Annotated in this window: 52 protein-coding genes (1 of these 52 running past the window's edge); 41 read left to right on the top strand and 11 right to left on the bottom strand. The window is 26.8% G+C overall.

From position 1 onward, the window contains the following. The 19 genes from BM020_RS04045 to BM020_RS03955 form a co-directional block, all read left to right on the top strand. Positions 1–309, top strand: partial view of a 30S ribosomal protein S4 gene (locus tag BM020_RS04045; protein WP_067145937.1) — the 3' portion only. The gene continues 228 nt to the left of window position 1, outside the view; only the last 309 of its 537 coding nucleotides appear in the window; its start codon lies beyond the left edge, outside the window; the stop codon is at positions 307–309. An 11-nt stretch (positions 310–320) separates the two neighbouring features. Next, complete coding sequence (locus BM020_RS04040; protein ID WP_067145940.1) at positions 321–713, top strand: 30S ribosomal protein S11; 393 nt, start codon at positions 321–323, stop codon at positions 711–713. Between the two features lie 12 nt (positions 714–725). Beyond that, positions 726–1553 carry a DNA-directed RNA polymerase subunit D gene (locus BM020_RS04035; RefSeq protein WP_074798313.1) on the top strand — a complete coding sequence of 276 codons (828 nt, stop codon included), beginning with the start codon at positions 726–728 and terminating at the stop codon, positions 1551–1553. 2 nt (positions 1554–1555) lie between these two features. Beyond that, a complete protein-coding gene (locus BM020_RS04030) occupies positions 1556–1921 on the top strand; it encodes a 50S ribosomal protein L18e (protein ID WP_067145944.1) in 366 nt (121 codons plus the stop codon). Between the two features lie 23 nt (positions 1922–1944). After that, positions 1945–2370 carry a 50S ribosomal protein L13 gene (locus BM020_RS04025; protein ID WP_082762226.1) on the top strand — a complete coding sequence of 142 codons (426 nt, stop codon included), beginning with the start codon at positions 1945–1947 and terminating at the stop codon, positions 2368–2370. A 179-nt stretch (positions 2371–2549) separates the two neighbouring features. Continuing rightward, positions 2550–2948, top strand: coding sequence for a 30S ribosomal protein S9 (locus tag BM020_RS04020; RefSeq protein WP_067145948.1), 399 nt, complete (start codon positions 2550–2552; stop codon positions 2946–2948). Between the two features lie 241 nt (positions 2949–3189). Further along, positions 3190–3360, top strand: coding sequence for a DNA-directed RNA polymerase subunit N (locus tag BM020_RS04015; protein WP_067145950.1), 171 nt, complete (start codon positions 3190–3192; stop codon positions 3358–3360). A 148-nt stretch (positions 3361–3508) separates the two neighbouring features. Continuing rightward, positions 3509–3727 carry a DNA-directed RNA polymerase subunit K gene (locus tag BM020_RS04010; RefSeq protein ID WP_067145953.1) on the top strand — a complete coding sequence of 73 codons (219 nt, stop codon included), beginning with the start codon at positions 3509–3511 and terminating at the stop codon, positions 3725–3727. A 560-nt stretch (positions 3728–4287) separates the two neighbouring features. Next, positions 4288–5535, top strand: coding sequence for a phosphopyruvate hydratase (gene eno / locus BM020_RS04005; RefSeq protein ID WP_067145955.1), 1248 nt, complete (start codon positions 4288–4290; stop codon positions 5533–5535). A 344-nt stretch (positions 5536–5879) separates the two neighbouring features. Beyond that, entirely contained in the window at positions 5880–6071 is a 192-nt protein-coding gene (locus tag BM020_RS04000; protein WP_067145957.1) for an indolepyruvate ferredoxin oxidoreductase subunit alpha, read from the top strand. A gap of 143 nt (positions 6072–6214) precedes the next feature. Further along, positions 6215–6811 carry a 30S ribosomal protein S2 gene (gene rpsB, locus BM020_RS03995; protein WP_067145958.1) on the top strand — a complete coding sequence of 199 codons (597 nt, stop codon included), beginning with the start codon at positions 6215–6217 and terminating at the stop codon, positions 6809–6811. Between the two features lie 495 nt (positions 6812–7306). Continuing rightward, positions 7307–8158 carry an AmmeMemoRadiSam system protein B gene (amrB, locus tag BM020_RS03990; protein WP_067145960.1) on the top strand — a complete coding sequence of 284 codons (852 nt, stop codon included), beginning with the start codon at positions 7307–7309 and terminating at the stop codon, positions 8156–8158. Positions 8159–8531: 373 nt separating this feature from the next. Further along, positions 8532–9515 (top strand): mevalonate kinase, encoded by a 984-nt coding sequence (gene mvk / locus BM020_RS03985; RefSeq protein WP_074798311.1) that lies wholly within the window; start codon positions 8532–8534, stop codon positions 9513–9515. Between the two features lie 245 nt (positions 9516–9760). Beyond that, a complete protein-coding gene (locus BM020_RS03980; protein ID WP_067145964.1) occupies positions 9761–10576 on the top strand; it encodes an isopentenyl phosphate kinase in 816 nt (271 codons plus the stop codon). Between the two features lie 652 nt (positions 10577–11228). Next, positions 11229–12278, top strand: a complete 1050-nt coding sequence (gene fni, locus BM020_RS03975) for a type 2 isopentenyl-diphosphate Delta-isomerase (RefSeq protein ID WP_067145966.1) — start codon at positions 11229–11231, stop codon at positions 12276–12278. A 229-nt stretch (positions 12279–12507) separates the two neighbouring features. Next, positions 12508–13854 (top strand): RNase J family beta-CASP ribonuclease, encoded by a 1347-nt coding sequence (locus BM020_RS03970; protein ID WP_067145968.1) that lies wholly within the window; start codon positions 12508–12510, stop codon positions 13852–13854. Between the two features lie 394 nt (positions 13855–14248). Continuing rightward, positions 14249–15244, top strand: coding sequence for a short chain isoprenyl diphosphate synthase IdsA (gene idsA, locus BM020_RS03965; protein WP_067145969.1), 996 nt, complete (start codon positions 14249–14251; stop codon positions 15242–15244). 355 nt (positions 15245–15599) lie between these two features. Then, positions 15600–16172: a hypothetical protein gene (locus tag BM020_RS03960; RefSeq protein ID WP_143743951.1), complete on the top strand. Its 573-nt coding sequence runs from the start codon at positions 15600–15602 to the stop codon at positions 16170–16172. 555 nt (positions 16173–16727) lie between these two features. Then, the gene (locus BM020_RS03955) at positions 16728–17645 is read left to right on the top strand and encodes a manganese-dependent inorganic pyrophosphatase (RefSeq protein WP_067145973.1); all 918 of its coding nucleotides are present in this window, start codon (positions 16728–16730) and stop codon (positions 17643–17645) included. Positions 17646–17728: 83 nt separating this feature from the next. Here BM020_RS03955 and BM020_RS03950 read toward each other — a convergent pair whose 3' ends face one another. Then, positions 17729–19909 (bottom strand): hypothetical protein, encoded by a 2181-nt coding sequence (locus BM020_RS03950; RefSeq protein WP_074798307.1) that lies wholly within the window; start codon positions 19907–19909, stop codon positions 17729–17731. A gap of 439 nt (positions 19910–20348) precedes the next feature. Here BM020_RS03950 and BM020_RS03945 point away from each other — a divergent pair, with 439 nt between their 5' ends. Further along, positions 20349–21521, top strand: a complete 1173-nt coding sequence (locus tag BM020_RS03945; protein WP_074798305.1) for an aldo/keto reductase — start codon at positions 20349–20351, stop codon at positions 21519–21521. Positions 21522–21642: 121 nt separating this feature from the next. Here the strand turns inward: BM020_RS03945 and BM020_RS03940 are convergent, their stop codons facing one another. The 4 genes from BM020_RS03940 to BM020_RS03925 form a co-directional block, all read right to left on the bottom strand. Next, positions 21643–22467: a class I SAM-dependent methyltransferase gene (locus BM020_RS03940; RefSeq protein ID WP_074798303.1), complete on the bottom strand. Its 825-nt coding sequence runs from the start codon at positions 22465–22467 to the stop codon at positions 21643–21645. 44 nt (positions 22468–22511) lie between these two features. Next, on the bottom strand, positions 22512–23267 hold the full coding sequence (locus tag BM020_RS03935) for a class I SAM-dependent methyltransferase (protein WP_143743950.1): 756 nt from the start codon (positions 23265–23267) through the stop codon (positions 22512–22514). 136 nt (positions 23268–23403) lie between these two features. Then, positions 23404–24219: a class I SAM-dependent methyltransferase gene (locus BM020_RS03930; RefSeq protein WP_067145982.1), complete on the bottom strand. Its 816-nt coding sequence runs from the start codon at positions 24217–24219 to the stop codon at positions 23404–23406. A gap of 44 nt (positions 24220–24263) precedes the next feature. Next, positions 24264–24755, bottom strand: a complete 492-nt coding sequence (locus tag BM020_RS03925) for a hypothetical protein (protein WP_074798300.1) — start codon at positions 24753–24755, stop codon at positions 24264–24266. Positions 24756–25149: 394 nt separating this feature from the next. On the opposite strand from BM020_RS03925, the gene BM020_RS03920 reads away from it, so the two are divergent. Beyond that, positions 25150–25479 carry a TIGR04076 family protein gene (locus BM020_RS03920; protein ID WP_074798298.1) on the top strand — a complete coding sequence of 110 codons (330 nt, stop codon included), beginning with the start codon at positions 25150–25152 and terminating at the stop codon, positions 25477–25479. A 1188-nt stretch (positions 25480–26667) separates the two neighbouring features. After that, positions 26668–28338, top strand: coding sequence for a glutamate--tRNA ligase (locus BM020_RS03915; protein ID WP_074798296.1), 1671 nt, complete (start codon positions 26668–26670; stop codon positions 28336–28338). 405 nt (positions 28339–28743) lie between these two features. On the opposite strand, the gene BM020_RS09305 is transcribed toward BM020_RS03915, so the two are convergent. Then, positions 28744–30720 (bottom strand): hypothetical protein, encoded by a 1977-nt coding sequence (locus BM020_RS09305; RefSeq protein WP_083405369.1) that lies wholly within the window; start codon positions 30718–30720, stop codon positions 28744–28746. A 554-nt stretch (positions 30721–31274) separates the two neighbouring features. On the opposite strand from BM020_RS09305, the gene BM020_RS03905 reads away from it, so the two are divergent. The 10 genes from BM020_RS03905 (at position 31275) to BM020_RS03860 (ending at position 41085) form a co-directional block, all read left to right on the top strand. Beyond that, positions 31275–32507, top strand: a complete 1233-nt coding sequence (locus BM020_RS03905; RefSeq protein ID WP_074798292.1) for an LL-diaminopimelate aminotransferase — start codon at positions 31275–31277, stop codon at positions 32505–32507. Between the two features lie 44 nt (positions 32508–32551). Further along, the gene (locus tag BM020_RS03900; RefSeq protein ID WP_074798290.1) at positions 32552–33232 is read left to right on the top strand and encodes a DUF6882 domain-containing protein; all 681 of its coding nucleotides are present in this window, start codon (positions 32552–32554) and stop codon (positions 33230–33232) included. A 59-nt stretch (positions 33233–33291) separates the two neighbouring features. Next, complete coding sequence (locus BM020_RS03895) at positions 33292–33912, top strand: DUF6891 domain-containing protein (RefSeq protein ID WP_067145995.1); 621 nt, start codon at positions 33292–33294, stop codon at positions 33910–33912. A gap of 195 nt (positions 33913–34107) precedes the next feature. Further along, positions 34108–34767 (top strand): hypothetical protein, encoded by a 660-nt coding sequence (locus tag BM020_RS03890; protein WP_074798289.1) that lies wholly within the window; start codon positions 34108–34110, stop codon positions 34765–34767. A 120-nt stretch (positions 34768–34887) separates the two neighbouring features. After that, complete coding sequence (locus BM020_RS03885; RefSeq protein ID WP_067145998.1) at positions 34888–35430, top strand: hypothetical protein; 543 nt, start codon at positions 34888–34890, stop codon at positions 35428–35430. 335 nt (positions 35431–35765) lie between these two features. Beyond that, a complete protein-coding gene (locus tag BM020_RS03880; RefSeq protein ID WP_067146000.1) occupies positions 35766–36788 on the top strand; it encodes an adenylosuccinate synthetase in 1023 nt (340 codons plus the stop codon). A gap of 317 nt (positions 36789–37105) precedes the next feature. After that, positions 37106–37489 carry a transposase gene (locus BM020_RS03875; RefSeq protein ID WP_067146002.1) on the top strand — a complete coding sequence of 128 codons (384 nt, stop codon included), beginning with the start codon at positions 37106–37108 and terminating at the stop codon, positions 37487–37489. Positions 37490–38145: 656 nt separating this feature from the next. Beyond that, positions 38146–39087 (top strand): ABC transporter substrate-binding protein, encoded by a 942-nt coding sequence (locus BM020_RS03870; RefSeq protein WP_074798287.1) that lies wholly within the window; start codon positions 38146–38148, stop codon positions 39085–39087. A gap of 421 nt (positions 39088–39508) precedes the next feature. Beyond that, a complete protein-coding gene (locus tag BM020_RS03865; RefSeq protein WP_067148968.1) occupies positions 39509–40246 on the top strand; it encodes an ABC transporter permease in 738 nt (245 codons plus the stop codon). An 86-nt stretch (positions 40247–40332) separates the two neighbouring features. Continuing rightward, positions 40333–41085 (top strand): ABC transporter ATP-binding protein, encoded by a 753-nt coding sequence (locus tag BM020_RS03860; RefSeq protein ID WP_074798285.1) that lies wholly within the window; start codon positions 40333–40335, stop codon positions 41083–41085. Between the two features lie 191 nt (positions 41086–41276). On the opposite strand, the gene thiD is transcribed toward BM020_RS03860, so the two are convergent. The 3 genes from thiD to proS form a co-directional block, all read right to left on the bottom strand. Next, positions 41277–42086, bottom strand: coding sequence for a bifunctional hydroxymethylpyrimidine kinase/phosphomethylpyrimidine kinase (gene thiD, locus BM020_RS03855; protein ID WP_074798283.1), 810 nt, complete (start codon positions 42084–42086; stop codon positions 41277–41279). A 231-nt stretch (positions 42087–42317) separates the two neighbouring features. Continuing rightward, complete coding sequence (gene cofC, locus BM020_RS03850; RefSeq protein ID WP_067146009.1) at positions 42318–43022, bottom strand: 2-phospho-L-lactate guanylyltransferase; 705 nt, start codon at positions 43020–43022, stop codon at positions 42318–42320. A 121-nt stretch (positions 43023–43143) separates the two neighbouring features. Further along, positions 43144–44550, bottom strand: a complete 1407-nt coding sequence (gene proS / locus BM020_RS03845; RefSeq protein WP_074798281.1) for a proline--tRNA ligase — start codon at positions 44548–44550, stop codon at positions 43144–43146. A 522-nt stretch (positions 44551–45072) separates the two neighbouring features. Between proS and BM020_RS03840 the strand changes: the two genes are divergently transcribed. The 9 genes from BM020_RS03840 to BM020_RS03800 all read left to right on the top strand — a co-directional run bounded on the left by BM020_RS03840 (position 45073) and on the right by BM020_RS03800 (position 56043). Then, entirely contained in the window at positions 45073–46116 is a 1044-nt protein-coding gene (locus tag BM020_RS03840; protein WP_074798279.1) for an NAD(P)-dependent glycerol-1-phosphate dehydrogenase, read from the top strand. A gap of 94 nt (positions 46117–46210) precedes the next feature. Then, positions 46211–46648: a UPF0179 family protein gene (locus tag BM020_RS03835; RefSeq protein WP_074798277.1), complete on the top strand. Its 438-nt coding sequence runs from the start codon at positions 46211–46213 to the stop codon at positions 46646–46648. Positions 46649–46782: 134 nt separating this feature from the next. After that, positions 46783–47451: a ribose-5-phosphate isomerase RpiA gene (gene rpiA / locus BM020_RS03830; RefSeq protein WP_074798275.1), complete on the top strand. Its 669-nt coding sequence runs from the start codon at positions 46783–46785 to the stop codon at positions 47449–47451. Positions 47452–47542: 91 nt separating this feature from the next. Continuing rightward, a complete protein-coding gene (locus BM020_RS03825; protein WP_067146019.1) occupies positions 47543–47773 on the top strand; it encodes a hypothetical protein in 231 nt (76 codons plus the stop codon). A gap of 291 nt (positions 47774–48064) precedes the next feature. After that, on the top strand, positions 48065–49402 hold the full coding sequence (locus tag BM020_RS03820; protein WP_067146021.1) for an FAD-dependent oxidoreductase: 1338 nt from the start codon (positions 48065–48067) through the stop codon (positions 49400–49402). Between the two features lie 475 nt (positions 49403–49877). Next, complete coding sequence (gene metG / locus BM020_RS03815; RefSeq protein WP_074798273.1) at positions 49878–51920, top strand: methionine--tRNA ligase; 2043 nt, start codon at positions 49878–49880, stop codon at positions 51918–51920. A 231-nt stretch (positions 51921–52151) separates the two neighbouring features. Beyond that, a complete protein-coding gene (locus tag BM020_RS03810; RefSeq protein WP_067146024.1) occupies positions 52152–53735 on the top strand; it encodes a DUF530 domain-containing protein in 1584 nt (527 codons plus the stop codon). Positions 53736–53963: 228 nt separating this feature from the next. Next, on the top strand, positions 53964–54581 hold the full coding sequence (locus tag BM020_RS03805; RefSeq protein WP_083405368.1) for a hypothetical protein: 618 nt from the start codon (positions 53964–53966) through the stop codon (positions 54579–54581). Positions 54582–55017: 436 nt separating this feature from the next. Then, positions 55018–56043, top strand: a complete 1026-nt coding sequence (locus tag BM020_RS03800) for an MraY family glycosyltransferase (protein ID WP_067146025.1) — start codon at positions 55018–55020, stop codon at positions 56041–56043. Between the two features lie 74 nt (positions 56044–56117). Here the strand turns inward: BM020_RS03800 and BM020_RS03795 are convergent, their stop codons facing one another. Both BM020_RS03795 and BM020_RS03790 read right to left on the bottom strand, forming a co-directional pair. Beyond that, the gene (locus tag BM020_RS03795) at positions 56118–56621 is read right to left on the bottom strand and encodes a hypothetical protein (protein ID WP_074798271.1); all 504 of its coding nucleotides are present in this window, start codon (positions 56619–56621) and stop codon (positions 56118–56120) included. 29 nt (positions 56622–56650) lie between these two features. Further along, positions 56651–57115 (bottom strand): hypothetical protein, encoded by a 465-nt coding sequence (locus tag BM020_RS03790; RefSeq protein ID WP_143743949.1) that lies wholly within the window; start codon positions 57113–57115, stop codon positions 56651–56653. Positions 57116–57671: the final 556 nt, after the last annotated feature.

The following is a 57671-nucleotide window of genomic DNA, read 5'->3' as shown; positions in this document are numbered from 1 at the left end:
TTGAAAAGATCAGGAATCCTTGATGAAAATGCCCAGTTAGAAAATATTCTTGATTTAACTGTTGAAGATATTTTAAGAAGAAGATTACAAACTATAGTTTTCCAAAAAGGTTTAGCTCGTACTGCTAAAGAAGCAAGAATGTTTGTTGTACATGGACATATTGCTTTAAACAGCAAAAAATTAAATTCTCCAAGTTATGTTGTAAAAAGAGGAGAAGAAGAAGCAATTGGTTTTTACCGCTCTTCTCCTGTAGCTAAACAGATTGAAGAACATAATAAAGCAGCTACTCAAGCTGGTGAAAATCAATAAGGGGTGTAATTATGGCAAAAGATGAAAAATGGGGAATAGCTAATATTTATTCATCCTTTAATAATACTATCTTAACTGTAACTGATATTACAGGAGCAGAAACCATCTGCCAATGGTCTGGTGGTAAAGTAGTTCGTGCAGACAGACAACAATCTTCTCCTTTTGCAGCGATGGAAGCAGCTAATAGAGCAGCTGAAGATGCAAAAGAAAAAGGTTTTGTTGGATTGCATATAAGAGTAAGAGCTCCTGGTGGAAACGGTCCTAGAAGTCCAGGTCCTGGTGCACAAGCAACTATTCGTGCTTTAGCAAGAGCTGGAATTAAAATTGGTAAAATTGAAGACATAACTCCTATACCTCATGATGGTACTGGAAGACCAGGCGGTAAAAGAGGAAGAAGAGTATAAGAAGGGTTTAATATGAAAATTGATGTCAAAGAACAAGATGAAAATTCTATGACTTTTAAAGTTTATGATGTAGAAGTTCCTTTTATTAATGCTATTAGAAGAATTGCTATGATGAAAGTACCAAAATTAGCTATTGATGATGTATTTGTAGTTAAAAATGATTCTGCAATGTTTGATGAAGTATTAGCTCATAGATTAGGTTTAACTCCTTTAGTTTCTGATGAAAAATCTATTGAAGGATTAGTGCTTCCTGAAGATTGTGACTGTGATTGTGAAAAAGGAGAATACTGTCCAAGGTGCAGTGTTTCATTTTCTTTAAGAGAAACTGGACCTAAAACTGTATATTCTAAGGATTTAAAATCTTGTGGTGACTCAAAAATTAAACCAGTATACGATACCATACCTCTTTTAAAATTAAAAGAGGGTCAAAGTGTTGATTTAGAAGCTGTAGCAAAATTAGGAATTGGTAAAGACCATGCAAAATGGGTACCAACTACTGTTTGTTCTTATAAGCAATATCCTGAAATAACTTTTAATGAAGATGAAGAAGTTATTTATGCAGCTGCAGATAATTGTCCTAGAGGAGTATTAAAAGCTGACAAAGAGGAAGGAAGAATTGATATTGTTGATATTGAAAACTGTTCTCTTTGTAAAACTTGTGTAAGAACAGCAAAAGCAGCTGATTCTAAATTTATCAATGTTGGTTATCGTGAAAATGATTTTATTTTTAAAGTTGAAACTGATGGATCAATACCTCCTAAAGAGGTTTTATTAAAAGCTTGTGATGTTTTAGATTCTAAAACAGATGAGTTTATCACATTTAGTGAAGGAGGAATCTAGTAATGGCTAGAAAAATTAAAAAAACTAATCCTAACCTTATTACACTTATTAAAAATCTTAGAAAACAGTCTTATGAGGAAGAAGTAGGTATTTGGAAGGAAGTAGCTATTAAACTTGAAAAACCTTGCAGAAACCAAGCTGAAGTAAGCCTTTCTCATATTAATAAAAATACTGTTGAAGGAGAAACTGTGGTTATTCCAGGTAAAGTATTATCTGATGGTAAATTAAATCACAAAGTTACTATAGCAGCATTAGGATTTACTAAAAATGCAGAAGCAAAAATAGAAAAGCTCGGTAGTGAAGCTATTTCTATTGCAGAACTTGCAGAGGCTAATCCTAAAGGTAGTAATGTTAAAATTATGTTATAAGCTTAGGGAATGGTGTTAAAATGATGATTATTAACGGCGAAGGACATATTTTAGGAAGACTTGCTAGTGTAGTTAGTAAGAATCTTCTTGAAGGGGAAGAGATTGTAGTTCTCAATGCTGAAAAGATAATGTTAACTGGTAATAAAGAATGGGCTTATGCTAAGTACAAACAAAGAGTAGATAGAGCAAGTATCTCTAACCCTCGTGACTTAGGTCCTAAATACCCAAGAAGACCAGAAGATATATTCAGAAGAACCGTAAGAGGTATGTTACCTATGAAAAAAGCAAAAGGTAAAAGTGCTTTTAAAGGATTCAAAGCATTTGTAGGTATACCTGAAGAGTATACTGATGTTGAACTCATTACCATGCCTGAAGCTGAATATAAAGACATTAAAAAAGGAATGGAATTAGGAGAAATCTCTAAACTTTTAGGAGCTAAATTTGAATAAATTGATTATTAATTATTATTTTTAATAATTATAGTCTATAATTATTGTTTTTAATAATTATGACTTATTTAATTATTATTTTTAATAGTTATGATTTATTTTTAATTATTTAGTTTAAGTATAGATTTGTTCTAATTAGGATTATTATACGAATTATATTAAATGATGGAGTAATTGTTATGAAAGTTGTTCATACTAGCGGTAAGCGTAAAACAGCTGTTGCAAGAGGTACTGTAAGAGAGGGTACTGGTAAAGTAAGAATTAATAAAGTTCCTTTAGAACTTTATTCTCCAGAACTTGCACGTTTAAAATTAACTGAACCATTAGAATTAGCTGGAGAAGTTGCAAACAATGTAGACATCTCTATTAGAGTTAATGGTGGAGGAGTTATTGGCCAAGCTGAAGCTGCACGTATGGTAATTGCAAAGGGTTTAGTACAATGGACTCAAGACATGGATTTAAAAGAGATTTACACTCATTATGACAGAACCATGTTAGTAGGTGACCCAAGACGTTCTGAACCTAAAAAGTACGGCGGTCCTGGAGCTAGAGCTCGTAAACAAAAAAGTTACAGATAATTTTAATAATTTTATTCATTATACATAATTTTCGTATGATGGATATTTCGATAAATTTTACATTTCTCTTTAGGAAATTTATATTCTAGTTAGAAATTGTAAAATTTATAAAATTTTTCTGTAGGAATTCATTATCTAATCTTTAATTTTTTAAGATTAGGTTTAGTTGCAAAATTTAATTAAAATTTTCATAATTTCTTAATTATGAATATTGTTTATATAAAAAGGAAATGATGATTATATGATACCTATACGATGTATAAGTTGTGGAAAACCCGTTTCTGCATATTTTGATGAATATAACCGTAGATTAGCTGATGGTGAGGAATCAAAAGATATTTTGGATGATATGGGTATTACAAGATATTGTTGTAGAAGAATGTTAATTTCTCATGTTGAAACTTGGGAATAATCTTTAATCTTTTTTATTTTTTATTATTAGTGGATTATTAATTAAATAGATTTATTTGATTAATTTGATTATTTTCTATTTTATGGGAATTAATTAGCTATTAATAGTTTATACTATTGATTATTTTTTAATAATTAGGAGTTAAATAATGGCTGCAAATAAAAACAATACAAAAAAATTAACAAGATTCGAAAAAGCTAGAGTTTTAGGTGCAAGAGCTATTCAACTTTCAATGGGTGCTAAACCAATGCAGCATAAAGAAGTTGAAAAATTTATAAAAAGTTCAAAATCTCATGATCCTATTGATATAGCTACAAAAGAACTTGAATTAGGTATTTTACCTTTAAATGTTAGAGTCAAAGAATAAATTTTTTTATTCTTTTATATTATTCTTTTTTAGTAGAAAAAGAATTTTTCATATTTATTAGGATTAAGTATTTAAATAATAAATTACTTAATAATATTATAAATAAATTATTAAAATTATTTAATTTAGATTTTAAATCATATAATTTATTTAAATTTATTTATTTCTTTAAATTAAGAATATCATATGCAATCTATAAATCAACCTTCTAGTTTTTTATGATTATTATAATCCATTATAGATTTTATGGTAAGACGAATTAATGATTCTTCAAATCTCATTGGTAACTTATTAATTAGTAATGTTAATTGCTTAAAAATTAATTAATCTAATAGACTTATCTATATTTGATTTAATCTTTGTTAAGGTTAATTAAAATTAATTATTAAGAACATATTAAGGTTTAATTATAAAATTACTAGTTTATATTGCATCTCTTAATTAATATCTAAATAAATTAAAGAATAATTAAATTTTATCTATAAATCAATTATAAAATCATTTTAATAAATTTATATTTAAAATTAATTTAATTATCTTTTTACCTTTGAGGTGTTATTTTGGATAGTGTAATCGAAGATGTTCGTGTTAGAAAAATTTTAGATAGTAGAGGAAATCCTACTGTTGAAGTGGATATAATTACTTGGAATGGATTTGGTAGAGCTGCTGCACCAAGTGGTGCTAGTACTGGTTCTAGGGAAGTTGTATCTTTCCCAGAAGGTGGAGTAAGCCAAGTAATCACTGATGTTGAAGATTTAATTTCCTCTGAACTTATTGGTATGGCTGCTGAAGATATTGAAGATATTGATGAAGTTCTTAAAGAAATTGATGGAACTGATAATTTATCTGCAATTGGTGGTAATACTACTGTAGCTGTTTCTATGGCTGCAGCTAAAGCAGCTGCTATGAGTTATAATTTGCCACTTTATAATTTCTTAGGTGGCAATTTTATTAAAGAAATACCTTATCCTTTAGGTAATATGATGAATGGTGGTGCTCATGCTGGTTCTAATGCACCAGATATTCAAGAGTTTTTAGTTGTTCCTATTGGAGCTAATGATATGGTAGAAGCAGTTTTTGCTAATGTAGAAATTCATAAACGATTAAAAGAACTCATAACTAAAAAAGATCCTAATTTCACTGGTGGAAAAGGTGATGAAGGTGGATGGATTCCGAATATTACTAATGATCAAGCTTTAGAAATTCAAGCTCAAGCTTGTGAAGAAGTAGGAGATGAGCTTGGTTTTATAATCAAACCTGGTTTAGACATGGCTTCATCTGAATTTTGGAACAGTGAAGAGGGTAAATATGTATATGGTCAAGATGGTATTAAAAGAGATATTGGAGACCAGGTTGACTATGTAAAAGACTTGATTGATACTTATCATATGTTTTATGTTGAAGATCCCTTTGATGAGAGAGATTTCGAAGGATTTGCAGAACTTACTGCAAAAGTAGCTAAGAAATGTCATATTTGTGGTGATGATTTATTCGTAACTAACAGTGAATTATTAGCTTATGGGATTGAAGAGAAAGCTGCAAATGCAATCATTATTAAACCTAACCAAATTGGTACTTTAACAGACACATATGAAACTGTGAAATTAGCTAAAGAAAATGATATTATGCCTATTGTTTCCCATAGGTCTGGAGAAACTTGTGATGAGACTATTGCTCATTTAGCAGTAGCATTTGGTGCTCCTATGATTAAAACTGGTGCAATAGGTGGAGAAAGAATAGCTAAATTAAATGAACTTATTAGAATTGAAGAAGAAATGTCTAATCCTAGAATGGCAAATTTGTTCTAATTTGACTTATTGTCCATTTTAGTTTATATAAATAGGATTTTCTTAACTGATGATAGGTTTAATTATTCAAAAATCATAATTATTGTAAATTTTTAAGTGATTGATTTACTTTAATAAGTAGTAATGATAGTTAATAAATAATTGATTTATTTTTATGGACTTAAAAATAGTTAAATTTATTAACTATTAAATTAAATCTTTTTAATATTGTATTAAAAATTATATTAAAAGATTTTTAGGTAATTAATTAATAGGCTTTTATAAAATGAGTTTTTAGTATTTATTCAAGTTTATTAGTTAAATTATTAATTAATAAAAAATTTTAGAAGAAAATGGTGTAAAAAATGTCAACTGTTATTATTGATGCAAGTAAATGTGAAAATGCAGACTGTGGTGAATGTGTAGATATGTGTCCTATGGAAATCTTTTCCTTAGAGGGTGATAAAATTGTAACTGATCATGAAGATGAATGTACTTTATGCGAAGTTTGTGTCGACATCTGCCCTAATGACTGTATTACTATCAAAGATGAATAAATTTGTTGATTTTCAAGATTGAATTCAATATTAATCTCCTTTTAGGATTTTATTTGAATTCTTTCTTTTTTTTAATAATTTAATTAAATATATTTTCAAATTTCAAATTAACAACTAGATTTAATGTATTATATGGTGATAAAGTGTCAGATTTATTAATCCCTTTAGAGAAGTATTTGGCTGCTGGGTTACATATTGGTACCCAACAAAAAACTAGTGACATGGAAAAATATATTTTCCGTGTAAGATCCGATGGTTTATATGTTTTAGATGTTCGTAAAACTGATGAAAGAATCAAAGAGGTTGCTAAATTTTTAGCAAAATACGACCCTGATGACATTTTAGTAGTAGCTACCCGTCAATATGGTCAAGCTCCTGTTAAAAAATTCGGTGAAGTAACTGGTTGTAAAACTATTCCTGGTAGATTCATCCCAGGTACTTTAACTAACCCACAATATGCTAAATTCATCGAACCTAAAGTTATTGTTGTAACTGACCCAAGATCCGACTCTCAAGCTATTTTAGAATCTAAACAAAATGGTATTCCAGTTGTAGGTTTATGCGATTCTGAAAACTTACTTGCTAATGTAGATATTTGTGTTCCATCTAACAACAAAGGTAGAAAAGCTATTGCTTTAATTTACTGGTTACTTGCAAGACAAATCTTAAGAGAAAGAGGAATTCTTGGAGAAGATGAAGATTTAGACTTAGAATCTTCTGACTTTGAATTAAAATTTTAGGTTAATTAATTATCATTCAATTAATTAACTTTTTTTATTCTATTATTATTTTTACTGTTTTTAAAGATTTTTATTAATCTAAGTTTTTTAAAGTATTTTTCTATTTTTATAAGCTATTTTACTAATTTTATATTATTACAGGCTATTTTCACTAATTTTAGCTATTATAAGTTATTTTTACTAATTTTATCTATTATTGTAGCTTATTTTTACTATTTTTATCTATTTTTAATCTATTTTTATTAGTTCTATTTTTTATTTTTAAAAAAATTAAATAAATTTTTTATATTAAGTTAATTAAATTTATAATTAATTCTTAAAAAGATTTTAATTAAAGATTTATAATACAATTTAAAGATTTTAATAATAAAAGAATAAGAAATTTAAAGATTTTAATAATAAAAGAATAAAAAATTAAAGATTTTAATAATAAAAGAATAAAAAACTTAAAAATTTTATTAATAAAAGAATAAAAAATTAAAAATGGGTGAGAAGATGATTAGAGAACCTGCATTTGCTGGTGCATTTTATGAGAATAATGTAAAATATTTAGTAGAATCAATTGAGGACTGTTTTAGACATAAATTGGGATTTGGAGAAATACCTAAACTATCAAGAATCAATAAAGAAAAACAAGTAAATGCAGTTATGGTTCCACATGCAGGTTATGTTTACTCTGGTCCAACTGCTACTCATGCTTACTCTAAAATAGTTCAAGATGGATATCCAGAAACCTTTATTATTCTTTGTCCTAATCATACTGGCTTTGGAGCGGATGTTTCAGTATTTAATGAAGGGTCATGGATTGTACCAAATGGTGTTTGTGATATAGATAATGAACTTGCAAATAGCATTATTAAAAATTCTAATTTTGCTAAAGCTGATTTTCTAGCTCATCAAAGAGAGCATAGCTGTGAAGTTCACCTTCCTTTTTTAAAGTACTTCTCAAGTGACTTTAAAATAGTTCCTATTTCTATGATGGATCAATCTATTGAAGCATCAGCTGATTTAGCAAATTCAATCTATGAGTCTAGTCAGGATTTAGGAAGAAAAATCACCCTAATTGATAGCACTGATTTATCTCATTTCAAGTCTCAGGAAAAGACAGTTGAACATGATGGGCTTGTGTTTAATGAAGTGAAAAGTGGAAATACTAAAGGTCTTTATGAAATCGTTAAAAAAGAACAAATTACTATGTGTGGATACGGTCCAACTATGGTAAGTATGGAGTATTCTAAAAAATTAAATCAGAGAAACTTTGAAATTTTACAACATTCAACAAGTGGTGATATAACTTTAGACTATGCATCAGTTGTTGGCTATGGCTCTGGGGTTTGGACTGATTGATTTTTTAAACTCTTATTTTTATTCTTTTTTTATCCAGTTTTTACAACTATCATCTTGTTTTATAAGTTTTTCATGATATTTACAAAAGAATTGAGTGCATAATCCAATATCAAATTCTAAATATTTGCAATTATAACATTCTTTTTCTAAATTCTTTTTTTCTATATTGACCATTAATTAATAGTATAGTTTTTATACTATTTAATATAAATCTATTAATATATTCAATTTTAGATAATATTTTATTTTTAAAATAAAATCTTAGATGAATTTGATTATGGGATATAATTAATTATTTTTAAAGTCAAATCTTAGAGTGAGTTTGATTATAGAATATTATCAATTAATAAAAAAACTATTGGAGAATTATGAGATGAAAAAAATATCAGTAGCTTCTGCACCAGGGAAAACAATTCTTTTTGGTGAACATTCCGTTGTATATGATGAACCTGCTATTGCAGGAGCAGTAAACAAAAGAGCTACAGTTAGTTTATGTAAATCTCATAATAATTACTCTACATTAAAGTCTAATGATTTAGGTTTTGAAGTTATTATGAATACTCGCCGAGGAACCTATACTCTAAAAAGAGGCAAACCTGGAATTATTCGTTATATATTAAATGCTATGGGTAAATTCCATGATCACACCTCTATTGATATGGATTTATCTCTCAATTTACCTATAGGCTCTGGTTTAGGATCTTCTGCTGCTGTAACTGTAGCTACAATTGCTGCTTTACATCATTACCATGGTGTTGATTTCAATAAAGAAACTCTTGCAAAAGAAGCACATGCTGTAGAAGAGGAGGTTCAGGGAATTGCTAGTCCTTTAGATACTTTGGTTAGTACATATGGAGGATTAGTTTATTTGTCTCGTGAAAAGAGGATAGTTCCTTTTGATAATAATTTAGATGCTCCCTTTGTTATAGGATATACTTCTAAATATGGAAATACTGGCAAAGTGGTTAAAAAGGTAAAAACATTGAAAAATAATTATCCAGAATTAGTAAATCCTATAATTGATACAATGGGAAAAATTGCAAATGAAGCAAGAGTAGCTATTTTAAAAAATGATATTGATAAAATAGCTGATTTAATGAATTTAAATCAAGGTTTACTTGATTCATTAGGTGTAAATACTTATGAATTATCTCGTATGATTTATACTGCTCGTGATAATGGGGCAGTTGCTTCTAAAATCACTGGTTCTGGTGGTGGTGGAAGTATTATCTCTTTATGCAGAGAAGATAATGTAGATGAAGTTGCAGAAGCAATTAACGTTGAAGATAGAACTATTAAAGTTAAATTCTCAAAGGATGGTGTCTTAGTAAATAGAAAATCCCCTCCCTTGTCTTAAAAATTTTTTAATTTAATGATTATTTAATTATCATATCTTTATTATTTAATTGTTATTTAGATTATTTTATATTTTTATTTAATAATATTTTAATTATTTTATATTATTATTTAATAATATTTTAATTATTTTATATTATTATTTAATAATATTTTAATTATTTTATATTATTATTTAATTATTATTTAGATTATTTTATATTATTTAATTATTTATTTACTTATTTTTATTTATAGTGTGATTTTATGATTATTTTAAAAATTGGTGGAAGTATATTAACTGAAAAGGATTCAACAGAACCAAAAGTGGATTATGACAATTTAAATAGGATTGCAGAGGAAATCCAAGAATCATTATATGCCGATGAAATTAGTAATGATTTAATTGATGGTTTAGTTATTGTTCATGGTGCCGGTTCTTTCGGACATCCTCCTGCTAAAAAGTATAAAATTGGCGAACCTTTTGAAATAGAGGACTATCTTGAGAAAAGAATTGGATTTGCAGAGATTCAAAATGAGGTTAAAAAGCTAAACTCCATAATATGTGAATCTTTAATTGCACATGGTATTCCATGTATTGCTATACCTCCATCCTCTTTTATCACTACACATAATAAAAGAATATATGATTTTGACCTTGATTTATTAAAAACTTATATTAGAGAAGGTTTCATTCCAGTTCTCTTTGGAGATGTTGTTATAGATGATGAGGTAAAAATAGCTGTTATCTCTGGAGATCAAATACTTCAATATATTGCTAAATTCTTGAAATCCGATAGAATTGTTCTTGGAACTGATGTTGCAGGTGTTTACACTAAAAATCCTAAAACCCATGATGATGCAGTTCATATTGATGAGGTAAATTCTATTGAAGATATTAAATTTTTAGAATCCACTACTAATGTTGATGTAACTGGCGGTATGGTTGGTAAAGTAAAAGAGCTTTTAGATTTAGCAGACTATGGTATTTCCTCTGAGATTATTAATGCTAATGAAAAGGGAGCTATTGCTAAAGCTTTACAAGGTATGGAAGTAAATGGAACTAATATTTGTAGAAAATAATTTTAACCATCTTTTAGATATTTTAATTTATTTAATTTAATTATTTTTTTATTATTTATTGTTGAAATTTTTCTAATTTTTTATCTATTTTTTAACTATTTTTTATCTGTTTTTTTCAAAAATTCACCTTTTTTTACTAATATTTAAATATAATGAGGATTATAAATATTAATAGTTGAAATATATGGATTGTATATATTTTTGAATTTAAAAAATTAGAACTAATATTTTAATATTGATGGGATAGCTTTAATATTTTTAAATTCATTCGGGACCTAATTAAACACGTAAGAATATTTAATATACAGGTATACTTTAATTTAACATTAATATTTAAAATAAGGGATTGTTAGATCAGATTTTAGATAATTTAGAAATTTTGATAATTATTTGATAATTATTTTAAAGGATTTATAAGAATTTACTATTTGGAATAAATAGTTTGGATTTATTTAGATTAATCTTTGGATTTCTTTATCATTCTTATTCTTATTGTTTTTAGGTTTTAATGGGTTAAAAATTTATTTCATAAAAATTAATTTATTATTTTTTATTTTTTTTCACTTTAAAACATTTTAAAATTTTATTTTATATAGGGTTTTGTTTTAAAGTCATTATGTTTATTATTTAATTAATTATTAAAGAGGAAACAATGATTTCAGATAGAAAATTAGAACATTTATTAATTTGCAAAAATTATGATGTTAACTATAAAGATAAAACTACGGGTTTTGAAGATATTGAATTAATTCATAAAGCATTACCTGAAGTTCATAAAGAAGAGATTGATATTTCAACAGAAGTCTTTGGTAAAAAATTAGAGTCTCCATTATTCATTACAGCTATTACTGGAGGACATGCTGCTGCAAAAGAAATTAATAAAGAATTAGCTATCGTTGCAGAAGATAAAAAAATTGGTTTAGGTTTAGGCAGTCAAAGAGCAGCTATTGTTAATCCAGACTTAATAGATACTTATGATGTAGTGAGAGAATATGCACCATCTACACTTGTTTTAGGGAATATTGGTGCACCACAATCTGATTTAGCAGAAAAGGCTGTTGAAATATTAGATAGTGATATTTTAGCAATTCATTTAAATCCCTTACAAGAAGCAATTCAGCCTGAAGGGGATGTGGATGCAAGAGGATATATAGATTCAATAGCTGAGATTTGTAAAAGTGTAGATGTTCCTGTTATGGCTAAAGAAACTGGTACTGGCATCAGTGGTGAAGATGCAATTGCACTTCAAAAAGCTGGAGTTAGCTTTATAGATGTTGAAGGTGCTGGAGGAACTAGTTGGGCAGCTGTTGAAACTTATCGTGCTGATGATAGGTATATGGGAGAATTGTTCTGGGATTGGGGAATTCCTACTGCTGTAAGTACTGTAGAGGTAGTAAATTCTGTTGATATTCCAGTAATATCTTCTGGAGGTATTCGTTCAGGGCTTGATGCTGCAAAAGCTATTGCTTTAGGTGCAGATGCAGTTGGTATGGCATTACCTGCATTAAAAGGAGCTTATGAAGGGCAAAAATCCTTAGTTGATATGGTTGAAAGATTTAATGAATCTTTAAGAATTGCTATGTTTTTAGTTGGTGCTTATAATATTGAAGAGCTTAAAAATTCAAATCTTATTATTAAAGGAGAAACTAAAAACTGGTTAGAAGCAAGAGGCTTTGATACAAAGGCATATGCTAAAAGGTAATTTAGAAAAGCATATGCTAAAAGGTAATTTAGAAAAGCATATGCTAAAAGATAATTTAGAAAAGCATATGCTAAAAGATAATTTAGAAAATCATATGCTAAAAGATAATTTTATTTTAAGTTTTTGAGTTAATTACTCAAAATTTGATTATTTTATAAAATTTAGAATTAATGATATTATTCTCATTTATTAAGGGAAAATAAAAACTAAAATTTAAAGGAGGCAATAAATGACTGTAGAAGTTATTGCAATTGGTGGATATGAAGAAGTAGGAAAAAATATGACTGCAGTTAAAGTTGGAGAAGATGTAGTCATATTTGATATGGGTATCCACTTAGATAGAATTAGTATTCATGAAGATACAGATATAGATAGAATGCATAGTTTAGATTTAATTGAAAGAGGAATAATTCCTGATGATACAATAATGAAAGATGTTGATGGTAAAGTTAAGGGAATTGTATTTTCACATGGTCACTTAGACCACATTGGTGCTGTTGCTAAATTAGCTCATAGATATGATACACCGATTATTGGAACTCCATATACTACTGCATTAATTGAAAAGCAAATTAGGGGAGAACGTAAATTTAAAGTAAACAACCCAATTAGACCACTTAATCCTGGAAGCAAAATTAAATTATCTAAGGATATAACTTTAGAATTTGTCCAATCTACCCATAGTATTCCTCAAGCGGTGTTTCCAGTATTACACACTCCAGAGGGAATAATTGTTTATGCACTAGATTTTAAATTTGACAACCATCAAAAAGTTTCTCCACCACCTGATTATAATAGACTTAGGGAATTAGGTAGAAAAGGAGTCTTGGCTCTTATTGTAGAAACTACAAATGCTATTAATTACACTGAAACTAGAACCTATTCTGAAAAGGTAGCAAGAATTATTTTAGAAGATTTAATGAGAGAACCTTTAAAAGCTAAAGAAGGTATGATCGTTACTACATTTTCATCACATATAGAAAGGATTCAAACTATTGCAGATATTGCTAAAAATAGTGATAGGGAAATTCTCTTTTTAGGACGTTCTATGGAAAGGTTCTGTGGTATAGCACAAAATTTAGGAATTTTAAAATTACCTAGAACTGCTTATGTTCATGGATCTCCTAAAGCTGTAAATAAAGCACTTATGAAAGCTGAAGATGATAGGGATAAATATTTGCTTGTAACTACTGGTCACCAAGGTGAACCTGATGCTTTACTTCCAAGAATAGCTAGTGGAAGAACTCCATTTAATATTAAAAAAGGGGATAATGTAATCTTCTCAGCACCTATTATTCCAAATCCAACAAATGCAGCAAATAGACATATTCTAGAATCTAAATTAAAAGCAAACGGTGCAAGAATTTATGCTAATGCTCACGTTTCAGGACATGCAGGCCGTGAAGACCATAGGGATTTCTTAAGAATGCTTAAACCTAAACATATTATACCAGCTCACGGTGAATTAGATATGTTAGTTGCTTATGGGGAACTTGCAGAAGAGGAAGGATACAGAATTGGAAATAATATTCATATTTTAAGAAATGCTCAAGCTCAAGTTTTTAATGGTAATTAACTCAAGCTTTTTGAGCCTTCGGCTCAAAAACCTTGACCAAAATTCTTATTATTTTAGTGTAGTATTGAATTAGCAGTATATTTTTTTTAAAAAAATTAATTATTATTAAGTAAAATATTTTTTTTTAAAAAATTAATCATTATTAATTAAAATATTTTTTTTTAAAAAATTAATTATTATTAATTAAAATATTTTTTTTTAAAAAATTAATCATTATTAACTAAATTGTAATTAAGTATTTAATTAAGTTTTAATAAATAATAAAATAAAAATATTATTTTATTTAATTATTTTTTTTAAAATGATTAAAATAATGAATAAGTTCTCTTTATTTCAAATTTAAGCTAATATATTATAATAAAATTTTAATAATATTTTTTTAAGAGGGAAAATCATGTCTGATGTTACGGATGTTTTAAAACAATATTCTGAAGATGTTGTAAAAACTATTGAAGAAAATCTTAGTGTAATTGAGCCACAAGATTTACAAGATGCTTGTCTTTATTTAACTAAAGCTGGTGGAAAAATGCTTAGACCAGCTCTTACTTTAATTTCTGCAGAAGCTGTTGGAGGAAATAAAGAAGATGCTTTAAAAACAGCTGCTGCTTTAGAACTTATCCACACTTTTTCACTTATTCATGATGATATCATGGATGATGATGATATGAGAAGAGGAATGCCTTCTGTTCACAAGGTATGGGATGAACCAGTAGCTATTTTAGCTGGAGATACTTTATTTTCAAAAGCATTTGAAATGGTCATTGCTTCTAAAGAAGAAAATGCTCATCCTGCAAATGTTGCAAATGCATTAGCTACTGTAGCAGATGCTTGTGTTAAAATCTGTGAAGGTCAAGCTTCTGATATGAGTTTTGAAGGAAACTTTGATGTTAAAGAAGATGAATACTCTGAAATGATTTTTAAGAAAACCGGTGCATTAATCGCAGCTGCTACTAAAGCAGGAGCTATTATGGGTGGAGGAGATGATGAAGCTGTTCATGCTTTATATGAGTATGGCCGTATGATCGGTACTGCATTCCAGATTCAAGATGATTATTTAGATGTAATCAGTGATGAAAAAGATTTAGGAAAGCCTGTTGGCAGTGATATTGCTAAAGGTAAAATGACCCTTATGGTAGTTAAAGCATTAGCTGAATCTGAAGGTGAAGATCATGACAGATTACTTGAAATCTTAAAAGATGACGATTGTTCACAAGAAAGTATTGATGAAGCTATTGATTTATTCAATAAATATGGCTCTATTGAATATGCTTACAATCTCGCTTTAGAAAACATTGATTGTTCTAAGAAAGTACTTGAAATATTACCCGATTCTGAAGCTAAACAATTACTTATTGCTTTAGCTGATTTTGTTATTGATAGGTCTTCCTAACCAGCTTTTTTGACCTTCGGTCAAAAAACCTGGACCAAAATTTTTTTTATTAGTTACGGATAATCATTCTTAATTATTTTTTCAATTATCTTAATTACTTTTTTATCTTTATCTATTTTATTATTTTTATTATTTTTAATTAATTTATTATTTTTATCTATTTTTATCTATTTTTAATTAATTTTTTATTTTTATCTATTTTTATTATTTTTATTATTTTTAATTAATTTTTTATTTTTATCTATTTTTCCCTTTTTAGCTATTTTTAAGTTAAGTTTATAAATAATTTAATTTAAAATAATAATTATATCAGATTTATTAATTCAATTATAAAATAGATAATGGGGAGATTTAAGTGGATTTTAGGCGTTTATCAGTGATAATGATAGTGGTTGTTGTGGTTTTAGCTGCTTCTTTCTTTTTGTTAAATTTCGATGATTCTATTGCCTATAATAGAGTTGGTCTTACAAATACCTCTAGTATTGAAATGCCAATAAGTGATGAATCTACAAATAATGTAATTAGTGGTGGTATCCATATAATTAATGATACTCAACATGATTTAGTTCTAATGTATTTTAATAGTGAACAAGGTAATCAAGTTGCAGCTGTTGAATTAGAGTATATTCGTAATTCTTATGTTAAAAATTCAGTTGAAGAAAAGTTAGCTAATCAAACTGTTTGGCATAATGAAGAAAATGGAACTTATATGGCTTTTATAGGAAATTATATAACTCATGATAATATCTTAATCCTTTCTAAAGATCCTGAAATATTAGAACATATGATATCTTCTGCTAAGTATGTATACTTTAATGAAGAGACTAATAGCACAGAAACTATTAATGGTGATAATCAAAGTTCTGTAAATACTACAAATAATATATCTATTGATAGTGGAGGTTCTAATTCAAATAATTTTAATTAATTTAAATTTAAATCTTATTATTTTTTATTATTCTCTTATTCAATTTTTTTCTATTTTCTAGTATATTTTTTTAAGGTTTGTATTCCTTTTTTCTATTTTCTAGTATATTTTTTTAAGGTTTGTATTCCTTTTTTCTATTTTCTAGTATATTTTTTTAAGGTTTGTATTCCTTTTTTTCTATTTTATAGTATACTTTTTTAAATATTACTTTTTAAAAGATTTATCTCTTTTTTTAATTTAATTTTATTTTTATCAGCTTTGTTTAAAATTTTATTGATGCACTGTTTTGTTTTTGTATCATTCATAGCAAACTATTTATATTGTAAATAAATAAATTTATATACATAGAATTATTAACTATACTTTTAGAATATTCTTTTAACATATCACCCCCTTTACATTAGTTTCTAGTTTTCTTTTTTTGGTATAGTTTTTAATTCATGTTTAGATACTTAGATTCTTTTTTAATCTAAGTTTCTAAACTATAATATTTTAATAATTAATCTTTTTTTATAATTTTGATATTAAATTATTCAATAATGCAAAGGTGAAAAAATGAGTAAAACTTATATTTTTGGACATAAAAGTCCGGATACTGATTCAATTACCTCAAGTCTTGTAATGTGTGATTTAGAAACAAAATTAGGTAATGAAGTTGTAGCATGTAGATTAGGCAGCCTTAATAAAGAAACTGAATATGTTTTAAACTACTTTGACATAGAAGCTCCTGAATTAATTGAAACAATTGAAGATGGTACAGATGTAATTCTTGTTGATCATAATAGCCCTAATGAATCTGTTGATAATATAGAAAATGCAAATATTTTAAAAGTTGTAGACCATCATAAAATAGCATTTGAAACTTCTTATCCTTTATTTGTTAGAACTGAACCAGTAGGATGCACTGAAACAGTATTATTTAAATTATATAAAGAAAATGGATTCACTCCAGATAAAACTATTGCATCTTTAATGTTATCTGCAATTATATCTGATACTTTACTTTTAAAATCACCAACTACTACTGAAGATGATAAAAAAACAGTAGAAGAACTTGCAGAAATTGTTGAAATTGATTATGAAGCTTATGGTTTAGAGATGTTAAAAGCAGGAACTGATTTATCAAGTTTCACAATTCCAGAGATTCTAAGTTTAGATGCTAAACAAATTGACTTTAAAAATGTCAAATCTATTGTTAATCAAGTAAACACTGCAGACATTTCTGATGTAATGAAAATGAAAGATGATTTGGAAGATGGAATGAATAAGATTATTGAAGAAGAGGATTTAGACTTATTCATGCTTTTAATTACAGATATTGTAAATAGCAACTCTCAAGTAATTGCAATTGGTAAAGATGCAACACTTGTAGAAAAGGCTTATGGTGTAAAATTAGAAGATAATGCTGTTTTATTAGAGGGTGTTGTTTCCCGTAAGAAACAAGTAGTTCCTATAATGACTGAAAATGCTTAATAATCATTTTATTAAGTTTTTTTATTTTTCTTAATTAAAAAAAATAAGTAAAAAAGATAATGAGGTTTAGCCACTATCTTTTTTTATTTAATTTTTATCGTGTTTTTTATTTTTGATTTACTGTATTCTGTGTAAATCTTATAATTGCCTTTTCTTAGGTTTTTGATTTTTAGTGTTGCGATTCCGTTTTTATTGGTTTTGATTTTGTAGGTTTTTCCTTTTAATTTGAATATTATTGTCTTTTTAGCTTGTGGTTTTCCTTTAGTGTTTACTAGCTTAACATAGAATTTTATTGTTTTTGCTTTTTTCTTTTTAATACTTTTAGCAGTTAATACAGGTTTTACGGTTATTTTATTCTTTTTGATGAATTTGCCGTATTTTGTTGTTATACTATAGGTTTTGGTTCTTGGTTTCAGTGTTATTTTTAGGCTTGCATATCCATTCTTGTTTGTTTTTTTGCTGTATGTTTTTCCAGCTATTGTGAATTTAACTGTTTTTCCTGCACCTACATGCTTACCATTTGCATTGATTATTCGCACTTTAAATGTTCCGCCAAAATAGATCTTACTGTTTTTATTCTTTGTTATTGGTGAATCTAAAACGTATAAAGTGTTTTTAATAGTGCTTGGACCATAATCGCTATTACCATCGAATTTAGCTATAATATTGTATTTTCCTGCTTTTTGTTTGAGGTTTATTGTTGCATATCCTTTATTGTTGGTTTTTATATTGTATTTTGTATTTGCAATTGTTATTTGGATGTTTTGATTTCTTAAAGGGTTTCCTTTGTAGTCTGTTAGTTTTATAGTGTATTTAGTACCGTCCTTATAAAACATATAAACATTACTAGCATTTAGGTAAGAATAACCATTTATGATTATATAATTAATAAACTTGCTACTCTCTTTATTGTAAATCATTTGGATACTGTGTTTTCCGCTGTCTAAATTATAAAAAGTAATCCCATCATTCATCCGGCCACTATGAATTTTCTTAGCATTTTCGTAGTAATCAGTTAAATAATTGTGGTTATTGTAGTAGATTAGATTATTAACTGTGAACACTAGTGTATTTTTAGGACGAAATACACTAAAAGAACATGCAGATACATTAGTGGTGTTGTAATAAACATAAATAGCATCACCATAATAATTAGCAGTGTTATTAACGAAAGAACAAGCATTTAAAGAACCATTACTATATCTCAAATAAACTGCACCACCATCATACCCTGCATGGTTGTTTCTAAAGGAAGAATCTCTTAAAATGCTATTATTACCTAAGCAATCAATGGCACCGCCATAGTATCCTGCATGGTTGTTGGTAAAGGAGGAATCTCTTAAGATACTATTGTCTCCCCTCCAGCCAAGGGCACCTCCATAGTATCCTGCATGGTTGTTGGTAAAGGAGGAATCTCTTAAAGTACCATTATCGCCATAGCAATAAATTGCACCACCATCATACTCTGCATGGTTATTAAGAAAGGAAGAAGTACCTAAAAAACCATTAGCTCCATACCAGTCAATGGCACCACCATACATTCCATGGTTATTAACAAAGGAACAGCTACCTATATTACCATAATTTCCTTCCCAATAGATAGCACCACCATACATTGCATAGTTATTAACAAAGGAACAGTTGCTCATCTTACCGTAATTTCCTTCCCAATAGATAGCACCACCATTATATTCATTAGTGTTATTTGCATTTATGAATTTTATATTTTTTAGTGTGACATGATTACCAGTTATCTTAAGTATTCTTCTTGCGGATTTTCCATCAATTACATGGTTTTTCCCATCAATAGTTATGGGTTTGTTAATAATTATCTCTGAATCACTAAGTGAACAGGTATAGTCTTTATCTAGATTTAATGTACCATTAACAGGTGCCTTGTTGATTAGATTTTGCAAATCGCTGAATGATGATGAAGTTGAGCCCTTTAAATTATCTTCATTCATTTCAATCTTTGATTTATCCTCTATTTTTTCAAGTTCTGTAACTGTTTTATTATCCTCTATTTTTTCTAGTTCTGTAACTGTTTTATTGTCCTCTATTTTTTCTAGTTCTGTAACTGTTTTATTGTCCTCATTTGTTTTAGCATTGACTTTATCATCTACTATTTCTTCACCATCTAAAATTGCCACATTTTCATTTAAACTTATTTCAAAGCTTGCATTGTCTTGTGCTGAGGTAGCAGAAATAGATAAAAATATTAAAAATAAAATCACTATCATAATTTTATTTAAATCCTTAATCATTCTTATTCACCCTCCAATTTATTTAATTTATCTAATTAAACTAAATTAAATCCAGAAATGTGTATAAATAATTAATAATAACTCTATACAATCAACTATAAATAATTAATTGTTTTGAATAAAAAAATTTTTCATAAAAAAGAAGCATGTTTTAGTGAATATTTTAATTGAGAGTTAAAATATCTCTCATTGGGATGATGAATGATAATATAGGTAATTTTTTAGATTAGTTAATATTTTTTTAGTTTTTATTTATTTTATTTTATAATAATATTGCTTTTTCTTATTAGTTCTTTTTTCTTTTTCTTTAACAGTTCTTTTAGCTATTTTTATATATTTTATAAAACAAATATTTAGATGATTTTGAATATTTAATCCAACTAGAATATTAGTTTATAAGATAATATTTGTGAATTTTTCTATTATTTAAGGTGAGATTATGTTTTATAGAAAATTAGGTAGAACTGATTTAGAGGTTTCTAATTTAGGCTTTGGATGTATGCGTTTGCCCCATAAAGAACATTTCTATGAAATCGATGAGCTAGAGACTAGTAAAATGTTTGACTATGCAATTGAACATGGTGTAAATTATTTTGATACTGCTTATTCATTCCATAGCAAAAATAGGAATTTGGGAGGAAATGCTGAACCGTTTTTAGGTAAATATCTTGCAGAAAGAGGTATTCGTGATGATGTAATCATTCAAACTAAATTACCCGGATGGTTAGTAAATAAAAGGGAAGATATGGATAAATTCCTTGATTTACAGTTAGAAAGATTGCAAACTGATTATATTGATGTTTATATGTTACATTCTCTTAAGATAGACTTTTGGAATAAGTTATATGGTATGAATGTCTTAGAGTTCTTAGATAGTGTACTTGAAGATGGAAAAGTTAAATATGTTGGCTTTTCTTTCCATGATGATTTGGATGTTTTCTTTAATATTATGGATTCATATGACAAATGGGATGTTATATTAACTCAAGTAAATTATCTTGATGAAGATTATAAAAGTGGCCTTGGTGGTTTAGAGTTTGTAGGAATGGCAGGGTTAGGAAATGTTATTATGGAACCATTGAGAGGTGGAAGTTTGATTAATAACATTCCAGATGAAGTTCAAGCTATTTGGGACAGTGCAGATAAAAAAAGAAATCCTGTTGAATGGGCATTAGAATACTTATGGGATAAACCTCTTGTAAGTTCTGTCTTCAGTGGTATGAGTAATATGAATCAAGTAAAGCAGAATATTGCTATTGCAGAAAACTGTGATGTTAATTCTATATCTGAACATGATAGGCAAATACTAAAGGATGTTGCTCAAGTTTATAAATCAAGAGAGGAAATTCCATGTACTGGCTGTAGATATTGCATGCCCTGTCATAATAGGGTAGATATTCCCCATTGTTTTAAACAGTATAATATTGCAAAAAGCTTAGATTATATTGATAAAACTGCAGCTCCTTATTTCTGGTTAGTAAATAAGGATGAAAGAGCTGACAGCTGCACTTTCTGTGGTGATTGTAATATACAATGTCCTCAAGGTATTGATATACCTGCAGAGATGGAAAAAGTATATGATTTTTTTCATGATGAAGATATAAACTTTTAAAAAGTTTAAATAAAACTTTTTTTTATTTATTTTTCAACTAATCATTTTTTCAATTAACTTTTTTTATTTTTTATTTATTTTCAACTAATCATTTTTTCAATTAACATATTTTATTTAGATTTTATTCTTCTTTTTTCCACCAAATCAATACTAAATCTGTTTTATCTTTAGGATTGACCCAGTTTCCCCTTTCATTTTTAACGAATATCTCTTTAAAATAATTCTCTAATGCTATTTTATTTTCTTCTTCTAAATCACCAAGTCTCCAAAGAGATCTATTAATAGCTTCATCAAAGTCATGATACTCTTTTAGATTTTCACATTCTAATTGAACTACATTTGCTTCAATTCCAAGGCTTTTGAGAATAAGGACTAAAACAATATAATCGGTTCCGGCTTTAAATATCTTTCCAGCTATTTTAGCTTTTTCTTTTTTATATTTGTGGTTTGATGAACCGAAAAGGGTTATGTAAACATATTTGTTAGCTATTTCATTAAGGCTTAAAAGAGTATCTTTTATATTATATATTCCATTTAAAGATCTTGATGCTAGTACAATATCATAATTGCCGATTTTTTCATGACTGATGTCGTTTATATCCATTTGGATAGTTTTAATATTATTAATATTATCCTTTAAAGCATTTTTATTTAGTTCTTCTAACATTAATTTTGATTTATCAATACCAGTAACAGATTTAGCTTTCTTAGCAATTTTCCTAGTTATAGTGCCTTCTGCACATCCTATATCTAAAGCTGTGTCTTGAGAGGATATTCTCATTTCTTTTAATAAAGTATTGGGATAGTCATCATTTTCAAGCCATCTGCCATAATCTTTCGCTATTTTATCCCAATCTTTCTCTTTTTTAAAGCCTTTTTTGATTGATTTTTGCCATATATATTCCCAGTCAAGCTCTAAAGGATTGATCCCATCTTCTATTTTCATTTTTACACCAATATCCTATAGATGTTAAGTTTGTATTAATAAACTTATTTTTTCCACCAAATCAATACCCAATCTGGTTTATCATTTGGATTAGTTAATAACCCTTCTTCATTTTCCATTAGAATAGACTCTAGGTATTTGGCTAATAATTCCTGTTCATATTTAGTAAATTTTTCTAGATTCCATTTTCCATTGTCTATAGCCTCTTCAATGTTTTCATATGTTCTAATAGGTCCAACATCTAAGTTAACTACATTTGGATAAATTTCCATCTCTGCAAGAAGATTCAAAAGAATTATATAGGAGGGTGCACCGTTATATTCTTTATTGATATATTTAAAGAAGTCTTTTTCTAACTTCCAGTTATTTGGGCCGAATATAGTTATAAATACATATTTATTAGCTATTTCATTAAGATTAGAAAATACTTTTTTAGGGCTTTTTATACTGTTTATTACTCTTGAAGCTAAAACAATATCGTATTTGCCGTATTTCTCTAAAGTTAAATCATTTACATCATCTTTAATTGTTTTAATATTTTTGATATTGTTTTCTTTAATTTTTTCATCTAATATTTCAAGTATTTTATCTGTTGTGTCAATAGCAGTTATAGAGGATACTTCTTTAGATAATGGGATGGTTAGGCTTCCTTCACCACAGCCGACATCTAATAGAGTATCTTCACTAGAAAGAATCATTTTTGAAATTAATTGTTCTGTATAATTATCTTCACTTGCACGTTCACTATATTTTATAGCTGCTTTAGACCAATCTTTACCTCTATCTCCTTTTATATCCATTTTTTTAGTCCAAAATTCATCCCAATCAATTTCAGTTTCATCTTAAATCATGATTTTTCTAGTCATATTTAATCACTATTCTGATTATTTTTTTTAAATTGTTTTTCATATTTAATGATATATTAAAATTATTAATTTACTTCTTCCACCAGTATAATACCCAATCTGCTTTATCATTTGGATTAGAAAGTTTACCATTTTCATTTTCATCAAGAATGTCTTCAAGGTATTTATATAATGATTCTTTTTCTTTATCATTTAAAGTATCCAATCTCCATTTTCCACTTTCTAAAGCTTCTTCAATACTTGTGTATTCTCGCTCATTACCAATATTTAAATTTTCAACATTAGGATAAATTTTCATATCTACAAGTATATTGAAGAAGTATCTATGTGATGGAAATTCAAAATATTCTTTATTGATTGACTGGTAGAAATCCTTTTCTAATTTCCAATTGTTTGGTCCAAAAAGAGTTATGTAAACATATTTATTAGCTATTTCATTAATATTTGTAATGGTTTCTTTTATATTCAGTACTCCGTTTAATGACCTTGAAGCTACAACGATATCATGTGCTCCTACATTATTCATTGTAATCTTGGTTAAATCTTCTTCTATTGTTTTTATATTATCTATATTTTCTTTTTTAGCTTTTTCATTTAGTATTTCAATCATCTTATATGCTGAATCTACTCCAGTTACAGATTTTGCTTTTTTTGCAAGAGGAATTGTAATACTTCCTTCTCCACAACCTAAATCTAAAAGAGTATCTTCTTTAGATAGATCAATCCTTTCAATTAACTTATTGTGATAATCATCTTTTTTTGCAGATTTTCCAAAATTAGGGGCAGCTTTATTCCAATCCTTAGCTCTATCTTTTTTTGCCTCTAATTTACAAGCCCAAAAATAAGCCCAATCAATATCTTCAGGATCATTAATTTGATTAGTCATGATTTCACCAGGTACTTTATAATTTATTAGTTTAAGAGCTTATATCAGTTTTCTTTACTTTCTTTTTGAATTTGGTACAAATCAGCTATTGCTAATGTCCTTTTAAAATCAAAACGGAAATTTTCAATAATGGAACCTAACTCTCTCATAGTTATATTGAACTTTTCAGTTTTTACATCTATGTCACATAAACTATCAATGCTTTGTCCAAGCTCATCTATATATTTTGGAAATGTTTCGTTTGCATGACTAAAGAATACCTCATATTCTTCTGGACTTTCGATAGTTTCATTTCTAACATTTTCTTTTAATTTTTCATAAAAGCCATTGTAGTAAGAATAGCTTTCTCTAAATGAATCAAGTAAATCGCTGATTCTATCAGACATTTTATCTACACAATTTTCTTTAGTTTCTTGAGTTGCATCAGTTGCTAATAATGGCATATTAGCTCTAAATAATAATCCCACATCATTTAAATTTTTATTTAAACCATTTATTGCTTTTTCAAATGAATCTATATCTAATTTTCCATCCATATTATCAATAACCTATTTATTAAAATTTTGCAGAACTTATATTTTTTCTACAGAGAAATTTTTTTTAAAACATATACTTAAAATTTTTTTATAAATTTTAATTATTTCCATATTTCTTGATTTTCAATTTTAAATAATAATATTTTACTATTTAATATTTTAATATTATATAATTTTATAATTAAAATAATATTTATATTTAGCTTTTTATTTTTCCTTTTTCCGATAAAATTCTGTTATTTGACAATCAAATTTTTTCTATTGATGAGAGGTATATTTCTACTGTAATTTTCATATTATTATATCTTGATTATTTCACAAATTTTTCTTCATTTAAAAAGTTTTTAAAAAGTTTTATTAATTTATATAAACTATAAAAAATAAAATTCTTAACATGAAAAAAGTAAAAATAACTATTTTAAAAACAACATTTCAAGAAGATCTTGCTAGGGAATATGGTGTTGATGGATTATCAACTTGCCCTCTAATGAAAGAAGGTGAAGTATATTATGCAGACTATGCAAAGCCTAATGGTTTTTGTGATGAGGCATGGAAAGCTATATATCAATACGTATTTGCTTTAGCTCATGGTGTAAGTGATATTTGGTATTATGAAGATTGGATTAAAACTCATGGAGTAGCTATTGTATCTTGTAATGATGGTTTAAGACCAGTAATTATGAAACTTGAAGTTACTAATATAGAATCTAATCATGATAACTAATTTTATTTTTTAATTTTTGCTACTTTATTTTTTATTTTTTTATTTTCATATATTGTAATTTTTATTTTTTCTTATCTCTAATTGATTTATTTTTTAGGCATAACAAAATATTTTTTAGGCTATATTAAATTTATTTTAGGTAAAACTAAATAATTGTGCTTTATTTTTAAAAATAGGCATTTTAAAACCGAATGATTTATATAGTAATAGGTATATAAAATATATTGTCCATTAGGATAGTTGATTGTTAATTTGAAGATAATTTTGGAGGTAAAAAATGTCAAGAGGGTCTCGCTTATTTACTGGAGGTCATATGCATCATGGCCATTTATTAAGCCGTCATTTATTAGGGGGATGTTATTCTTGGCGCATTGGCTATTAAAGGATTAACAAGTAATTTAAAAGACAAAAAATAGAAAATAAGTAATGTTTATTTAAATTTTCTTAAAATTAATTTAATTATTGCTTAGTCAGCTAATAATAAATTATTTCCCTCAGTTATTATTTACTATTCAAATACCATAAGATATATTTATCACAGAGTTGTCTTTTTGTACTTGTTTTCCTTTGATAAATATGGTTTTTTATCTATTTTTTACTATTTTTTATTTAATTTAGGTATAACTAAATTTTTCTATTTTCATTGACTTAAGTTAAGTATAACTAAATATTTGTCCTTTATTAGTTAAATTAATTGATTAAAATAGAAGGATTTAAATATAAAGAAATTTAAATTGATAATTATCTGATAAATATTGTTGCTAAACCGATTTATTAGATTTGCCATATCTAATATGTTTGTAGAATTTTTGATATTGCTTTTAAGACTAATACTTAAATTTTATAAGAAGCCTTCTAAATTAATTTTCTTAAATTTCTATGAACATATTAGATTTTATACCTATTTTTTATTATTAATAATTTATTTAAACTATTTTTTTATTAAATTAATTAAATTTTAAACTCTATTTTAATTATATTTATATAAGTTTAATTTCATAAATTATAACATAATTTTAATAATTATTAATCATTTTTTAATTAATCGTTTTTAAAATTTATTTAAATTATTTTTTAATAATTAATTATTTTTAAAATTTATTTAAGTTATTCTTTAATTTAAAACTTTTTTTAAATTTATTTTATTTCATGATTAAATGGAAATCATAACTATGAATGAGTGATTATATGGATGAATTAGAAGAAATTGTATTTAAACATGCATTATTAAATGCAGCTAAACATAAAGGAAGCGCAAATCCTGGAGCTGTTATGGGTTCTATTATGAGTTCAGAACCAGAACTTAGGCCAAGAGCAAAGGAAATTGGCCCATTATCTGGAAAAGTTGTAGCTCAAGTTAATGCACTTTCACCTGAGGAACAAGCAGATAAAATGGAAGAATTAGGCCTAGCTATTAAGGAGAAAAAACAAAAAAAAGAAGAAGGATTACCAAAACTTCCAGGTACTAATAAAGATGTTGTAATGCGCTTTGCACCTAATCCAAGTGGCCCATTACATATTGGTCATGCAAGAGCAGCTATTCCAAATGGTGAATATGTTAAAAAATGCGGTGGAAAATTCATTTTAAGAATAGAGGACACAGATCCAAAACGTATTTATGAACCTGCTTATGATCTGATTCAAGAAGATTTAAAATGGTTGGGAATAGAACCTGATGAAGTATATTATCAAAGTGACCGTTTTGAAATTTATTATCAATATGCTGAAGAGTTGATTAAACGTGGAGCAGCATATATGTGTACCTGTGATGGTGGAGAATTTAAAAAACTTAAAGATAACTGCCAAGCTTGTCCATGTAGAGATAATAGTGTAGAAGAAAATATGGATTTATGGAAAAAATTCCCTAAAATGGAACTAGGTGAAGCGGTACTTAGAATTAAAACGGATATAAATCATAAAAATCCTGCTATTCGTGATTGGGTAGCAATGAGAATAGTTGAAGAAGAACATCCAAGATTAGGTACTAAATACAGAGTTTATCCTATGATGAACTTCTCTGTATCTGTAGATGACCATTTACTTGGTATGACCCATGTTTTAAGAGGAAAAGATCACTTAGCAAATAGTGAAAAACAAAAATATCTTTACAAACACATGGGCTGGGAGGTTCCTGAATTTATTCATTATGGTAGATTGAAAATGGAAGACATTGCTTTAAGTACTTCTAAAGCTATGGCAGGAATTGAGGATGGTACTTATAGTGGTTGGGATGATCCAAGACTTGGAACTTTAAGGGCTATTGCAAGAAGAGGGATTCAAGCAGAGACTATTACTCAATTAATGGTTGAAATTGGTATTAAAATGTCTGATTCTGCTATAAGCTGGAAAAAGATTTATGGCCTAAATAGAAACATTATAGAGGAAAAAGTAAATAGATATTTCTTTGTTCCAGATCCTATAAAAATAGAGATAGCTGATGTTTCCGAAGATGATTTGAATTTGGAAATCATTAGACCGTTACATCCTGATTTTGAAGAACGTGGCAACAGAACTCTTATTTTTGATAAAGAGGTTTATATTCCAAAAGCAGATTTTACTAATGGTATTAGTCGTTTAATGGATGCAGTAAATGTTGAAATTAAAGATGATGATGTTTTATTCCATAGCAAATCCTTTGAAGATGCAAGGGAAGCTAAAGCAAGAATTATCCATTGGGTTCCAATTGATGCTATTGGTGCAAAAGTTGTTATGGATGATGCCTCTATTGTAGAGGGTCTTTGTGAGCTGGATTGTAAAGATTTAAAAGTTGGAGACATTGTCCAATTTGAAAGATTCGGCTTTGCAAGACTTGATGAAATTAAAGATGATGAATTGATCTTCTATTATGCTCATAAGTGAGCATAATTCTTTTTTTATTTTTAGTTAATTTCTTAACCATTTTATTTCATTTAATTTCTATATTTAATCATTTTATTTTAATTTAGCTTTTTTAAGTCTTTTTTATTTTTCATCATCTTTTTTTAATTTCTTCGTTAATATTAATACAATATATTTTTTTAAATAGAAGATCATTAAAATAAAAAAGGAGTTTATGGTTTAAAAATAGTTTTTAAAAATATTTTAAAAAATAAAAAAATAATAGAAAAAGATAATAAATTTATTTAAAGATTAATTCGGTTTTTTTTTAATTTAAACAAATTTATTTAATGTTTTAACAAATTAATAATAAAAAATTATTAAATCTAAAAAGATATTAAAAATAAAGTGAATTAAAATAGTTTAAAACTATTTTAATTATTTAAATTATTTTAAAATCTTTTTAACGCTGTTAGATTTTACCCAAATCTTTTTAGATCTGTATCTAACTCCAATATAACCTGGTTTAAGTTTTAAGATTTGGCTTGAATAAGTTTCGCCTTTAATATCAAACATTATGATTTGGCCAACTTTAAGTTCAAACAATGTTCCATTGATGTAAACTTCTTCAACATCAGTTCTGTACTTATGTAGCATTAATCTTTTTTGACCTTCTTCAACAGGCTCTTCTTTTGCAGGGCTAGCTTTTCTTGTAAGTTTAGAATTTGCTTTAGCTTCAGCTATTTTATGGAGTTCTTCCTCACTAATGCCTTTTGAACCTAAAATCTTTTTAGTGTTTTCAGCTCTATGTTTTTTCTCTTTTTCTTTATTTTCGGTTTTTAGATAATCTTCTTTAGTGTAGACATTTGCATCTTTTTCGGAAGTTTCATCAGTAACATCTTCAAAAGATTCAGATAATTCATCATCATCTGTTTTATTGTAAGACTCTTTATTAATCTCTTTATAAATTTTATCTACATCTTCATTTGGTTGATTATTAGCTAAATCTCTTTCTTCTTCATGAATTGGAGTTATTGTAATAGTATCTCCAATGTATTCAATTCCATCTCCAAAGTCTTGAGCATAATCATTAGGTATTATGTCATCTTTAATTTTTTCAATAACTGGTTCTTCTGGAACATTTGGTTTTCTGAAGTTTCTAATAGATTTAATAGCACTACTAATTAATTCCTTATTTTGAGAACTACTTTCACTATCAGAATTAATTGTAACAAAGTCATTTTCAGGAGTTTCATCTACTTCTACTTTTTTATCTTTATTAAGAATAAGATGAAGGTCATCGTTATAGACTTTTTCTGCTACTTGAGAAATCTTATCACTTACTTTTGATGCCCCTTCGGTTATAGTAGATTTAGCCTCTTTTACTCTTGATTCGGTTTCAGTTGTGGGTTTTGTTTCTTCTATTTTTGGTTCGGTTTCAGTTGTAGGTTTTGTTTCTTCTATTTTTGGTTCGGTTTCAATTGCAGTTTCAATTTCTTCTAATCTAGGTTCTGCTTCAATTGTAGATTCTATCTCTGGAGTTTCTTTAGCTTCTTCTACTTTAGTTTCACTTAATTCTTCTTTAACAGCTTCTTTAATTTCTTCAGTTTTATCTATTGTAGTATCTGCTAATTTATCTTCTACTTCCTCTTTAGCCTCTTCAATTTTCTTAATTATTTCTGCAGTATCTGCTTCAGCTTTTTTAACTATTTCATCTTTTTCATCTACTTTCACAGTTTTATCTTCTATTTTAGAAGATTCTTTTACTTCTGCAATAGTATCTGAGGATTTAATAGATTTAACAACTTTCACTGCATTATCACTATCTTCAATAACTAATTTATTAGCATCTTTAGCAATGAATTCTTTTTGTTTTTCAGTCATTGGTACTTGACGAGCTTTAGGTTGTGCTTTTTTCTGTTGAGCACTTTTAATTGTTGAGGTATGTTGTGGTTTAATAGGTTCCTGGAAAGATTCAATCTCTTCTTCTTTATTCATTTGAGTTTTTATCCTATTAGGAGTTCTTTTAACTTTTTTAGGGATAACCTGTTTTTTAGGGCCATTAACTGCTTCAGGATGTATTCTTTTAACTTTTCTCACTTGTTTTTTAGGAGCATTTTCCATAGCTTTTCTTCTTTGTCTAAGTAAAGCACTTGTTTCTCCTAGATTTTCATTTTCAACAATATCAATTGTCTTAGCATATTCTTGTGCTTGGCTGAGATTAGTACGGTTTTTATTTGTAGTTTTTCTAACTTTTCTACGTTTTTCATTATCATAATCAGCTTTAGTACTGTTAATAAACTCTTCTAATTTTTCTTTTTCATCATCTTTTTCCTTATCTCTATAATATAATTTAACAATTATTATAGAAATTATTCCAATAACTGCTATAAGAATAAGCAATATTGTTGTTATTTCTTTCATTTTTTCACCGAATTAATCTTTATTTTTAATATCAAAAATTATAATTTTATACAAGCATTTTTTTAATTAATGATTTTTTTAAAATCAATAGATTATATCTATAATATAAAATAAATATAAGTAAATAATATATTATCTTATAGTGTTATATCTATATCTTTTTTATTTTATTTATACATTAGTTTTGAAATTTCTTAAAGAGAAATTTTTTATTAAATACTTTTTATGTTTTTAAGTTTAAAGGGAAGTTTTTTATTAAATACTTTTTATGTTTTTAAGTTTAAAGGGAAGTTTTTTTTATTAAATACTTTTGAAATTTTTAAAATTATAATTTATATTTCTAATTTTTTAATACACAATTTTATATAATATATTTAATAAACATATTAAGTGTTAAATAGTTAGAAATTATTAATTAAATTAATTTTAGATTATTTTTATTTTTTAAAATTGATTTAAGAGATTTTATTTTTAATATTTATTATGAGTTTTATCTTTGAGATTATTTTAACGAATAATTTTAATTGTTTGAATTATTGTTTGAGGTTATATATATGGTTAAAATTAATGAAAACTATCTATTATTAGAGAGTAGTTACCTTTTTGTTGAAGTAAATAGACGTGCTACTAAATATATGGAAGAAAACCCTGGTAAAAATGTTATTAAAATGGGTATTGGTGATGTAACAAAACCTTTAGTTCCTAGTGTAATCAATGCTTTTAAAGATGCTGTTGATGAGATGGCAGATGTAAATTCTTTTATGGGATATGGTCCTGAACAAGGATATGATTTTTTAGCAGAGGCTATTATAAAAAATGATTTTAATAGATGGGGCATAGATTTAGACCTTGATGAAGTATTTATTTCTGATGGTGCAAAATGTGATGCTGCTAATATTCAAGAAATCTTTGCTTTGGATAATGTTATTGCAGTAACTGATCCAGTTTATCCAGTTTATGTTGATACTAATGTAATGGCTGGTAGGTCTGGTATAATTAAAGATGATGGAATGTATGAAAATATTGTATATCTTCCATGTAGAGAAGAAAATAACTTTGTACCAGAACTTCCAAGTGAAAAAGTAGATTTAATCTATCTTTGTTTCCCAAATAACCCTACTGGAACTACTTTAACTAAAGATCAATTAGCTAAATTTGTAGAATATGCAAAGGAAAATGATGCACTTATCTTATTTGATGCTGCATATGAAGCTTTTATTAGTGAAGACAATGTTCCTCATACAATCTATGAAATTGAAGGTGCTAAAGAAGTAGCTATTGAGTTTAGAAGTTTCTCAAAAACCGCAGGATTTACTGGTACACGTTGTGCATATACTGTTGTTCCTAAAGAAATTAAAATTAAAGATAGTGAAGGTAATGAACAATCAGTTAATCTATTATGGAATAGAAGACAAACTACTAAATTTAATGGTGTTTCCTATCCTGTTCAAAAGGCTGCTGAGGCAGTTTATACTAAAGAAGGTCAAAAAGAAATCATAGAAAACATTGAGTATTACTTAGAAAATGCAAGAATTATTCGTGAAAGTTTATCTGCAATTGGATTAAATGTTTATGGCGGAGTAAATTCCCCTTACATCTGGGTAAAAACTCCAAATGATATGGAATCTTGGGACTTTTTTGACCTTCTCTTAGAAAAAGCAAATATTGTTGGTACTCCAGGTTCTGGATTTGGTCCAAGTGGAGAAGGCTATTTAAGATTAACTGCATTTAATACTTTGGAAAACACTAAAGAAGCTATGGGTAGAATTTCTAAATTGTCTTTCTAATTTAATTTCAATTTAATCTTAATTATATTTTTATTGGTGAAAAAATGGAACTTAATTCTCTTTTAATTGAAGAACGTGATGATTTACAAGATTTATTCTCTAAATATGGTGCTTTAGCATTAGAAAAACAAGAAATATTATCCAATCTTGTTGGAGATGCTGAACCAGAATTGGATATTGAAAATGGAACGGTTAGATTTAATAATATGGAATTTCCTATTCAACTTATTGGATTTTTAGACCCTAATGAATTTACATGGTCTTGGGCTTGGGATAACAAAGAAATTGGCTTTCCAGAAGAACTTATAGAAGAAGCTAAGGCAGTAAAGGAATTTGGTGAGAAACAAAACATTAGTCAATTTATTGAAAATGTATTCTCAGCAAGTTTTAATGAAGCCCATATTTTAACTATGACTATATCATCTTTGTTTGATAATGATGCATACTGTGCAGTTAATTATGGTAGCTTTGTATTCTTTGTTACTATTAAGTCTGATGATATTCAACTAACTGATGATCCTGATGTATTTGCAAATATTATCAATGATTTCCATCGCAGATTTGAAATAAATCATAGAAAAGCTTTAAAATCATATGCTGAGATAAAAGGATATGAATATAAAGAAAGGGATGATTTTTCACTTGTAAAAGTTGGTGATGATAGAGTGGTTATTGGTTTAACTGAAAGAAAAAATATTCAAAGTATTAAAGTTATAAAAGCTTAATATTTCAATTTATGATTGCTTAATTCGGATTAATTTTTTAAGTCTTTAAAGGTGTTTTTATGAATCAAGAGCTGATTGATGAAATTAATTATGAAATTCAATTATTAATTAAATCTGGATTTTATTCAGATGATGAAATTTTAGAAGTGATTGGTGATGAGTTTATTGAAGAGAATATTTCAGATGATTTGATTTTAAAACTTTTTTTAGAAAACAAAAACAATTTAAAGGAAATTAATGAGGATTCAGATGATTTTATTAGTTTAAAGAATGCTTTTTTAGACTTAACAAAAGAAAATATTATCTCTATTCATAATGCAGGTTATGATATTGAAGAAGGAATTCAGGATTCTTTTGAATTATTTACACATTTAAGAAATAATAAGTATTCTCCTTATGGATTTTGTTTTTATAGCTTTGAAGATATTGAAAATGTAATTGAAGATAATGATCTATTTATTGCTTTTGGCGATTTTGAATATGATGAAGAAAAAGGCTTAGAGATAGCTAAAAAGATAGCAAAAACTCTTAAAGATTATGGTTTTGAGATTGGTTGGAATGAATCTCTAGATGAAAGAATTTTAATTAAAAACTTTAATTGGAAAAAACACTTTGATGGTGTAGAATATTCAATGGACGGTGCACTTCAAGATTTTATTGAATTAAATAAAGAAAATTAATTGTTTTTATTTAACTTATTTAACTTATTTAATTTATTTAATTTATTTAATTTAATTAATTTATTTAATTTAATTTATTTAATTTATTTAATTTAATTTAATTTATTTAATTTATTTAATTTAATTTATTTGACTTATTTAATTCAATTTATTCAATTTTGTTTAATTCAATATATTTTTTCATTAGTGATTTTTATGAATAATAGATCAAAAGAAATAATAGAAGAAGCGATTTCACAAGGAAAATGGATTTGGTTAGAAATAGATAATAATTCTAATTCTTTATATTTGGAATTTGAAAATCTTAAAATTTCCTCTCAAACTATTTTTGATAATTCATATAAAGGTGAATTAGCTATTCGTTTTGGTCAAAATATTTATTTAGCTTTATATTTTAATGAAAAAGAGGATTTAAGTTTTTTAAAATTTAATATAGATTATTTAGATAATTTAGTTAATTCTAATGAATATTTAACTGAAAAATTTCCTTATTTTTATGAAGAATTTAGAAAAGATATAATAAAATTTAAATTCCAGAATCATGATTATTTAAATAAAATTATAAAAGAATATAAAAATAAAAAAGTTTTAATTAATAATAGGAATCTTCAGGATGTATTTAAAAAGGAAAATGAAGATTATGACTTTTTATTATCTTTTGAATGTGAAAATATAGCTGTTGTTGTTGGTGGCGATTATATTAATTGTTTTAATGATTTTGAATCATTAAGTGATGATGATATTAAAAGAGCCTCTAATAATTGGATGCTCTATTATTTAGATTATTGGAATAAAAAAGGAACAGATAAAGAATATGGTGAAGATTTACTTTGTGAAGAGTTTCCTTTAAAATAAGTATAAACTTATATAGATTTACTTTGTGAAGAGTTTCCTTTAAAATAAGTATAAACTTATATTTAACTTTATTATATTGTATAGATGTCTATCTATTAAGATGATTATTTTGGTGTATTTATGGAACAATTAGAGAAAGGATATAATTATTTGGAAGATAATACCTATTTCTTTGGAGAGATTCCTAATAAAAGAGCTATTGAAATAGCTAATTATGGATTTTTTTGGGATGTTTCTGATGAATTAGCTCCCTTTGGCTGTGAAGAAGCTTATATTGCCTTTACAGAATTATCTGATTGGTTAATTGATAATCCAAACACTCCACTTATTGAATGTTTTATTTGGATTTTAAAATCATGGGATTTAGAATTGGAGGATTTTCATGATGATATTATTGAATGTGAAAGTATATTAAAAATTATTCATGACTTAGATTTTTATGAAGAATTAATGAGTTTAGATTATACTATAATCAGTACTGGTTTTGGCCAATTGATTCTTCAAGGAAAAATAGATATTGATGTTAAAAATATTGTTCAATTATCTATTTTGCGTCAGATGAACTCACATGTTTTAGATGCTTTTTTAGGAAATAATGAACAGTGGAAATATGAAAGATATTTGTATCTTCAAAGGCTTTTAGAGATATTGGAAGAAGCTTGAATGTTTCCATCTTCAAAGTTTTTAAAAATACTAAAAGAAGCTTAAATAACTTAATAAACTATTTTTAAAGTCTTTTAATTTTATTATTTTTTTAAAATTTATCTTAAATTTATCTTAAAAATAGCTAAGTTTATAAGCATTGAAAAATATAATATGTATGTTATGTGTTATGAATCTTAATGAAATTTCTTAAATTTATTTAAAATTTTATTTAATTATTATATGCATATTTAAGTTAAAATCCTTAATCAATAGATTATGAACTAATTAATTGATTCTATTGATTTAATGACTTATTTTTATAAAAAATTTTTATTATTTAAAGGAGAATTTAAATGACTTGTAGTATATTAGTTGGAGGAGCTTGGGGAGATGAAGGTAAAGGGAAATGTATTACTTACCTTTGTGATAAAGATAAACCAGATATTGTTGCTCGTGCAGGAGTAGGACCTAATGCAGGACATTCAGTAGAATTCAATGGAGAAAAATATGGTTTAAGACTTGTTCCATCTGGTTTTGTTCAAACTGAAGCTAAATTACTTATCGGTGCAGGAGTTTTAGTTGATCCTGAAGTATTTTTCCATGAATTAGACTATTTAAGTAAATACAATGTTGCAGAAAGAGCATATGTAGATCCTCGATGCTCTATTATTGCACCTGAACACAAAGAAAGGGATAAATCTTCAGAACATTTAGCTAAAAAAATAGGCAGTACTGGTTCTGGCTGTGGGCCAGCTAATGCAGATAGGGTTTTAAGAACTGCAAAAAGAGCAGAAGACATTCCAGAACTTGCAGATTATTTAACTGATGTTTCTTTAGTATCTAATGAAGCTTTGGATAATGGGGAAGATGTGTTTATTGAAGGTTCACAAGGTTTCGCTCTCTCATTATACTATGGTACTTATCCTTTTGTAACTAGTAAAGACACTACTGCAAGTAGCTTTGCTGCTGATGTAGGTGTAGGTCCTACTAAGGTAGATGAAGTTATTAATGTTTTTAAAGCTTATATTACTCGTGTAGGTGAAGGTCCTTTTGCTACTGAAATGAGTCAAAAAGAGGCAGAGGATTTAGGTATCGAAGAATATGGTGTTGTTACTGGAAGACGTAGAAGAGTCGGTACTTTTGACTTTGAACTTGCAAAGGAATCCTGTAGAATAAATGGTGCTACTCAAATTGCTTTAACCTGTGTTGACAGATTGTATCCTGATTGTGCTAGAACTCAAGATTTCGGTGTTTTATCTGCTGAAACAAAAGATTTCATTACACAAGTTGAGCAAGAAACTGGTGTGCCGGTAACTATTATTTCTACTGGACCGGACTTAAAGGATACTATTGATTTAAGAAAAGAATTATTATAATTCTTATTCTTTTTATTTATTTTTTTATATTTTTCTATTTTTAAGATGTTTTTTTAAATATTACTAATTTCTATTTTTAAGATAATCTTTTTAAATATTACTAATTTCTATTTTTTAAGATATTTTTTAAATATTACTAATTTCTATTTTTCTATTTTTAAGATAATCTTTTTAATTTTTTTATTTTTTATATATTTTTTAATATTTATGTAAAATTTTTATATAAACTTATTACTTTTTCTAATTTTTTTACTTAATTTATTTAACTAGAAAATATTTCAAAAATTATATATATTTTAATACTAATACATTTTATCATGAAAGATATTATTAATCCGAATGTAGAAATTCCTGATGATCAGGTTGCTATGGCATTCTTTAGGAGCGTCCGTTGGGTTAATGGAGTATATTGTCCAAAATGTAAATCCTATAATATCAATAATAGAGGAAACCAAGGTAGAACTCGCAGATACTCTTGTAAAGATTGTGGAACTAATTTCAATGACTTTTCAGGTACAATTTTCCATAAAAGTAAAATTCCTCTTAATCTAATGTTATATATATTATTCAATTTAGATAAAAGAACCACTACTCAATTATCTGAGGAATTAGGTTATAGTAGGCAATGTATTTCAAGAATATCTAAATTATTTAGAGAAAAATTATTAAGTAATTTTGAATTTTGTGATATGGAAGAATAATTTAATCATTCTCTTTAACTATGTCCTTGTAAAAGTTTTATTATTAATTTTAACATTGTTTTATATTTATGGAACATCTTTTAAATTGCTAATTTTAGACTATTGACATATATTTTCTTATTTTTGTAACCTTAATAGTACATTTATGTAAGCTTATCAGTATATTAAAAAGTATTATATATACCATATCAACCTATTATTCCCTTTTTATTAATTTTGATTCTAAGTGTATTCAAATGATTTTAAATATATCTAATTTTTTATTCTATTTTTTTTATTTAACTCATTTTATCTCATTTAAATCATATTTAATTTAAAAATTTATAGTTAATATTTGTACTATTAATCTATCAGTCATTTATTTAATAAAAAACATTATATATTCAGTTTATACAATTATTATATAAGTAATAAGTTTTTAAATTATATTTTATATAATCAATTTATAAAAAAGAACTTATTATTTTAAAAATGTTATATACATAGAAAGAAGTTATATAAACAAGTATCTTTACTAATTGTTTATAAGAAAGTTATATAAGCAAGTATCTTTACTAATTGTTTATAAGAAAGTTATATAAGCAAGTATCTTTACTAATATAAGAAAGTTATATGAAAAGATTTTTTGTTTAATTTTAAAAATAAAAGTGATTTTTATGGATAAAAAAATTCTTGCAATTATTGCTATTATTATTGTAGCTATTGTTGCTGTTGGAGCTTACTTTGCATTAGGTGCAGGTGATGACACTATTACTATTGGTCACTTACCTTCTGATCACGATACTGCAATGTATGTTGCAGAAGCTCAAAAACAGTATGAAGCTCAAGGACTTAAAGTTGAAACTGTTCAATTTAACAATGGTGGAGACTTAATGACTGCTATGGCAAGTGGGGATGTAGATGTTGGTTACGTAGGAATTACTCCTGTATTATCTTCTATTGAAAAAGGAGTACCTGTGAAAGTAGTATCTGGTGCTCAAATTGAAGGTAGTGGTGTAGTTGTTGGATCTGACTCTGGTATTAACTCTCTTGCAGATTTAAAAGGTAAAAAAGTAGGTACCCCAGGTGCAGCTACTATTCAAAACATGATTATTACCTATGGCCTTAATAAATCTGGTGTAAATGTAAATGATGTAGAACTTATTTCAATGAAAGCAGCTCAGATGACTGATGCTTTAAAAGCTGGTCAGATTGATGCTATGATTTGTTGGGAACCATTCTCTTCTATTGCTGTTAAAAATGGATACGGTAAATTACTCCAAAACACTTCTGATATTATTCCAGGACACCCATGTTGTGTAGTTGCAGCAAGACAGGACTTTATTGATAATCATCCTGAAGAACTTAAAAAAATCTTAGCAATCCACGAAAATGCAACTAAATTCACAAATGAAAACCCTTCAGAAGCAGCAGCTTTATTACCTGAAGATATTGTTCCAGATAAGGAATTACAAACAAGCATCATCAATGATACTCAATTCATTTCTGGATTAGATGAGGATTATAAAAAATCAGTAATTGACTTCATGCAACTTGGAGTAGATTTAGGATTATTAAAAGAACCTATTAGTGAAGATAAAATCTTTGCTGAACTTTAAGTCTTTTAACTAATACCCTTAAATTTTAAATTAGTGGTTAATAACTGCTAATTTTTCTTTTTATTTTTTTATAAGATTTTTAATATTTTCTACTAATTTTTCTTTTTTATTTATAAGATTTTTATTATTTCGACTAATTTTTCTTTTTTATTTATAAGATTTTTATTATTTTCTACTAATTTTTCTTTTTTATTTATAAGATTTTTAATAATTTTGTTTTCTATTTTTTTAATTTTCCTATTTTCTTTTACAGCTTAATTATATAAAATTTATATATTATGTTTAATATAATATTATATCGTGTTTTAATTGATTTTTATAATATTATTATAAATTAATAGTTCACAATTTTTAATGAATAATATTATATGATTTCACTATTAAAAAATTAAAATAATTTTTAGCTCGTGATAATGTGAATATAAACAAAAGAGTTTTACCCTTTATTTTACCTATTTTAATTATTATAGTATGGTATATAATTACTGAAGGTCTAAGTTTAATACCTTATTATATTTTACCTAGTCCATTAGATGTATTTGATGCAACATTTAGATTAATAGCTAATGGAAAATTACTAAATCATACTATCAGTACATTAACTAAAGTATTTGCTGGTATTATTTTAGCATCTGTAGTGGCTATTCCATTAGGTATTATCTTAGGTTGGTATGAAACTTTAGATGAACTTACTTCCTTAGTAATTAGTATTTTAAGACCAATTCCTCCAATTGCTTGGATTCCATTTTCCATTTTATGGTTTGGTATTGGATTACCATCTGCTGTATTTGTAATCTTTATTGGTTGTGTATTTTCAGTATTAGTTTACACTATTGATGGTGTAAAAAGAACTGATAAGGTCTTAATTGAAGCAGCAAATACATTAGGTGCAAATAATTGGGATATTTTATATAAAGTAGTTTTACCATCAACTCTTCCTTATATTGTATCTGGTCTTAAAGTAGGTGTAAGTATTGCTTTAATGTGTACTGTATCTGCTGAGATGATTGCATCAAGTAACGGTTTAGGTTATATGATTTTAACTGCAAGTCAATTATTCGATCCAGGTACTATGGTTGTAGGTATGGTAATTATTGGTATTATTGGAATTTTATTTGATGTAGGATTTAAAAAAGCACAATCTATGATTTTCTGGTAAATAGATTAGATTAAAAATTCTAGTGATGGTAAATAGTTTGGATTAAAAATTCGGGTAATTTTGTAATTTTTATCGAAGGTGTTATATTGGCAATTGATATTAAAAACATATCTAAATCATTTACAACAAAAGATAAAGAATTCATTGCATTAGAAGATATTAATTTACATGTCGATGATGGTGAATTGATTTGCCTTTTAGGTCCATCTGGTTGTGGAAAAACAACTCTTTTAAGACTTATTGGTGGCTTAGAAGAAGCGGATTCTGGTGAGATATATGATGGAGGAGGACTTATAGATGGTCCTTCAAAAGATAGGGGCTTTATTTTTCAGCAATATTCTTTATTCCCATGGTTAAATGTTTTAGATAATGTAATGTTTGGTTTAAATTTAGCTGGTGAGAAAAGCAAGGAAGAAAATCTTGCTGCTGCTGAGAGATATTTAGATAGAGTAGGGTTAGCTGATTTTAAGTATAGTTATCCTCATGAGCTCTCTGGTGGTATGAAACAAAGAGTAGCTATTATTCGTTCTTTATTAAACCATACTCCTGTTTTACTTATGGATGAACCATTTTCTGCAGTAGATATGTTAAATAGACATAGTTTACAAGAGCAATTGATTGGTGTTTGGAAAAGATTTGAAACAACAATTATATTTGTAACTCATGATGTTGATGAAGCTGTTTATTTGGCGGATAAAATTGTGATAATGGATAAAAAACCAGGCAGAATAAAAGATATTGTAGAAGTACCTCTTGAACGTCCTAGACAAAGAGAATCAAGAGAGTTTTTAGATTTTCAAGATGAAATTGAAAAACTTTTAGGTATTTGGGAATTATAACTCAAGTTTTTTAGCTTTCTGCCGAGTTTTTTCCTCTTTGGCCTAAAGTCCTGATTAAAATTTTTTTCACTTTATAAGTGAAAATTCTTTTTTTATTTTTTTAGTTATTTTTATAAAAATAGCTTCTATTTTTTTATATTTTTAATTTTATTTTAAAATATGATATCTTTTTTTTTTATAAATGGAAATTTTTAAAATGGTTTTGAATTAAAGTTAGGATTTAAAGTACCATATCTGCCATTTTTTACAGATTCGTAAATGAATTTAGTAGATTTTTCAATAGCTATTTTCAAATTATCACTATCTGATTTATTTTCATTGTTTTTATCTAAGCTATCCCTTTCATTTAATAAAATAAGATTAGAACAAATTGCAGCAGATAAACTGCAGCCAGTTCCATGTAAATTCTTAGTTTCAATTAATTCTTGCTTTAATGTTCTTAACTCATCTTTTTCTTTATTATAAATGATATTTACACCATTAAGATGTCCGCCAGTTATCATAACATTACAATATTTTCCAATCTCATATGCAGCATCTTTTGCATCATCTATACTTTCTATTCTGATTCCAGAAAGATTTTCAGCTTCTGAAACATTTGGTGTAACTAAAAGAGATTTTTTAAGAAGATATTTTTTTAAATCATTAGCTATTTTATCTTTTGCAAGTGAATCTCCTGCACTTGCTACCATCACCGGATCAACAACTATGCTTAAATCATATTCTCCGACCTTTTTACTTACTAGTTGGATGATTTCTTTTGAGTATAATAGGCCTGTCTTTGCATATTTGATAGAGTACTCATCAAATATGGAATGTATCTGTTTGGAGATATATGTAGTGCTTATAGGTTCAACAGAAAAGACTTTTTTAGGATTTTGTGCAGTAAGTGCAGTTATAACTGAAGTTCCATGAATTCCATGTGCTGCCATAGTTTTAATATCTGTTAAGATACCTGCACCTCCTGAAGGGTCAAAACCTGCAATTGATAGTCCTATCATATTATCACAAAAATTATTCATTATTTAATGTAATTTAATATTTAATATAAGTTAGTATTTTTTAATATTTTTTAATATAAGTTAGTATTTTTTAATATAGCTTAATATTTTTTAATATAAGTTAATACTTTTTAATATAGTTTAATATTTTTTAATATAAGTTAGTATTTTTTAATATAACTTAATATTTTTTAATATAAGTTAATATTTTTTAATATAAATTAATTTTTCTTAGTTTCTGGTAACTTTAAGTCTTTCATGGCCGTGAATAGATTCTACTTTAATTTCAAGGGATTCTAGATATTTTTTAGTTTCGGTTCCATTTCCATGAATCATGATTTCTCCAAGATCTTCAGTTGTATTTACATCAAGAGCCATATAAAAGGAATCATGCACAAAAGGAGTTAATTTTTTCTTTTCTGCCTCTTCAATGTGTTTCTTAAAACTGAATTCTCCAAATTTCATATCAATAGCTAATGGCTTTGCAATTAAAGTGTTAGTTCCCCCTCCTTTTGAGGGAACAATAATAAAATCAAGATTTTTAGATTGCTCAATAAGAAGTTTAATATTTGTTTTTCTGATTAATGGAATGTCAGATGGTAAAATAATTATTTTTCTGGTTTTCTTTCTAGACCATTTCATTGCTTGTTTTAAAGCTTTGTTTAATCCTCCATTATCAGATGGTTTTAAAGATTTAGATTTTTTATGGTCTTCTTCAATAATTGTTGTAAGCCCTAATTCTTTGGCATAATCTAAAACTTCTTCATCCTTACTTATTATTAAAATTTTATCTACGATTGGTTTTAATGTGGTTGTAATATCTTTTAACATAGCTTTTAAGAGATTTTTTCTCTCTTCAGGTGATAAGAAAGGTGATAATCTTGTTTTAGCATTTGCAAATTGACTTACAGGAATTATTGCATAAATTTTATCCATTCAGATACCTCTTTATTATTCTTCTTTTTACATTTTTGCTGAAAAATTTCAATTTTTTCATATTTTTTTTTAAAAAATTTTGATTGGTGTTTTTAGCTGGAGGCTTTAAAAGCTTAGCTATTTAGTAAGTCTTAGCTATAAGTGCAAGATGTTTAGCTGGCTTTCCACAATGAGGGCAAAGTTTATCAGTTTCAATATTTTCTTCATTAATACCAAGAATATCTAGATCTGCTTCTTCTTCAATAGCCCTACCACATTCTTCATCTCCACACCAATAGAACTTAATGACTTTTCCTTCATCTACAATGCCTGAAGCGTTTTCAAGAGTATCTAATGTAACTATTTTTTCTTCTTGTTTAGCCCAAGCAGTAGATTTTAAGTTTTCTTCAACTTCAAATAATAAATCTGATACTTTTTCAGCTATATTCTCATCTAAACTAGTTTCAATCTTTTCACCACTATCTCTTCTTCCGAGAATTGCTACATTATTATTTAAATCTCTTGGCCCTAATTCAAATCTAAGTGGAGTTCCTTTTAATTCCCAATCAAAGAATTTTTTACCTGGTCTGATGTCTCTTGTATCCATTTGAACTCTTATGCCTTTAGCTTCTAAAGATTTTTTAATTTCTAAACACTTAGCCATCACTTCTTCTCCACCATCTTTAAAGATAATAGGGATGATTGTAATTTGTTTTGGTGAAAGCTCTGGAGGTAATTGAAGACCTTTTTCATCTCCATGAGTAGCAATAGCTGCTGCAATAACCCTATCAGATATTCCATAACAGGTTTGATAAGCATATTCGTGATTAGCTTCCTTATTTTCAAAGGTAATTTCAAAGGTCTTTGCAAAAGTTTGACCTAAATTGTGAACTGTAGCTATTTGTAAGGTTTTTCCATCAGGCATAATTGTATCAAAAGCCATAGTATATTCTGCACCAGGGAATTTATCCCATACAGGTCTTTTGCTAATCAGATAAGCTATTCCAAGTTCATCAAAGAACTCTTTATAAAGTTCAATTCCAGTTTCAACCTGTTTTGCTGCTTCAGCAGAGCTGGAATGTACAGTATGAGCTTCTGCAAAGGTAGTAATTTCCCTTACTCTTATAAGTGGCCTAGTATGTTTTGTTTCATATCTGAATGTATTAACTACTTGGTACTGTTTAATTGGTAAATCGATATGTGATCTTACCCATAAAGAAAACATAGGATACATAGCAGTTTCACTAGTAGGTCTGATAGCTAATTTTTCATTTAATTCTTTTTGGCCGCCATGAGTAACCCAGTATACTTCATCTTCAAATCCCTTTACATGAATACCTTCTTTTGCAAGTTCTTCTTCTGGAATGAGTAATGGATATAAAACTTCGTCATGTTCTCTATCAAGTAAATCTCTAAATATCTTCAAAGTAGCTTTTCTAATTTGAAATCCGTAAGGAAGCCATACACTCATTCCTTTAATAGGATATCTAGAATCTATTATCTCAGCGTTTTCTAAAATATCATGAAACCATTCACTAAAATTCTCCACATTATCACCTAATTAATAAAATAATAATTAATGATTTTAATTATTTTGAATACTTATTTTAAATAAATATTCTAAGAGTTATGTTTAAATAAAAATATTTTAAACAGATATCATAAAAGTTATACTTTAATAAAAATATTTTAAACAGATATCATAAAAGTTATACTTTAATAAAAATACTTTAAATAGAATATTTTAAAAATATCCTAAATAACTATTAAACTATTAGTTAATAATATTAGTAATATGTTTTTAATAAATTATATAGTTTATTAGTTATTAGATTAAAATCAAAATTCTTTTATCAAAACCTATCAAAATCTAATTTTTTTTAGTAGAAATTAATTTAAATCAAATCTTTTTTAAATCTAATTTTTTTATTAGAATTAATTTAAATCAAAAATTATTTAATTCATAGAAAACATATATTAAAATAATATTAATTAACATACTATGAAATTTATAAAATATTATAGATTCTAAAATTATTCAAAATTTAAAATTAATTTTTAAGGAGATAATATGAATTCTAAAACAATTCAAATGCCAAGAGAAGTACATATTGGCCCTAATGTCCTTGATGAAATAGGTAAAATATGTAAAAATTTACGTTTATTTGATGAAGCTCTTGTTGTATCTGGTTTTCATACATTTGATGTAGCAGGTCGCCAAACTGTGGATGCTTTAGAAAGTTCAGATTTTGGAGTTGAAGTTGTAAAAGTCAAAGATGCTTCAATAGAATCAGTTGAAATGGTACAAGATAAAATTGCTAATGCTTCTGTAGTATTAGGTGTTGGTGGAGGTAAAATTATTGATGTTGCAAAACTTGCTTCTACTAATGCACATTCTTACTTCCTTTCTGTTCCAACAACTGCATCTCACGATGGAATTGCATCACCAATGGCTTCAATAAAAAATGATAAGGGCTCTATCTCTAAAAATGCAAATTCTCCAATGGCAGTTGTTGCTGATACTGGTATTATCAATACTGCTCCTTTTAGATTGATTGCTTCAGGCTGTGCAGATATTGTATCTAATTATACAGCAATTAAGGATTGGAAACTAGCTTATAGATTAAAAAATGAAGATTATAGTGAATCTGCAGCAGCTTTATCTGAAATGACTGCTAAATTGATTATCAATTCTTCAAATAGTATTAAAGAAGGATTAGAAGAAAGTGCAAGAATTGTTGTTAAATCATTATTTAGTAGTGGTATGGCAATAAGTATTGCAGGTTCTAGTAGACCTGCAAGTGGTTCTGAACACTTATTTAGTCATGCTTTAGATAGGGTAGCTAAAAAACCTGCATTACATGGTGAACAATGTGGTGTAGGTACTATTATGATGATGCATTTACATGGTGGGGACTGGAAATCAATTAGAAATATATTAAAAACTATTGGAGCTCCAACTACTGCATCAGAATTAGGTATAGATGATGATGATATTGTTGATGCATTAACAATAGCTCATACTATAAGACCTGAAAGATATACAATTTTGGGAGATAATGGCCTTACAAGAGAAGCAGCTATTAAATTAGCTAAAAAGACTGAAATTATTTAGTTTATTCATTAATTTCCTATTTAATTTTTTCCTCTTTTAAATTTTAAGTATGTTAATTAATTATTAATTGAATTATTTAAATGAGGATGATTATATGATTACATTAATCGGTAAAGAATTAGCAAAAGAAGGAGTGAGTTTTATTTTTTATGGGGCCGTAGAAGAGTGTTCAGATTGTAGATTTAAGGCCTCTTGTGTAGATTCATTAAAGGAAGGACATAGATATACTATCACTGAAGTAAGGGATGTAGAACAGAAATGCCCTATTCATGAATGTGAAAAAGTTAAAGTAGTTGTGGTTGAAAATGGAGAATTTACTATTTTAACTGATTCAAAAGGAATATTTGAAGGTTCAAGCTTTGATTTTAATCGTAAAGGTTGTTCTAATAAAGATTGTGACTTTAGGGATATGTGTTTTCCTGAGGGAATTTCTAAAGAAGAAAAAGGATTTTATGTTAAAGACTTAGGTAAATTTAAAGATTGCCCATGTGGAAACTCTTTAGAAAAATGCATTGTAAAAATTCATGATTAATTTAAATTTCATTATAATTTATGATTAATTAATTCGTTAATTGATTATATGATTTTTAAGTATTCATTTTATTTTTTCATTTTTATAATCTTTATAGATTTATTTTAGTAAAGATATTATTATTTGGTGTTATTATGAGTCAAATGAAGAAGGATTGCGCTTATGCTGCAGCTGATTTAGTAAAAGATGGTCAAATTTTAGGGCTTGGAACTGGTTCAACTACTCACTACTTTATTGAAAAGGTAGGCATGAGAGTTAGAGATGAAGGAATAGAAGTTATGGGAATTCCAACTTCTTTTCAGTCTTCATTACTTGCTCGTAAATGGAATATTCAAATAACTAGTCTTGATGAGCATGAAATAGATTTAGCTGTTGATGGTGCTGATGAAATAGATCCTAATTTTAATTTAATTAAAGGTGGAGGAGCAGCACATACTTTAGAAAAAATTGTTGATTATTCTGCAAAGGAATTATTAATTATTGCAGATGATTCTAAACTTGTAGATGTTTTAGGTGCTTTCCCACTTCCAGTAGAAATCATTCCAAGTTCTTTAAACCCTGTAACAAAAGCTTTAGAAGATATGGGGGGAGAAGTAAAACTTAGAATGGGCAAAGCTAAAGATGGACCTGTTATAACAGATAATGCTAACTTTATTTTAGATGTAGCATTTGGTAAAATAGAAAACCCTATTTCTATGGAAAAAGAATTAAACACAATTCCAGGTCTTGTAGAAAATGGTTTATTTACAGAAATGGTTGATAGGGTTATTATTGGTTCTAAAGATGGTGTAAGATATTTATAATTATTGACTCTAAAGAGAATCTAAGATATTTATAATTATTGACTCTAAAGATGGTGTAGAATATTTATAATGGAGTAAATTAAGTGATATAATGCCTTTTGGTCCTAGTGGAAGTAGACCTTTCCCATTTGATTATAGAAAAACTTTAAATAAAGTTTTTATCTTAGTAGGTATTCTAATTATTGTATATGCAGTACTTTGGATTTTAGCTGAATTAAAATTAATTCCACTTATAGTTTATGCCTTATTCCCACAGTTTGTATTGCTTTTAGTTGGAATATTTATTTTTTATCAAGCTTATAGCCGTAGAAATCTTTATTAAGTTTAATTTGGATTTTAACTATTTTTTTAAATATTTTTTATCTTTTATCATTTTTTGATATTTATTCTTCTATTTTTATTATTATTTTCTAAATAAAGAAACTATATATAAGATAATTAAGATAATCTATATTAATATTCTAATATCTTTGAATTATTGCCTTTTTATTAATTTTTTTATATAATTTATTTTGCTTATATTGATTAATTAATTTATTAATTTTATTAGAATGTTTATATTTAAAATTCAACTAACTGTTAAAAAAAATAATATCTATTAGGATTTGAGTAAATGAAAGTTGTTATTGTTGGTGGAGGAGCTGGAGGCATATCTACAGCGTCTAATCTTAGAAAATTAGATGAAGAAGTTGAAATTATTGTATTAACAAGAGATAATCAAGTTTCTTATTCTCCTTGTGCTATTCCTTATGTATTATCTGATAGAATTCATTCATTTGATGATATTGTAATGAGAACTGTTGATGATTATAAAGCAAAAAATATTGATGTAATGCTTGAAACTGAAGTAACTGCTGTTGATTCAGATAAAAAACAAATTACCTATTCTAAAGAGGGTGTAGTAAAAACTATGAATTATGATAAATTAGTTTTAGCTACTGGAGGAAGCCCATTTGTACCACCTATGAAAGGGGTAGATTTAGAGGGAGTATTTAAAATAAGAACTTTAGATGATGGTAAGCAAGTTAAAGAATGGGCTGAAAATTGTGAAAGTGCATTAGTTACTGGTGCAGGTTTAATTGGTATTGAAATTGCTTATGCATTTAAGAAAATGGGTTTGAAAGTGACTTTATGCGAAATGTTACCACAAATTGTTCCACGTTCCCTTGACCCAGATATGGCTAAAATCATCACTGATTATTTAATTGGAGAAGGTATTGATATAGTACTTGGTCAACCTATTACTGAGCTTAAAGGTGAAGATGGAAAAGTAAAAACTGCAGTCTTTGAAGATGGATCAGAGGCAGATGCAGATATGGTTATTTTAGCTACAGGTGTTAGGGCAGAACTTAAATTAGCTAAAATGGCAGGCTGTGATTGTGGAAGATGGGCGATACTTGTAAATGATAGGATGGCTACTTCTGTACCGGATATTTATGCTGTTGGCGACTGTGTAGAATCTTATAGTGCGATTTTAAGATCTAACACTGTTTCTCAATTAGGTACTACTGCTGTAAGACAAGCTAAAACTTTAGCTCAAACACTTGCAGGTAAACGTTCTAGATTTTATCCGGTTTTAAATTCTATGGTATCTAAAGTAGGTAAATTGGAGTTTGGTGCTGTAGGCCTAACCCGTAGCTTTGCTCAACAAAATAGTATTAAAGCAGTTGTAGGAAAAGTAGAGGCTTTAACAAGAGCAAGATACTATCCAAATGCAAAACCAATGAATGTAAAGGTTATCTGTGATGCAGATGGTACGATTATTGGATGCCAAATCATTGCTGAAGAGAGAGTAGCTGAGCGAATTGATACAATGACTTTAGCTATTACTCAAGAGCTTACTTGCTTTGAATTAAGTAATATGGAGTTTGCTTATGCACCTCCTGTATCTATGGTTACTGATCCATTGGTACTTGCTGTTGAAAAAGTAAGTAAGAAGTTTAATGTTTAAGCAAGCTTTTTAAGCAAGCTTTTTGAGGCTTCGCCTCAAAAACCTTGACCAAAATTTTTTTTATATTTGAAAGATGTGTTCTTTTTTATTATTTTTATTCTTTTTTTTAAAATTAAAGTATAATGCAATGCTTGATTTTTCTTTTTGTTTATCTTTTATTGGCACTTTCTTTAACTATTTTTCATTCTTTTCTTTTTAAAAAATATATTAATTTATTAAATTTTTTTGCAATGCTTAATTTTTATTTTTGTAAATTTTCATATTAAAAATCACTACTTATTTATATAACAGATTATATATATTGTATTGTTAAATGTTTGATTGTTATATTTAATTATAATTATTATATTCCTTTATAAAGTAAAAACTAATTGCTGTATTTAATTATGATTACAATATTTGTTTATAAAATAAAAATTAATGAAATTATTGAAAATTTTAAAATAATTAATTATACTTATTGGAGAAGATTTAATTGACTAAAATATTTATTTCATGTGCCCTACCTTATGCAAATGGACCATGTCATTTAGGACATTTAAGGTCCACTTATATTCCAGCAGATATTTATGCAAGATATAATCGTATGGCGGGAAATGAGGTGTTAATGGTATGTGCAACTGATGAGCATGGTACTCCCATTGCAGTAAAAGCAGATCTTGAAGGTAAAGAGCCTATTGAGATTGCAAAACGTTACCATGATATGATTGCAGAGGATATTAGAAGCTGCGATATTTCTTTAGATAACTTTGCAAGAACAACTGATAAGATACATTATAAAATATCACAAGATTTTTTCAAATATCTTTATGATAAAGGATTGATTTATGAAGAAACTATTCAGCAACTATACTGTGAAAATTGTGAAAAGTTCTTACCTGACAGATATGTAGAAGGAATTTGTCCAGCTTGTGGATCTGAAGCAAGAGGAGATCACTGTGAAGCTTGTGGTAGAGCACTAGATCCTACAGAGCTTATTGAGCCAAAATGTTTAACCTGTGGAAACACTCCAATTATTTGTGACAGTACTCAATATTTCTTTAAATTAAGCCATTTCCAAGAACAACTTGAAGATTATATTAGTACTAATGAATATTTACCTCCAAATGTAAGAAACTATGCTGAAAATTGGTTAAAAGAGGGTCTTCAAGATTGGATTATGACTCGTGATATGAAATGGGGCATTCCAGTACCTTTGGAAGGTGCAGAAGGTAAGGTAATTTATGTATGGGGAGAAGCGTTTATAGGTTATATCTCTTCTGCTGCTCAATGGTCTAGAAGAACTGGTATTCCTTGGGAAGATTATTGGGATGGACATGTAGTTCATTTTATTGGTAAAGATATTATTTACCATCACTCTTTATTCTGGCCAGCTATGTTAATGGGTCATGATTGTAAGTTACCAGATGATATTTTCGCTGGTGAATTTTTATCCCTTGAAGGTAGAAAAATGTCTACCAGTAAAAATTGGGTCGTTTGGGTAGCAGACTTTGTAAGAGACTTTGATTCTGATTTACTCAGATATTATTTAACAGTTAATGCTCCTTTAAATAAAGACACTGATTTTTCATGGGATGATTTCCAAAGAAGAATCAATGATGAATTAGCAGATGTAATAGGTAATTTCTTACACAGAACATTTACTTTTACTAAAAAGTTCTTTGATTCTAAAGTACCGGAATATAAAAATCCAAGTGAAGAGGATTTAGAATTTGAAAAAGCCATTAAGGAATTGCCGGATAAAGTAGGTGACTTAATTTCAGATATGAAATTTAGAGAGGGTTTAGTTGAAATTATAAAAACTGCTAAAAAAGGTAATAAATACTTTAATGATCAGGAACCATGGAAAGCAGTAAAAGAAGATTTAGAAAGGGCTTCTAATTGTTTATATTTATCTAATCAATTATCTAAGGTACTTGCTATTTTATTAAAACCTTATATTCCGAATAAAGCTGATGCAATTTGTAATATGATTAATATTCCAATTGAAGATAGGTGGGAAGATGCAAAAGTCTTTTTAGAAGAAGGTCACACAATCAATAAAGCAAAACCATTATTTAAAAAGATTGAAGATAAAGCAATTGAACAGCAAAAAGAGAAATTATATAAAAATTTAGAAGAATCTGAAGACAAAAAAGATTCTAGAGATAAAGATTCTAAAGATAATAATAAAAAGCTCAAAGACAAAGATATAGGTGAAAAAATGGATTTAATTAGTATTGATGATTTTGCAAAAGTAGAAATAAAAATTGGTAAAATAGTAGAATGTGAAAAAATTGAAAAATCTAATAAATTATTAAAAACTCAAATTGATATCGGTGATAAAACCATTCAAGTAGTTGCAGGTTTAGGTAAAAGATATGCTCCTGAAGACTTAGTTGGTAAAAAAGTACCTGTTGTAACTAATTTAAAACCTGCTAAATTAATGGGAGAAAAGTCTGAAGGAATGATTATGGCTACTGAAAGTGCAGCTATTTTAAATCCAGATGATTGTGAAATTGGTGAATTACTTATGTAATTTGCCTATTTTTTTATTTTTATAATAAAGTACAATGTGTTCATTGTTTTAGTTTAATTAATTATGGTGCAATGTGTTTTATTGTTTTAGTTTAATTAATTATGGTGCAATGGTTTTCATTGTTTTAGTTTAATTAATTACAATGTTGAATTTTAAAGTAAATTTATAATATCCTATTTAAAAAATATAAATTCTTGGCGGCGAATTTATAAAAGTCCTCACGGTGATATTATGGATGAATCATTAATGATAACAGAATCTGAAAAATTTCTAAATGAGATAGAGAAGGGAAAATTAGATTTAACTAATTTAAAAAATGATTTTAAAGATTTAGAGTCATTTTTAGAAATCTATGAACTTCTTAAAGATAATTTAGATAAGCTTCAAGAGATGAAAGAAAGTATGGATGAAAGTGGATATACTGCTCCGTTTAGATCTTTAAATCGTTATGGTTCTCGTATAAGTGACAATATTGACTTTGAAGAATTAAGTGAAATTAGCCGTCATAATCAAATCTTTAGGAACAAAGCATCTGCAAAAAGAAATAGTTTTGATAGGGTCAAATATGCTATTTCAGCACATAGAATTGCATTAGGTAATTTAGAAGAGTATGGTAAGATTAGATGTATGGAGTGTAAGAAGTCTTATCGTGTAAGTAGCTTTTTAGATGCTAGAAAGACTTGTAAATGTGAATCCTCTGATTTTGAATTTAAAGTTAATCATTCTGGTGTTCATAGGCTTGAAATAATCCCATATCTTCCATTATCTGGTAATTATATGGTTTTAATGTCTGGTTTATCTAGTTGGGGTAGAGAATCTTTTAAAAGAGTTTTAAACATTTTAAAGCAACAAAGAAGAGGGGTTGTTAAAACAGTAACTCCTATTGTCAAATATAAAGAAAACGGTAGAACCATTACTAAAAGAGTCCCTCTAGATAGTGAATTTGCAGATAGTTATGAAGAGGAATTAAGAAGAAGATTCGGTAAGGGAGTTCGTATTGAAAGATTAGAGTTCCATAGAACTAAGCCAACCATAATCAATGATAAACATACTTGCACTAATTTAGCTTTAGCTTATGTAAAACATGCTGAAGATATTGTAGAGCGTCATAGTGAAGCTATTTTTGAAGATAAGATTAAAGATTTGAACAATCTTAAAATATATGATGAAATTATCTATTCAGTTAATTTAGAAAAGCCAGAATTTATAGATTCTAATGATTTAGAAGAATGGAGAAAGGATAAAATTAATCAGAATCTCCAAGAGCTAGGATTAATAGATAAGTTTGGTCATTTAGATAGACAGCTTAAGAAAGATTTAAAAGAAAAAGATAAGATTAAAACAAAAATCTTTGCAGATATTGCTCCTACTTTAATACTGTGGGATATTTCTAAATATTATTTATGTACTTCCCACGATAGACGAAAACGTTATGGTTCACCTTTCCCATATATTCGTGGAGACATTGACAGACAACAACGTAAAGTATTCCAGAATCCACATACTAAAGTAGTAAAAATTTTACAAGATAAAGAAAAAGAGCATATTTTATCTATACCTGAAATGGATTTATTATTACATAAAAAGTTTAAATTTGAGGGTAGAATCAAAAATTTAAACATTAAATTAAATTATGCGGCTGTAGGTCCGGCTATTGTCTTTACTAATTCTAATTATAATATTAAAGAAGTTTCCTATGCTTTTAAAGTAGGTGAAAAAAGCATTAAGCATGAAATAAATAATATGAAAAGTATTAGAAAGCCAAATACAAAACGCTCTAGAGATTTCATTGATTTGGTAAAGAATAAATCTTAAATTAGTTACAATTTAATCATATACATTTTAATTATATGAATTTTAATTATATACTATTTGATTATATACAATTTAATTATATACTATTTGATTATATACAATTTAATTATATAAGATTTGATTATATACATTTTAATTATATGATTTGATTATATGCATTTTAATTATATGATTATCTATTTTACTAACTATTTTATTTAAAAATCTTTTTAATTTATGGTGATTTTCATGGTTGAAGAATTTGATGATTATGATGATGACTTTGATGAGTTTGAAGATGATGATTTTGACTATGATAATTTAGATTCAGAATCTAAAGAAGAATTAGATATTTTTGATGAAAAACCTTTAGAGACTGATTTAGATTATGATAAAAATGCTGTTGAAGTACACATTTCAACACAATTAACATCAAGAAAGCTTATTGAATTAATGGATACTTATCCTTCTTTAAAGAGAATTACCTGTCCTTTAAGTATTTATGATAGAATTTCCCCTACTTATATTAAGGCTTTAGATAAATTGGGGGTTTCTGTTGAGGTAAAATATAATTGGGGTAAGAAAAAATATTCAAAAAATCAAATCAATCAAATAATTGATTTATATAATGAAGGAAAACGCTCTGAGGAAATTTCATCTATATTAGGTATGTCCATTTCTAATGTTAATTATATTAAATCTAAATATTTTGATAAAATCAATGTAAAACATTATAAAAGAAAGTATGATGATGACTGTAGATTGAAAATTAAAAACATGAAAGAAGCAGGTTTAAAACCTAAAGATATATCTTATGAACTCAATATCCCTATAAGATCTATTTATTATATTTTAAATAAAAAATGATTTTTTCATTTTTATCACTTATTTATTCACTTTTTTATTTTTATCATTTATTTATTCACTTTTTTATTTTTATCACTTATTTATTCTCTTTTCTATTTATCACTTATTTATTCACTTTTTTATTATATTTTAAAATTTTATTATTTTTTATTTTTTCAATTTTCCAATATAATTAATTCATAATATTTATATGCCTTTTACACTTTTTTTAATTTTCTTATCTATATACTATATTCTATAACATAGCAATTTTTTATAAATTTAGCTAATTTTTTAGAATTTTTTATTTAAATACTTGAAGTTGAATAGTTTAAACATTGAATTTTATAAAAAGTTTATTTAATATAAGTAATAAAAAATAAACTAATTATTTAAAAACAATTTATTTAAAGATTAAATAATGTTTGGTAAAGATTAAATAATGTTTGGTGTTAAAATGTCAAGTTTAATTTCAATTCCTACAATGCCACTTGTTGTTATTGCACTTATTTGTGGGATTTTATCATTTATAAGTACTCGTTTAGTTATGCCTTGGCTTATTCATAAGCTTGAAGAGGCTGAAATTATAGGAAAAGATATTCATAAATCAGCTCATCCTATTGTAGCTGAAATGGGTGGTATGGGAATATTATTTGGTTTTGTTATAGGAATATTTGTGGGAATTATACTTTTTCCAACATTAACATTCCAATTAGCTATTGTTCTTGTAGTAATCCTTCTTGTTGGAATGGTTGGAATGGTAGATGATTTAATTGTTTTATCATCTAAAGAAAAGCTTTTTTTACTATTTTTAGCAGGTGTGCCCTTATGGTGGATTGCACCACCTAATGTTGGTCTTTTGTATATAATCCTAATTCCAATAGCTGTTTCAATCTGTTCTAATTTAACTAATATGCTTGCAGGTTTAAATGGTATTGAATCAGGTCTTGGAGTTATTTCGATGACTTCCTTAACTATCAGTTGTATTGTTCTAGGTAAGTATGATGTAGCTATTATTAGTATGAGTATGTTAGGTACTTTAATTGCATTCTTGTATTATAATAAATATCCAGCAAAGGTTTTCCCAGGAGACACTGGTACACTTATTATAGGAGCAAGTATTGCAGCTACTGCATTTATTGGTAGGGTTAAATTAATTGCTTTTATTGTACTTTTACCAAATATTATAGATGCAGCACTTAAGTTTTATAGTGCAGGAGTTATGGAAAGACAAGAGCACAGACCTACTCAACTTAATGATGATGGGAAATTGGTAAGGCCGGAACAAGGATTTAAATCTTTAATTAGATTGGTTTTAAGAAAACCTGTTGATGAAAAGACTGCTGTTATGATGATTTGGGCTATAGGTATTATTTTTGGAATAATTGGAATAATCGTTGCTATTTTAATGCCAAGTGTTACTCATAATCAAACATTTGCACAGTTCATACACTTAAAAGATTATTTCTATTATTTAGGTTAATTTTTTAATATTTCAATTTTCTAGATTTTTTCCTTTTTATTCTTTTCTATCTTTACTATTTATAATCTTTTATGCTAAATCCAAAGAACATTTGCAGTTGTAAAACTGTATTTATTAGAAAAAGCAGGGTTAAACAATCTATTTGTTATATTTTCAGTTTTAAATGAATTTGTAATACTTTTTCTAACATGGTAATTTATACGGTCTCCTGTAGATTCCTTTTCTTCTTTTGTTTTTATCTGTGGGGATGATGCATAAACTTTTAATTGTATCCTGGTTTTATTAAATTTATCTTTCCCTTTAATAGATTGGGTGATTTTGACTATTTTTATATTTTTAGTTTTCATCAGGGATACTTTCTTAGGGTCTTTAGAATAGGTATCATAGGATTCTTTTGGATAAATAGCTAAACCATTAGATGATATTCCTTCAAAAGCCCCATTCCTTGCTGAAGCTATGGCTATATTTAATTCATTAGCTTCTAATGCTAGATTTGATACTATGATTATTGTAATTAGTGTAAAACTGATTATTAATAGTAATTCTACCGTAATTTGTCCTTTTTTATCTAATTTCATAATTTCCTCTAGGTTTTTTAAAGTTTTAGCTATTCTGATATTTGCCTAATTTGTATTGAACTTTGATTTATTGTATGAGTTTCATTATTATTTACTAAAGTCTTCTTTATCAAATATGACCTTCCATTATATAATTGAACACTATTTATTGTTTGATTATCATTATCGACAAGCCTAATGGGATTAATATCTGATTTTCCTTTTTTATTATTAAATTCTAGAATTACTTCGTTATTATTTATTAAAATGGAATAATAATTACCATTAATTGAATTAGGTAATCTAACTTTCTTATTAAATCCATATTCTTTGGAATTTACTGCATTTATTGAATTTGAGATATGATTCAATAAGGACCGTCCTTGGCTATTTTCATCAATTTCTATGCTGGAATTTAAATTTTCCTCTAAGATTGGTAAATTTATACTAAGTAATAAAATTATAATCAATGTAGAAAATAAAAATTCTATGTTTATTATTCCTCTTGAATCCATGGATATTTATTTTATTTTAATATTATTTAAATATTTACTAATATTTAGGGTCAATTTAATTAGATGATTGTTATTTTTTTATATAAACATAATTTTATTGATTTTTATCAATTTAATTAGTTCAAATCAATTTTATAATTATTTTAGAATTTTTTATTAGTTTAAAAAATTTATTTTATTTAAAAAAATTAAGTAATACTATTAAAAATATTTAAAGTTTTTAAAATTTTTAAGAGTTTATAAAAATTTAAGTATATAAAAAATATAACCTTGTAGAAACCATTATTAAAAATAATGAATTATCGATTTTAATCACTTATTTTAACAAAATACTGATTATAATACCTTTATTTAATAAAAAAATAATCATATAGCCGTTAAATTTTTACAGTTGAAAAATTACTTTCGTGCAAAAAAAATTTAACAACCCTTCATTTCAAATATAAAGGCCATAAAACACTTAAAATTTATTACACTTGAAATTACACTTTTAAATACTTAAAAAAAGAAATAAAAAGTTATTTATAATAAAAAGGGGAATAAATATTAATATGAC

The sequence above is a fragment of the Methanobrevibacter olleyae genome (assembly GCF_900114585.1).
Taxonomy (GTDB): Archaea; Methanobacteriota; Methanobacteria; order Methanobacteriales; family Methanobacteriaceae; genus Methanobrevibacter; species Methanobrevibacter olleyae.
This window is presented reverse-complemented; position numbering and strand designations above follow the sequence as displayed.

Bases quoted from the DNA above. Each gene is read 5' to 3' on its own strand.
- BM020_RS04040 (WP_067145940.1), top strand. From the start codon at position 321: ATGGCAAAAGATGAAAAATGGGGAATAGCTAATATTTATTCATCCTTT.
- BM020_RS04035 (WP_074798313.1), top strand. From the start codon at position 726: ATGAAAATTGATGTCAAAGAACAAGATGAAAATTCTATGACTTTTAAA.
- BM020_RS04030 (WP_067145944.1), top strand. From the start codon at position 1,556: ATGGCTAGAAAAATTAAAAAAACTAATCCTAACCTTATTACACTTATT.
- BM020_RS04025 (WP_082762226.1), top strand. From the start codon at position 1,945: ATGATTATTAACGGCGAAGGACATATTTTAGGAAGACTTGCTAGTGTA.
- BM020_RS04020 (WP_067145948.1), top strand. From the start codon at position 2,550: ATGAAAGTTGTTCATACTAGCGGTAAGCGTAAAACAGCTGTTGCAAGA.
- BM020_RS04015 (WP_067145950.1), top strand. From the start codon at position 3,190: ATGATACCTATACGATGTATAAGTTGTGGAAAACCCGTTTCTGCATAT.
- BM020_RS04010 (WP_067145953.1), top strand. From the start codon at position 3,509: ATGGCTGCAAATAAAAACAATACAAAAAAATTAACAAGATTCGAAAAA.
- BM020_RS04000 (WP_067145957.1), top strand. From the start codon at position 5,880: ATGTCAACTGTTATTATTGATGCAAGTAAATGTGAAAATGCAGACTGT.
- amrB (WP_067145960.1), top strand. From the start codon at position 7,307: ATGATTAGAGAACCTGCATTTGCTGGTGCATTTTATGAGAATAATGTA.
- mvk (WP_074798311.1), top strand. From the start codon at position 8,532: ATGAAAAAAATATCAGTAGCTTCTGCACCAGGGAAAACAATTCTTTTT.
- BM020_RS03980 (WP_067145964.1), top strand. From the start codon at position 9,761: ATGATTATTTTAAAAATTGGTGGAAGTATATTAACTGAAAAGGATTCA.
- fni (WP_067145966.1), top strand. From the start codon at position 11,229: ATGATTTCAGATAGAAAATTAGAACATTTATTAATTTGCAAAAATTAT.
- BM020_RS03970 (WP_067145968.1), top strand. From the start codon at position 12,508: ATGACTGTAGAAGTTATTGCAATTGGTGGATATGAAGAAGTAGGAAAA.
- idsA (WP_067145969.1), top strand. From the start codon at position 14,249: ATGTCTGATGTTACGGATGTTTTAAAACAATATTCTGAAGATGTTGTA.
- BM020_RS03955 (WP_067145973.1), top strand. From the start codon at position 16,728: ATGAGTAAAACTTATATTTTTGGACATAAAAGTCCGGATACTGATTCA.
- BM020_RS03950 (WP_074798307.1), bottom strand. From the start codon at position 19,909: ATGATTAAGGATTTAAATAAAATTATGATAGTGATTTTATTTTTAATA.
- BM020_RS03945 (WP_074798305.1), top strand. From the start codon at position 20,349: ATGTTTTATAGAAAATTAGGTAGAACTGATTTAGAGGTTTCTAATTTA.
- BM020_RS03940 (WP_074798303.1), bottom strand. From the start codon at position 22,467: ATGAAAATAGAAGATGGGATCAATCCTTTAGAGCTTGACTGGGAATAT.
- BM020_RS03935 (WP_143743950.1), bottom strand. From the start codon at position 23,267: ATGGATATAAAAGGAGATAGAGGTAAAGATTGGTCTAAAGCAGCTATA.
- BM020_RS03930 (WP_067145982.1), bottom strand. From the start codon at position 24,219: ATGACTAATCAAATTAATGATCCTGAAGATATTGATTGGGCTTATTTT.
- BM020_RS03925 (WP_074798300.1), bottom strand. From the start codon at position 24,755: ATGGATGGAAAATTAGATATAGATTCATTTGAAAAAGCAATAAATGGT.
- BM020_RS03920 (WP_074798298.1), top strand. From the start codon at position 25,150: ATGAAAAAAGTAAAAATAACTATTTTAAAAACAACATTTCAAGAAGAT.
- BM020_RS03915 (WP_074798296.1), top strand. From the start codon at position 26,668: ATGGATGAATTAGAAGAAATTGTATTTAAACATGCATTATTAAATGCA.
- BM020_RS09305 (WP_083405369.1), bottom strand. From the start codon at position 30,720: ATGAAAGAAATAACAACAATATTGCTTATTCTTATAGCAGTTATTGGA.
- BM020_RS03905 (WP_074798292.1), top strand. From the start codon at position 31,275: ATGGTTAAAATTAATGAAAACTATCTATTATTAGAGAGTAGTTACCTT.
- BM020_RS03900 (WP_074798290.1), top strand. From the start codon at position 32,552: ATGGAACTTAATTCTCTTTTAATTGAAGAACGTGATGATTTACAAGAT.
- BM020_RS03895 (WP_067145995.1), top strand. From the start codon at position 33,292: ATGAATCAAGAGCTGATTGATGAAATTAATTATGAAATTCAATTATTA.
- BM020_RS03890 (WP_074798289.1), top strand. From the start codon at position 34,108: ATGAATAATAGATCAAAAGAAATAATAGAAGAAGCGATTTCACAAGGA.
- BM020_RS03885 (WP_067145998.1), top strand. From the start codon at position 34,888: ATGGAACAATTAGAGAAAGGATATAATTATTTGGAAGATAATACCTAT.
- BM020_RS03880 (WP_067146000.1), top strand. From the start codon at position 35,766: ATGACTTGTAGTATATTAGTTGGAGGAGCTTGGGGAGATGAAGGTAAA.
- BM020_RS03875 (WP_067146002.1), top strand. From the start codon at position 37,106: ATGAAAGATATTATTAATCCGAATGTAGAAATTCCTGATGATCAGGTT.
- BM020_RS03870 (WP_074798287.1), top strand. From the start codon at position 38,146: ATGGATAAAAAAATTCTTGCAATTATTGCTATTATTATTGTAGCTATT.
- thiD (WP_074798283.1), bottom strand. From the start codon at position 42,086: ATGATAGGACTATCAATTGCAGGTTTTGACCCTTCAGGAGGTGCAGGT.
- cofC (WP_067146009.1), bottom strand. From the start codon at position 43,022: ATGGATAAAATTTATGCAATAATTCCTGTAAGTCAATTTGCAAATGCT.
- BM020_RS03840 (WP_074798279.1), top strand. From the start codon at position 45,073: ATGAATTCTAAAACAATTCAAATGCCAAGAGAAGTACATATTGGCCCT.
- BM020_RS03835 (WP_074798277.1), top strand. From the start codon at position 46,211: ATGATTACATTAATCGGTAAAGAATTAGCAAAAGAAGGAGTGAGTTTT.
- rpiA (WP_074798275.1), top strand. From the start codon at position 46,783: ATGAGTCAAATGAAGAAGGATTGCGCTTATGCTGCAGCTGATTTAGTA.
- BM020_RS03825 (WP_067146019.1), top strand. From the start codon at position 47,543: ATGCCTTTTGGTCCTAGTGGAAGTAGACCTTTCCCATTTGATTATAGA.
- BM020_RS03820 (WP_067146021.1), top strand. From the start codon at position 48,065: ATGAAAGTTGTTATTGTTGGTGGAGGAGCTGGAGGCATATCTACAGCG.
- BM020_RS03810 (WP_067146024.1), top strand. From the start codon at position 52,152: ATGGATGAATCATTAATGATAACAGAATCTGAAAAATTTCTAAATGAG.
- BM020_RS03805 (WP_083405368.1), top strand. From the start codon at position 53,964: ATGGTTGAAGAATTTGATGATTATGATGATGACTTTGATGAGTTTGAA.
- BM020_RS03800 (WP_067146025.1), top strand. From the start codon at position 55,018: ATGTCAAGTTTAATTTCAATTCCTACAATGCCACTTGTTGTTATTGCA.
- BM020_RS03795 (WP_074798271.1), bottom strand. From the start codon at position 56,621: ATGAAATTAGATAAAAAAGGACAAATTACGGTAGAATTACTATTAATA.
- BM020_RS03790 (WP_143743949.1), bottom strand. From the start codon at position 57,115: ATGGATTCAAGAGGAATAATAAACATAGAATTTTTATTTTCTACATTG.